This is a genomic window from Pseudomonas sp. fls2-241-TYG-175 (assembly GCF_030209155.1).
Lineage (GTDB): Bacteria > Pseudomonadota > Gammaproteobacteria > Pseudomonadales > Pseudomonadaceae > Aquipseudomonas > Aquipseudomonas viridiflava.
In genome coordinates this window covers 57224-114894 of record NZ_JARVSO010000002.1, presented here as the reverse complement: position 1 = coordinate 114894, position 57671 = coordinate 57224, and the positions used below count along the sequence as shown (strand labels likewise).

Sequence of the window (57671 nt, the reverse complement as noted above, 5' to 3'; positions counted from 1 at the left end):
TGGTAAGGGCGATGTCGTTGTACATGCGGCTCTGCCAGTAGACGTTGCCACCCACGCGCAGTTTTTCCAGCGGGCCCTGAAAGCGGTACATCGTCGACACCTTGAACAGGTGTTCAGGCGTATCGGTGTCGAAGCGCTGGTTCTTGTTCGCCGGATCGGCGTCCTTCACGTAATGGGCGCGGGTGAAGGTGTAGCCAGCGCCCACCTGCCAGTTCTCGGTCAGTGCGCCTTGCAGTTCCATGTCGATACCCTGGCTGCGCACCAGGCCTGACGCGTCGTAGCAGGTGAGCACCGGGCAGCCTGCCTGAGTCGAGGTCTGGGTTCCGAGGTTGGTCTGGTCGGTGCGGAAAACCGCCAGGCTGGCGTTGAGGGCGCCGTTGAAGTACTCGCCCTTGATGCCGACTTCATAGTTCTCGCCGACGACGGGCTTGAGCTGCGCGCCGGACAAGTCCTGATAGCTCTGTGGCTGAAAGATGTCGGTGTAGCTGGCATACACCGAATAGGTGTCGTCCAGTTTGTAGATCAGGCCGCCATACCGCGTCACGTTTTTGGTGACCTTGTAGTCGCCATCGCCGGTGCGATCATCGTAGTCGTACCAATCGAGGCGTCCGCCGAGAATCATCGTCAATGGATCGGCCAGACTCAGACGTGTGGTGAGGTAGACGCCTTCCTGAGTGGCGACGCTGTGCAGGTTGCCGTCACGTACGAAGTTCGGCTTCGGTGCGGCAATCGGCAGGCCAGTGTCGTAGGGGCTGTATTCCTTGCTGTCCTTGTCATAGACGCGCCGACTGGCGCCAACGACCAGTTCGTGGGTGCGGCCCAGTGCCTGGAAGGGGCCGCTGGCGAAGGCATCGAAGGCGGTCTGTTTTTCTTCGGGGCGCGACTGATACGCCGTGGTTTCCAACGGACCGTTGTAGCGCGACAGGTAGGTGCCTGAGAACAGGGCGTCCAGTGAAGAGGCGGTGCCGGCCAGATGCAGTTTCCAGTCGTTGTCGAAGCGATGTTCCAGTTCGGCAAAGACCGTATCGATCTGCAGTTTCTTCTTTTCCCAGTCGGAGCCGGGGTAGGTGGAGCGGGGCAGGTCCAGGTGGTGGCCATCGGTGCCCAGCGGCAGGCCGCCCCAGAAGAAGTTGGTCTCGTCTTCCTGACGCGAATAGCCCAGCGTGGCGGTCGTGGCGTCGCTCAGATCAGCCTCGACCACGCCGTAAAACAGACCGTGATCACTCTCTTCCTTGTCGCGAAAGCTGTTGGCGTCCTGATAGGAGCCGACCACGCGGCCACGCAGGGTGCCGCTGTCGTTCAGCTTGCTCGACGCATCGAACTCGCCGCGATAGTTGTCCCAGGTTCCGGCACTGCCGGTGAGCGTGACCTGTGGCTCTGCCGTCGGACGCTTGCGCACCATGTTGATGGCTGCCGACGGATTGCCAGCGCCGGTGATCAGACCGGTGGCGCCGCGAATCACTTCGACGCGGTCGAACATCGCCAGATTCGGCTGTACGCCCGCCGTGAAGCCTGAGTACGAGGCGGGGATGCCGTCGTACATGATGTTGTCGATATCGAAGCCGCGGGACGTGTAGGTCTGTCGGCCCGGTCCGCTGGCCTGGCTGAGGAACAGACCGGGCGTATTTCTGACCACGTCGTTGACGCTGGTCATGGCCTGGTCGTCCATGCGCTGGCGGGTGATGACCGTCACCGCTTGTGGGGTTTCGCGCATGCTCAGGGGCAGTTTGGTAGCGGTCTGCATGACACCGGTGGTGTAGGAGCCGGAGCCTTCCGTGGTCGTGCCCAGACGGTCATCGCTGATTTCGGTGGCGCCGAGTTCCAGCGTGCCGGTCGCTTGTTCGGGTTGAGGCTCTGCGGCGAAAACGCCATGAGAGGTTGCTATCCCGATGCCGATGGCCAACAGGCATGGCGTGAAACGAAAACGGCTTTGCAGTTGCTGGCCCGACATGACCTGACACTCCCTGAACGCCTTCCATGGCTGCATGATAATGTTGATAAGAACGATTCGCGTTAGTGTGACAGATTGTTTCTGTGGGAAAAAGCCTACGCGGACAAATACTTAACAGAATTTTCACATCTTGGAGTGGGCGAATAATCAGGGCATGCGGGTGTTTCGAGGAAAAAGGAGGGAGGTAATGAGCAGCGGGTAAAATTCAGAGTGTGTGATGCATAGGCTGAGTTATCGCGGGTCGTGGGACGCGCCACGACCTCTCCGACGTAGCGCTATCGCGTGGCAAACACCGGACCGTGGGAGGCGGCTTGCCGGCGATGCAGTCGACGCGGTTTGTCAGAAAAATCGCGTCATCGTTCATCGCCGGCAAGCCGCCTCCCACGGAGGTAGCGTTGTTTCAGTAATCAGAACTGCCAGTCCAGCGACAGGCCCACGCCATGAGTCTTGTCACGCGAACCCAGCAGGCCGTTGTAGTCCAGGTTGACCCGCGCATCCTTGCCCAGTGCGAGACTTGCGCGGGCACCGACGACCGCAGCGTCACGGTCCATCGAAACGCTTTGCACCGCGAAGGTGTTCACGCCACTGGCGAATGACAGATGTTGATCGGACGAGGTGTCGCTCAGGTTGTGCTGCCAGCCCAGCGTTGCCGAAACGTCCAGCTTCTGCGTGTCGTTGAGGTTGAAGCGGTTGCCTGCGCGTACACCCAGCGTGGACAGTACGGTGTCGCGCGTATCGTCACCGCCCTTGAGCGCGGTGGCACCGCCTTTCTCGGTGAAGCTGTCGCTGTCCAGGTGCACATAAGCCAGGTTGGCGAACGGCTCCAGGGCCAGCGGTTGCAGGTTCAGACGATACGCCGCTTCGGTGAAGACCTGAGTGGACTGCGCATCACGCTTGACCTTCTGACGGTCCGAGAAAGGACCGAATTGCAGATCACGCTTCACGTCGATCCGGTGCCAGCTGTGGGACGCGCCCGCTGTCAGACGCATTGCACCCTGTTCGTGCCCGATATACGCACCCAGATGGTAGCTGTCAGCCGATGCCCGCGAATGGGTGTCATCGCCCAGGCTCAACGACGTATCGCTGTAACCGGCCATCGCGCCCAGTCGCGTGTGCTCGCTGATCAGACCATCGACACCTGCGAGCAAGCCGCCCAGCGATGACGTCGAGCTGGCGCCGTCGCTGCTGCCGCTGTTCTTGCCCCATGCACCCAGTGCCTTGACCCAGACATTGTTGTCATCGCTGCCCGGTGTCGGCTGGTCGTAAAGGCCCGCGACCCGCAGACGATCACCCACGGCATCGCGCAACTGACGACTGTCATTGATCAGTTGGGTCGCGATGGCCGGATGCACTTCACCCGACAGCTGCGTGAACGCGCGACGCGCCGTGGCCGTATCCGGGCTCAACGCCACACTCTCATACACCGCGTTACCAGCGCTCAATTGCTCGATGGCCGAGGCAACGCTGCGCTGATTGGACGTCTGTGCAACGCTGGCGAAGCTGTTGCCGTTACGCTCGACGGCCAGGGTGATCCCAGTGCCGGTATAGGCCAGGTTTCCGCTCAGAAACGCAGTGTTGGTCAGGACCGAACCAAACTGACCCTGAACGCCTCCCGCTGCTTGCAGCACATCGAACGGCCGGTTGAGGATGCTGTTGGTCTGACTGCTGCTCAACAGTGACGGGTCGGTTTCCAGTGCCAGCGCCATGGTTGCACCGGTGACCGTAGCCTGACCGCCGACCACGAGTCGGTCGCTGCCAGCCGGGGACAGTTCCACCGCGTAGGCGGAGCCCGGTGCCAGCAGCAGATCGCCCGCGACTCGCAGTGTGCCGATCGAGTTGCCCGGCGCGACCGTAGCGCCACGATTTGCGGTCAGTGCGCCGACGCTGCCATTGCCACCCAGTACGCCGCTGTCATTGACGGTCACCGCCGATGCCAGTGAGCCGTTGATGGCCAGACGACCCTGATTGACCAACGTTGGCCCGCTGTAGGTGTTGGCGCCGGTCAGCATCAGCGTGCCGATACCTTGTTTGGTCAGGCCGCCATGCCCGGAAATGTCGTTGCTCCAGACATCCAGCCCGCACTGCGGCCCGCTGCAGGTGCGCTGGGTGGGTTTGCCTGCATCGACCACGGCACCGACGCCGGGAAGATCGACGACGAACTGGCTGTCGCCATAAGCGCCGTCAATACGGAATTCGGCCGGAATATCCGCCTCGGTGACCAGCATGCTCGGGCCATTGACTGCCTTGCCCAGATTGATCATGCCCCAACCGTACAGCGCGTCGATGCCCGGCGCGCCGAGGTCGGTGGCGGTGGTTTTCAGTACGTCGGCCACCTGTGCGCCGGTCATGTAAGGGAAGCGCTCCATCAACACGGCCATGCTGCCCGCCACGTGCGGGGCCGCCATGGAGGTGCCGTTCTTGTTGGCCCAATCGGTGGTCAGGTTTTCAAGGCTGTTGCCGTTGATCACCGAACTGAAAATGCGCGTGCCCGGTGCCGAGACGCAGAAGCTGGCGGTGTAGCCGCAGCGTGACGAGAAGGTGCTGAGCGTATAGGGCGTACTCACCGCAGCGGCGGCGTTCGGGTTCACCTGCAGCGCTGCGACCGTCAACCAGTTAGGCGCGATCTCCGGCACAAAGTAGCCCAGCCCGGCCATGGCATCGGGGTTGTTCAGGTTGTAGTCATTGCCCGCTGCGAAGATCGTCACCACACCGCTGCGTGCGGCGTCGATAGCGCCCTGATAAGCACCGCCCGGACGTGTGCCGAGGATCTGGCGGATCTGGTCGAACTGCACCTGTGCGTCCTGCACGGTGAAATGCGGAAACGCGGGATCCTTGCCGCCCTGGTCGAAGCGGTCAGTGATGCCGATGCCCCAGCTGTTGTTGATTACACGAGCGCCGCTGGCGACCAGCGCATTCCAGCCGGCCTGGTAGACCGCGCCGTCGTTGCCGAGCACGATGCCGTCTTCGGGACCCGGGTCGCCATTGTCGGCGCTGATGATCTGTGCGTTGAAGGCTACGCCATGCATGGGCCCGCCATCGCGGCTGCCGCCCGCAATCCCGCCGACGTGCGTACCGTGGTTACCCAGTTTGCCTCCGGAGTCCAGAGTCGGTGCGCCGTCGTAGCGAAACACATCGCCAGCCTTCACCGGTATATACGGGTCGGTGTATTCGCGGATGCCGCTGGTGACCAGATTGATGACCTTGCCGGTGCCTGAGAACTCCGGGTGCGCGGCGTACACCGGCTGGTCGAAAATGCCCAGCTTGATGTCCTTGCCGGTATAGCCCGCCGCATAGGCCTGATCGGCATTGATGGCTCCCAGCCCCCAGTCTGCGTTGAATTCGGCACTGCGCCAGCTGGCTGCATTGCCGGATTGTCCGGCCTCGACGTAAGGCGCAGCCTGCGCAACGCTCATGGTCGCGAGGTAGACCGCCAGTGCGCCGCAGGAGGCACGGTTGATCGCTCTGATGGACTGACGAAGAGAAGTGACAGAGGCCTGTCGGGTGATAAACGCATCGTTCATGAAACTACCGTCCTTAGTTGACGCACACAAAACCCCGCGCGCATGCAGGTGCATGCGCGTCGTTCTTTTTTGAAGCGAGAGGCGTTACGGAATCAGAACTGCCAGTTGAGGCTCAGCCCGACACCGTGGTTTTTTTCGCGACTGGCCAGTTGGCCGCTGTAATCCAGACTCACCCGGGCGTCCTTGCTCAACGCCAGACTGGCGTGGGCGCCGACCAGTGCAGCATCGCGCACCAGCGGTGAGCTTTCGACACCGAAGCTTGCGCCGCCGGACGCGAACGCCAGGTGTTGCTGCGAGTCGGTGTCGCTCAGGTTGTGCTGCCAGCCGAGGCTGCCCGACAGCTCGAGTTTCTGCTGGTCAGTGAGGGAGATGGTTTTCAAGGCGCGTGCGCCGAGGGTACTCAGCACGGCATCGCGTTTATCGCGGCCTGCCGACAAGGCTGCTGCGTCGCCTTTTTCGGTGAAGCCGTCAGTGGCCAGATGCACGTAGGCAAGGTTGGCGAAGGGTTCAATCGTCACTGGCTGCAAGCGGACGCGATACGCAGCTTCGGTGAACACCTGCGCAGTCTCTGCATCGTGTTTTGTCTTCTCACTGCCACTCGCGCCGCCGACCTGAACATCACGCTTGGCATCGATACGGTGCCAGCTGTAAGCGCTGCCCAGTGTCAGACGCAGCGCGCCGATTTCATGGCCGACATAAGCGCCCAGATGGTAGCTGTCGACCGAGGCACGTGAATGTGTGCCCGAACCCATGTTCAGCGAGCTGTCGCTATAGCCTGCGACCAGACCCAGACGAGTGTCGTCGGCCACGTTTCCATCGACACCGGCCAGCAGGCCGCCAATAGACGTCGTATAGCCAGCGGTGTCATCGCTTGAATCGGTCTTGCCCCAGGCGCCCAGCGCCTTGAGCCATACATTGTCCTGCGCCGGGGTGTTGCCGTCAGTGCCGAACACGCTGGCGTTCAGACGCTCGCCAACCGCGTCACGCACCTGGCGACTGTCGTTGATCAGCACCGTGGCGATCGCCGGGTAAATCTCGCCGGACAACTGCTGGAAGCTGTTGCGTGCCGACGCGGCAGTGGGGGAGAGCAGCAGGTTTTCGTAAACGGCGTTTCCGGCGCCCAGTTGCTCGGCAGCCTTGGCAACGGCGGCCTGATTGGGCGTCTGCGCAACGCTGTCGAACGCGGCGGTGCGTTCGATATTCAGAGCGATGCCGGTGGCGGCGTAATCGAGTCGGCCACCCAGAAACGCATAGCTGGACGACACACTGCCAAACTGGCCGCTGACGCCGTTGGCAGCCTGCAACACATTGAACTGACGACCTTCCAGCGTTTGGCCGGAGGTGGCGCTCAGAGCGATGGGCGTTTCATCCAGCGCCAGCGTCATGTTGGCGCCTGACACATTCGCACTGTCGGTGGCAACGATACGGTCGCTGGCTGTCGGCGAAAGCTCGACCGCGTAAGTCGATCCCGGCTCGAAAACCACGTCGCCGTTGACCTGCAAGGTGCCGATGGAATTACCCGGCGCAACGCTGCCGCCGTTGCGAGCCGTCAGCTCGCCGATTTGACCGTTACCCCCCAGTGTGCCGCCAGCATTGACCTGCACGGCAGAGGTCAGCGAGCCGTTGACTGACAGCAGTCCGTCATTGACCAGCGTGTCACCCCGATACGTGTTGGCACCGTCGAGAATCAGCCGGCCCGCGCCGGACTTGATCAGGCTGCCCTGGTACTGGCGCTGTGCAGCGGCGGCCGCCCGTGCGGTGCCGACCGCATAATCGGTCTGGTCCTGCTGACTGGCCGTGCTGGCCACGCCGTTCTGCCAGCCTTTACTGACCAGCGTCTGTTGCCATGTGGCTTGCTCGGTGCGGTCTTCGGCCTGACGCTGGATCAGCGCCTGATCGGAAATGTTGTTGCTCCAGGTATCGGTCTGGCCTGCGCCCAGCGTTGCATCGAAGGTGCCGAGCAACTGACCCGGCCCGCGCATGGCCCGCTCCAGATTAGCCACGCCCCAGCCCACGTTGCCGTTGGGTGCCTGGGTGACCGAACCGTCCAGTTGGGTCGCCGTGGTCAACAGCACCTGCAGCGCCTGCTCGTTGTTCATGTAGGGGAAGCGTTCCATCACCAGCGCGAGCGCACCTGTGGCGTGCGGCGCAGACATCGACGTACCGGACTTGATCCCGTAACCACCGCCGGGCACGGTGCCGTTGATCAGGCGTCCGGGTGTGGTGATGCACCAGTATTTGGAGATGCCGCACTGGTTGTAACGTTGACCGTTGGTGTCGTCCAGGCCCGACACGGCGAGCCAGTGACCTTCCAGATCAGGTTGAAAATACGGCAGCGACGCCCGCACGCTGGCATTGGCATAACCGCTGTTGCCTGCGCTGAACACATTGATCACGCCCTTGCGCGAGACGTTGGCTGCTTCGTCGAGCCAAGTGCCGCGGTTGTAGTGCTGGGCATAGGCGGCGCGCATGCCATCGTAGGTGGCGTAGGTCACGTCAGAGGGCTGGCTGCCCCAGCTGTTGTTGATAGCGCGTACACCGGCATCGGCCAGCGCGCCATACACCGCTCGGAAATAAAGCGGGTCCGGGCTCGGGCCGAACAGAAAACTGTCGTTCTTGTTGGTGTTGCCGACGTAGACCTGCGCGTTGTAAGCCACGCCATGCACGCCGACGCCATCGCGGGCTGCGCCCATAGTGCCGGTCACGTGGGTGCCGTGTGTGTCGTTGTTCGGGTTGATGGCACCGGTAACGCTGAACGGCGAGCCATCGACATAGGTGCCGCTGGCGGTCACTGCATGAAAACGCGACGGACTGGCTTCAGGGTGGGAAGGATCGAAACCGGAGTCCAGCGCACCGATTTTCACGCCTGCGCCAGTGATGCCTGCTGCGTACGCGTGTTCGGCCTGAATACGGCCAAGTCCCCAGTCGCTCTGAAACTCGGCAGACCGCCAACTGGCAGCATCGCCCAACCTGCCTTGTTCGACGTAGTCGGCGTAGGCAGAGCAGCCAAACGTGAAGGAAAGTGCGCAAAGAGCGCCTGTTGCAGCAGGTTTAATAGAACAACGGACAGCACTGACGGCTTTCGACTTTTGCATCCATGCACACCTTAAACTGATTAGCTCCCTATCGAGCGCCGTAAGAACATAGTCCCCACTTACTCGCTTGGCAACAGAATTGTTTCAGAATGGATACAAGTTTATTTATATATGAATAACGCATCAGGGATTATTTTTTATCGTGATAGGCCCTTGAATTATTGAACGAATTTCCACGTCTCGGATCAGGTGGAGAGGGTGGGGTGATGGCGTTTTAGTTGCACTTGCTTCCCGTAACTGGTTCGCTGCATGTTTGCAAATTGAACGGGCGTTAATGCAGGTCTCAGGCGTCTTGTCCTTTTGTTGGACAATATTGATGCGATGGTCTATGCGCTTTGCATCGCCTGAAGTTAAAACGAAGAATGATGAGGTGAGCCGCTCCAACGCACTTGACGGTGGTGTTGTGAAAGTGGATGAATCACGTAAGTCCGGGGCGTTTTGCCATCATTTTTCTGAACCGCTTAGTTCACTTAATCGCCACGCTTATGTCTGTTACCCATCTAACGGGTGATGTTGTGAAGACTTTCGAATTTGTCACTTTTTGTTTGCTTTCGCGTTTAAATCCATGGTTATTATCGCCAGCGCTCCGGGTCACGAACCCGGGCCAAGGATTGCCATGACTACAAGCCGGGCAATCTCAGCCGATCGGGACAACCCAGGCGCTGACACCCCTGCGCAGGCCATTCCCCGTCGTTGACCCTCAAACGAAAGATGAGGTTTCAAGTGGTCACGCGGTATGCATTCTCCAGCTTCAGGGCTCTCGCGACCAACCTCGCCATAGACCCTTCCCGTACCTCAGCTGCTCGCGAGCCACGCTTTCACGCGTCTCCTGCAGGTCTGCCCTCATTCGCCGTTCAATCTGTGTCCACGCACGACAGCACATTGATCCCGCGGGCACGCGCTGCACCTTCCCCCTGATCGCTTGATCCGAACCTCTGAACCCATCCCGGCCTGCTCGTCGGGATCTGGCACCTGCCTGAGTGATCGGTGCACGGCTGCCTTCACATAAAAAATGTAGTCATGGACGGTGATTTCCGATGCTCGACAGATCTTCCTCGCGTGGGAAAAACCCTGCGCAGTTCGCTGCGTTGTCCGTACCAAACAGTTCCGGCGAGGAACAGTTGGCGGATGCACTGCAGTGGCTGGAATTGCCGCTGGACCGTCCTCGCCCGCGTGTGCACGATTTGCGCTACGACGTGCATGTGCTGGAGCTGGACGAGTCGCGGGTTCAGCTAGCTGCAGGGCTCGGTTCCGCTCATGGCTGCAGCCTGTTCACGGTCGTACTGGCTGCGTGGGCAGCAGTGCTGGCGCGGTTGTCTGGTCAGCATGAAATCACGCTCGGTACCCGCACGCCGGGTTGTGAGGCGATGCGGCTGCTGCGGGTGTCGTACACCAGCGCCATGACCTTCAACCAACTGCTCGATCACGTGCATGGCGAGCTCAATACGGCAGTCGAACCTCAGCCTGCGCGCGCCGGAGATCCAGCCGTTCAGGTGCTGTGTGTCGGTGATCATCACCAGGGTTTGCCTGCCGGTTTCGACCTTGCCTTGAGCCTTGTCGGAACGGGCAGTCGCATCGACGGGCAGTTGCACTACGCAACGGCGCTGTTTGACGCGTCGACGGTCCAGCGTTTTGCCGGCTACCTGCGCCGCACATTGCAGCAGGTCGTCAAGCAGCCTGACCAACCCGTCCTTTCGATCGACATGATGGGCGACACTGAACGTCAGCAACTGCTCCATGACTGGAACTCGGCGCAGCAGCCGTTCGACGAGAATGGTTATGTGCATGAATTGTTCGAAACACAGGTGCGTCTTCAACCTGACGCCGTTGCGGTGCGGTTCGGACAGCTGGCGCTGAGTTACGAACAGCTGAACCTTCAGGCCAACCGTCTGGCGCATTACTTGCGCAGCCTCGGTGTCGGCCCGGACGTTCGGGTCGGTATCTGTGTGGAGCGTTCGCCGGACATGTTGGTCGGTGTGCTGGCGGTGCTCAAGGCAGGCGGCGCCTATGTGCCGCTCGATCCCGGTTATCCGCAGGCCCGGCTGGCCCACATGCTGGCTGACAGCGCGCCATGTGTAGTGCTCACACAGAGGTCGGCAGATGCGGCCTTGCAGCGGGCGCTTGAAGGTTGCGCGGTGCTGCCAGCGTTGCTGGATATGGCTGAAACCGCGCCATGGGCCGCGCAGCCTGTAGACAACCCTGATCCTCGTGCGGTCGGCCTCACCGCTCGCCATCTGGCGTATGTGATCTACACCTCCGGGTCCACCGGCACGCCCAAGGGCGTCATGGTCGAGCACCGCGGGCTGCGTGCAGTGAGTGCTGCGTGGGGCCATCTTTATGACCTGCGTGCGCCGCTCAACCATCTGCAAATGGCGGGGTTTTCCTTCGACGTTTTCAGCGCCGACCTGATCCGGTCGCTGGGCTTCGGCGGCACCCTGGTGCTGTGCCCGCGCGAAACCCTGATGGACCCGCCCGCGCTCTATCGCCTGCTCAGTGAGGCCCGTATCGGTTTCGCCGATTTCGTACCGGCCGTGCTCAACCCGCTGCTGGCCTGGATCGAAAACAATGGTCATGACCTGTCGTTCATGCGCACGGTGGTCTGCGGCTCGGATATCTGGACGGCTCACAGCGCCCGGCAATTGCGCAGGCTGTGTGGCGATCAGGTGCAGATCGTTCAGGCCTATGGCGTCACCGAAGCCAGCATCGACAGCAGTTGTTTCGAATTCGACGCCCACAGCTCGCTTGAAGGCGTTTTACCCATCGGACGAGCACTGGCCAACACCCGGATTTATCTGCTGGACACGCTCGGGGCGCCGGTGCCAACGGGTGTCACCGGCGAATTGCATATTGGTGGCGCAGGCGTTGCGAGAGGTTATCTGAACCTGCCGCAAATGACTGCCGAGCGCTTCATCGAAAGCCCGTTCGTGGCGGGCGAGCGTCTGTATCGCAGCGGCGACCTGGCTCGTTATCGCGCCGATGGAAACATCGAGTTCATTGGCCGCAACGACACTCAGACCAAACTGCGTGGCTTGCGCCTGGAGTTGGGTGAAATCGAAGCGCGGCTGGCGCAGGTGCCGGGGATACGAGACAGTCTGGTGCTTGTGCGCGAGGACGAACGGGGCATCAAGGCGCTGGTGGCCTGGTTTTGCGCCGACGACGGCACGGTCCTGACGCCGCGCACGCTCCGTGAACAGTTGCAGATTCATCTGCCCGATTACATGGTGCCAGCCGCGTTCGTACGCCTGGCTGCCTTGCCGCTGACCCCCAACGGAAAAATCGACCGCACGGCGTTGCCCGCGCCGGATGCAGACGCCTTTGATCAACGTGACTTTCAGCCTGCCCAAGGGCCGCTGGAAACCGCGCTCGCAGTCATCTGGAGCGACGTGCTGGCGGTTGAACGCGTCGGCCGTGACGATCACTTCTTCGCCCTCGGCGGTCACTCGTTGCTGGTCATGCGGGTGCTGGCTCAGGTCCGGCAGCACCTGGGTCTGGAGGCATCACCCGCTGCGCTGTTTGCGGCACCGGTGCTGCATCAGTTTGCCGAACGCCTGGGCGCCCAGCAGAGCGCGGCGCGTCCGGTGATAACGGTCGTCGATCGAAGCGACACGCAAACGTTGTCGTCCGCCCAGCAGCGTCTGTGGTTTCTGGCACAGATGGAAGGCGGCAACGCGGCCTATCACATGCCGCTGAACCTGCGTCTGCGCGGCACCTTGCACGTCGCGGCGCTGGAACGCAGCTTCAATCGACTGGTGGCGCGCCATGAAGCGTTGCGCACCACGTTCGTGGCGGTTGAAGGCGAAGGGCGGCAGCGAGTCGCGGCGCCGGGCTCGGGCATGCCGCTGCCGGTGGTCGATCTGCGCAGTCACGCTGATGCCGAGGCGCGGCTTGTCCAATTGATGGACGAGGAGGGCGCCAAGCCGTTCGACCTGACGCGTGGGCCGTTGATGCGCGTCAGCCTGATCAGGCTGGCAGACGACGATCACGCCCTGCTGCTGACCCAGCACCACATCGTCTCGGATGGCTGGTCGGTGGGCGTGCTCACCCGCGACCTCGCGCTGCTTTACGAAGCGGCTTTGCAGGATCGCGACGCAGATTTACCACTGCTGCCTGTGCAATACGTCGATTACGCCGCATGGCAAAGGCAGTGGCTGGCCAGTGACACCATTGAAGCGCAGCGGGCCTACTGGCGCGAAACGCTCACCGGCGCCCCCGTACTGCTGGAGCTGCCGACCGATCACAAACGCCCGGCAGTCCAGGATTATCGTGGCGGGTTCGTACCGCTGACCTTCGACCGAGCGCTGACGGACCGGCTCAAGGCGTTGGGCAGGCAGCAGGGCACCACGTTGTTCATGACATTGCTTGCGGCCTGGTCGCTGGTGCTGATGCGCCTGTCCGGGCAGCGCGATGTGGTGATCGGTGTGCCTTCGGCGAACCGCAGTCAGCAGGAACTGGATGGCCTGATCGGCTTCTTCGTCAACACGCTCGCGCTGCGCATGACCCAGCCGGAAAACGCTCCAACGGCGCAATCGGTGGCGGGCTGGCTGCAACAGGCACGTCGCGTCGCCCTGGATGCGCAGGAACATCAGGAGCTGCCGTTCGATCATGTGGTGGAACTGCTCAACCCGCCGCGCAGCCTGGCGCACAGTCCGCTGTTTCAGGTGTTGTTCGCCTGGGAGCAGGATCAGGATTCGGACCTGATCCTGCCAGGTCTGGACATCAGCCCGATCCACGCTCATCAACAGGTGGCCAAGTTCGACCTGCAACTGGCGCTCAGCGAACAGGATGGACAGATCGTCGGCGGCCTCGAGTATGCGTCGGGACTGTTCGAGCCCGAGACGGTGGCGCAGTTCGGGGAATACCTGCGCCGCGTACTGACGCAGATGGCCGATGACAGCGAGCAGTCGTTATCGACCCTCGATCTGCTCGGCCCACAACAGCGGCGGCAGATGATCGATGAGTGGAACCGCACCGAACGTGACTTCCCGGCCGCCGACTGTGTGCAGCGCTTCGAAGCGATGGCCCGGTGTACACCTGACGCCGAGGCGCTGCGTGCCGACGGCCAGACGCTGACCTACGCCGAATTGAATCGCGCCGCCAACCGTCTGGCCCATTACCTGATCGACAAGGGCGTGGGTCCTGAACAGCGTGTGGGTTTGTGTCTGGAGCGTTCGCCACAGATGGTCATTGGTTTGCTGTCGATTCTCAAGACAGGCGCCGCTTACGTGCCGTTCGACCCGGCCTATCCGCCTGAGCGTCTGGCCTTCATGTTCAGCGACGCCAGCCCGAGCCTGCTGCTCACGCAGTCTTCGCTTGTCGACGCGTTGCCACTGCCCGACAGCCATCTGCCGGTCTGCTGCCTCGACGTCGACACGCAAGACTGGGCGCAGCGTTCGGACACGGATCCGCTGGTCAGCGTCAGCCCGGACAATCTGGCGTACGTGCTCTACACATCAGGTTCCACCGGGCGGCCCAAGGGCGTGGCGCATAACCGACGCGCGCTGGACAACCTGATTGCCTGGCAGCTCGACGACGCACACACGCCGCGCCGGGTACTGCAATTCGCCTCGCTGAATTTCGACGTCTCGTTTCAGGAAATCTGCAGCACGCTGTGCCAGGGTGGCAGCCTGTTGTTGATGAGCGAAGCCAGCCGCAAGGACCTGGCGTCGCTGCGCTCGACACTGGTTGCAGAGGGCGTGCAACGCGCGTTCCTGCCGTTCGCCGTGTTGCAGCAACTGGCGGGCCTGACCGAGGCCGATGCGCCGATGCCGGAGGGCGGTTGCGAAATCATCACCGCAGGCGAGGCGTTGCAAGTCAACGATGAACTGCGCGCCTTTGTTCGTGGGCTCGGCGGTACACGGCTGCACAACCAGTACGGCCCGACCGAGACCCATGTGGTCAGCCAGTTCAGCCTGGTGTGCAGCGACGCCGCACACTGGCCGGACGCGCCACCCATCGGGCGTCCCATCGCCAACACGCGGCTCTATGTGCTGGACCGCGACCTGAATCCGCAGCCGGTCGGCGTGGCGGGAGAGTTGTACATCGCCGGTGCCTGTCTGGCGCGTGGTTACCTGAACCGCCCGGACCTGACCGCCGAACGTTTTCTGCCCGATCCTTTCAGCCCGCAACCCGGTGCGCGCATGTACCGCAGTGGTGATCTGGCGCGCTTCCAGACTGACGGCAACGTGCAGTATCTGGGGCGCATCGATCAGCAGGTGAAGCTGCGCGGGTTCCGCATCGAATTGGGCGAGATCGACAGCCTGCTGCACCAGCAACCCGGTGTGCAGGAAGCGGCCGTGCTGTTGCGCGAAGATGTCCCGGACGACAAGCGTCTCGTGGCTTACGTGGTCGGCAGCGCAGCCCCTGAAACCCTGCGCAGCGCGCTGCAGCGTCATTTGCCGGAACACATGATTCCGACGGCCTGGGTCTCGCTGGCGCAACTGCCGCTGACCCGCAATGGCAAGCTGGACCGCCAGGCGTTGCCTGCGCCCGAGCGTCAATCCGCAGCCTGTTACGAGGCGCCGCGCAACGAGATCGAGCAACAGATGGCGCTGATCTGGGCCGAAGTGCTCAAGTGCGAGCGTGTAGGCATTCACGACAACTTCTTTGAGCTGGGCGGGCATTCGCTGCTGGCCACCCGGATGATCTACGCGATCAATCAGCGGATGGGCGCGCAGTTGTCCCTGAGCAGTCTGTTCAAGACCCCGGTTCTGATGGATCTGGCCGCGCAGGTACAGATCACCCGCGAAGATGACTGCCAGCCACCAGCGGCCCCGCTGCGCATCGAGCCGGATCGTGCTGCGCGTTATGAGCCTTTTCCACTCACCGATATTCAGCAGGCGTACTGGTTTGGCCGCGAAGCCTCGGTCAGCCTCGGCGGCGTCAGCGCCCACGGCTACGAAGAACTGCGCATTCCAGACCTCGACGCAGCGCGCTTCGAGCAGGCGCTCAATCGCATGATCCAGCGTCACGACATGCTGCGCGTGGTGTTTCTCAGCGACGGCACGCAGCAGGTGCTGGAAACCGTACCGACCTATCACATGCCGCGCAGTGACTTGCGCGGGCTATCCGCAGACGCTGCGCTACAGACCTTGCAAGTGACCCGCGAGCGCCAGTCGCATCAGGTGCTGGACGCCAGCCGTTGGCCGTTGTTCGAATTCAGTCTGTCGCTGCTCGATGACGGTATCAGCCATCTGCATATCAGCCTCGATGCGTTGATCGTCGATGCCGCGAGCACGCAGATTCTGGCGCGTGAGTTGATGGCGTTCTATGCCGATCCGAATCAGGTGCTGCCGGAGCCGGGCCTGACGTTCCGCGACTACGTCCTGGCTGAGCACGCACTGCGCAACGAAAGCCGCTACGCGCAGGCACTCGATTACTGGCGTGAACGGGTGGCTACGCTGGCGCCTGCGCCGGACCTGCCGCTGGTGTGTCAGCCGGACAGCATTGCCCGGCCGCACTTCACCCGTCGTGACCGCGAGCTGTCGGCTGGGCAATGGTCGCAACTCAAGGCCGTTGCCAAACAGTTTGCCGTGACCCCGTCGGTGATGCTCCTGACCGCGTTCAGCGAAGTGCTTGCGCTGTGGAGCCGCCAACCGCGCTTCACCCTGAGCCTGCCGTTGTTCAACCGCATGCCGCTGCACCCGGACGTGGATGCGATCATCGGTGACTTCACCTCGCTGGTGTTGCTGGAAGTCAGCATCGACGGCAACGCGAGTTTTACCGACAAGGCCCGCTCGGTGCAGGCGCGATTGTGGCAGGACATCGATCATTCGGCGGTCAGTGGCGTGCGCGTGTTGCGTGAGCTGTCCCAGGCCCGTGGCGTGCAGCAGACCGCGATGCCCATTGTGTTCAACAGCACGCTCTCGGAAGCTGCGCCGGAACTGGCCGAGTTCAACCTGGCCGATGCGTTGAACGCCCGGCACATGCACAGCATTACCCAGACCCCACAGGTGTGGCTCGACCATACGTTGCTGGAGCTGGAAGGGCGTTTGTTGTTCAACTGGGACAGCATCGACGAGCTGTTTCCCGACGGCCTGATCGAGCAGATGTTCGTGGCCTACAACGCATTGCTGGATGCGCTGCTCGAACCTTCTGCATGGAACGCCAGCACACCGCAACTGCTGCCGGTGGCCCGCCTGCCCGCGCCAGTCGACCTTCCGGTCGAATCGCCTCTGATGCACGAGCTGTTCGACCGGCAGGCGCTGGCGACACCCGATGCGCTGGCGGTGATCGGGGGGCAGCGGCAGTTGAGCTACCGGCGACTGCGTGCAGAAGCCCAGGCGCTGGGCGCGCGGTTGCAAGGTCTTGGCGTGGTGCCCAATCAACTGGTCGCCGTGGTCATGGAGCGCGGCTGGGAACAAGTGGTGGCAACGCTGGCGATTCACTATGCAGGCGGTGCCTACCTGCCCATCGACCCGACGCTGCCCGCCGAACGTCTTCGACACATTCTGGAGCGTGCCGAGGCGAGTCTGGCCTTGACCCAGCCTGCCTTGGCGACACGCATCGAATGGCCGTCGCAGATCAAGGTGCTGGCCGTGACCGATGCGGTTCCGGCAGAACTGACCCCGTTGCAGCCAGTCAATCGCGCAGCCACCGATCTGGCCTACGTGATCTACACCTCGGGTTCCACCGGCATGCCCAAGGGTGTCGTCATCGACCACCGCGGCGCGGTCAATACATTGCTCGACATCAACCGTCGCTATGCCGTCGGCCCGGCGGATCGGGTGCTGGCGATCTCGTCGCTGAGCTTCGATCTGTCGGTGTATGACTTCTTCGGCACGCTGGCCGCTGGTGCAGCGGTGGTGCTGCTCGATCCGCAACAGGCGCTCGATCCGGCGCACTGGATGACGCTGATTCGTGAGCATCGCATCAGCCTGTGGAACTCGGTGCCCGCGTTGTTCGGCATGCTGCTGGAATACGTGGAGAGCGAGCGCGGTGAACTGCCGGCGAGCCTGCGTGTGGCGATGCTGTCCGGCGACTGGATTCCCCTGACGCTGCCCGAACGCGCCTGGGCGCTGCAGCCGGATTTGAGTCTGAACAGCCTGGGCGGTGCAACCGAGGCCTCCATCTGGTCGATTCACTATCCGGTGCAACAGGTCGATCCGCAGTGGCGCAGCATCCCCTATGGCAAGGCGCTGGATCATCAACGCTTTTACGTGCTCGACGAGGCGTTGCAGCTTCGGCCGACCTGGGTCACCGGGCAGCTGTATATCGGCGGCATCGGTCTGGCCAAAGGCTACTGGCGTGATGAGGTGTTGAGCGCAGGCAGCTTCTTCGCCCATCCATTGACCGGCGAGCGCCTGTACCGGACCGGTGATCTTGGACGTCTGCTGCCCGACGGCAACATCGAGTTTCTGGGCCGTGAAGACACTCAGGTCAAGGTTCAGGGCTATCGCATCGAGCTGGGCGAAATCGAGGCCGTGCTCAATCGACACCCCGGCGTACAGAGCGCCGTGGTGCGGATTCTCGGTGACACGCTGGGCGAAAAACGCCTTGCCGGTTATGTGCTCAAGGACGATCCGGCATTGCAGGTCGGCGACTTTACCCAGTACCTGGCCGACAAGTTGCCCGCCTACATGGTGCCGTCGTCGTTCACCTTCGTGCAGGAATGGCCGCTGTCGTCCAATGGCAAGGTCGATAAAAAGCGCCTGCCGGAACCCGAGGAAGCACCGCTGTCAGGTCCGGTTCTACAGGTTGAGGGTGCGCAGGAAGAACGTCTGGTCGCCATCGTGCAGGACGTGCTCAAACGCTCGGCGATCAGCGCCGATGCCAACCTGCTGAGCCTGGGCGCAACCTCCATCGACATCGTGCGAATCAGCAATGCACTGTCCGGCGAACTGCATTTCCGTCCCAATGTCGCGCAATTGCTCGCGCAGCCCACGTTGCTGAATCTGCTCGCCCTGTACCGGCAGAGCGGGGCGCAGAGCACGGCGGCGAGCCACGCTGGGGAGCGAGTGGCCCAGCCTGAGCAAACAGTCGAAAAGATCATCGAAGACCCCGATCAACGAGCGCGTTTCAAGGCCGACCAGCGCGGCCGCCGTGCCTTCGACCGTGATCTGCCGGAAGTGCGGCTGCAACGGCCCGACGACAGCTTCTACACAAAGCGTTTCAGTGATTACCGCTCCGTGCGTCAGTACGCGGCGCAGCCGGTCGAGGCCTCTGCCTTTGCCGAGTTGCTGGCCAGTCTGGCGCAGGGGCAACTGGACGCTCAGGTCAAATACCAGTTCCCGTCCGCAGGCGGTTTGTACCCGATTCAGGCCTACCTTTACATCAAGCCGCAAAGGGTCAACGGCGTGCCCGGTGGCGCGTATTACTACGACCCTGTGCAGCATCGCTTGCTGGCGCTGGGCAGCGGTGTGCTGGACCCGGACACCTACGACTACTTCGTGAACCGGCCGGTGTATGAAAACGCCGCGTTCTCGCTGTTCTTCATCGCCGACATGGCCGCCATCGAGCCCCTGTACGGCGAGCGCAGCCGTGACTTCTGCCACATCGAAACCGGTGCGATGGCGCAGTTGCTGACCATGACGGCAGCCGACTACGGCCTCGGGCTTTGTGGCATGGGGTCGCTTGAGGAACACCAATTGCCTGCGTTGTTCGATCTGGGCGCGAGCCATCGGCTGATCTATTCGATGGTCGGCGGCGTGCGGGCTGTGGGTGAGCAGCGCAGGGATCACATCGAGGCGTTTGTGTCCGATCCACACGCTGAACTGCCCGACGACTACGACATGGAAGAGGTTGAAATATGAACGCCCGTCAATTGCTGGAACTGTTCGACCGCCATGCCGTTGCGCTCGAAGTGGATGGCGACAAACTACGCTGCAAGGCGCCGCGTGGTTTTCTCACGGACGAAATGCTCCAGGCACTCAAGCTTCACAAGCTGGAGCTGATCGCCCGGCTGAACGGGGCCGATCCGGCCGCGATTCCCCGACGCAGCGATGGGCAGGCCGACGTGCCCCTGTCCTTCTCCCAACGCCAGCTGTGGTTCCTCGACCAGCTTGAACCGGGCAGTGCGTTCTATAACGTGCCGACGGCCGTCACCCTGAAAGGGCCGCTTGATGTGGCGGTGCTGGAAAGGGCGCTGAACGGGCTGGTCGCACGCCATGAAATACTGCGCACCACGTTTCGCAGCATTGACGGCGAGCCGCGTCAGGTGGTGCACGCGGCCATGCCGCTGGCGCTGTCCGTGACCGATCTGCGGGATGTCGCAGAGGCCGAGCGGGAGACGATCATCAGGGCGGCCGTCGAACGCGACGCCAAATCGCCGTTCGATCTTGCTCACGGCCCATTGTTTCGCGCTTCGCTGCTGCGCCTGGCGGACGACGAATACCTGTGGCTTTACTGCGTGCATCACATCATTGCCGATGGCTGGTCCATGGGGGTCGTGCTGCATGAAGTCGCCGCGCTGTACGGCAACTTTCTGCGAGGACAGCCCTCAAGCCTGCCACCGCTTGCGGTGCAATACGCCGATTACGCCTGCTGGCAACAGCACCGTCTTGGCGGCGGGGCGCTGGAACAACAGCTCGATTTCTGGCGGCGCACGTTGCACGACGCTTCGCCATTGCTGACCCTGCCCACTGACCGGCCACGGCCCAGAGTGCAGCGCTATGCCGGGGCAACCTTCAGTTCGTCGCTGGACTCTGCGACCTTGCGCGCACTCACTTCGCTGGGCCGGGAGACCCGTGGCACGTTGTTCAATGTGCTCACGGCGGCGTTGTCGGTGCTGCTGTGGCGCTACAGCGGTCAGCAGGATATGTGCATCGGCACGCCGTTCGCCAACCGGACCCGTCCCGAGGTCGAGCCGCTGATCGGGCATTTCGTCAATACGCTGGTGATCCGCCAGCGCCTGGACCCGCAGCAGACCTTTGCCGAATTGCTGCGTGAGGTGCGCACGACGCTGCTGGACGTGCACACCCATCAGGACGTGCCGTTCGACCGGGTCGTCGAAGCGGTCAACCCGCAGCGCGATACGGCTTACTCGCCGCTGTTCCAGGTCATGCTGGTGCTGCAGAACACCCCCGGTGCTGCCGTGCAGTTGCCGGGCGTCGAGATGGCGCCGTACATCACCGGCAGCGCAACGGCCAAATTCGATCTGGCTTTCGAGTGGGTCGAGCGCGACGGCAGGCTGAACCTGCTGGTCGAATACAACACCGACCTGTTCGACGTCAGCACCATCGAGCGCCTCAGTGCTCATTACCGGCATCTGCTGGAGCAGGTTGCGCAGGATGCCAAGCAGCCGATTGCAGCCCTGCAATTGCTCACCGGGGCAGAGCGCGAGCAGACGCTGATCGAATGGAACCGTTCGGCTCCGCTGGCACAGGTTGCCGAGTGCGTACACAGCCTGGTCGAGGCTCAGGCCGCTGCGCATCCTGACACCTGTGCCGTGGTTTTCGAAGATCAGTCGCTGAGCTACGCCGAGCTCAATACCCGGGCCAACCGGCTGGCGCACTACCTGCGCGAGCAGGGCGTCGGTCCGGACGTTCGCGTGGCGGTGTGCATCGAGCGTTCGCTGGAACTGCCGGTGGCTCTGCTGGCCGTGCTCAAGGCAGGCGGTGCCTACGTGCCGCTCGACCCCGATTACCCGGTCGGTCGCCTCGGCCACATGCTCAGCGACAGCCGTCCGGCCGTGTTGCTGACCCTGGGCAACGCCCGTGCGATTCTGCGGCAGGCGCAGCAGGATGCCGGTTGGGAGGCACCGGTGCTCGACGTTCAGGCCGACGCCGGGCTCTGGGCCGAGTGCGCCACACAGAACATCGATCCGCGCAGTATCGGGCTGACCGCGGATCATCTCGCCTACGTGATCTACACCTCGGGCACCACCGGGCTGCCCAAGGGCGTCATGGTGGCGCATCGCGGCCTGAGCAATCTGCTGCTGTGGTGCCTGCAGATCTGCGGCGAATCTGGCGCGATGCTGCACAAGATTCCGTTCGGCTTCGACGCCTCGGCCTGGGAAACCTTCTGGCCGCTGGCCACGGGCGGGCGACTGGTCATTGCGCGTCCCGGCGGGCATTTCGAGCCGGGCTATCTGGCACAGGTCGTCCGTGAACAGCGGGTCACGGCCATGGTGTTCGTGCCCGCCATGCTGCAGCTGTTTCTGGACGTCGATGAAGTGACCGCGTGCGACTCGCTGACGGACGTGTTCAGCGGTGGTGGCGAACTGTCACCGGCCCTGGCCCGACGTTTTCAGGAGCGCTTGCCCAATGCCCGTCTGCACAACGTGTATGGCCCCACCGAAACCACAGTCATCAACAGCATCTGGACCCTGGAGCCCGGCGCCGAAGTGCCGGCCCGTCAGTTACCGATTGGGCGGCCCATCGCCAATAACCGCCTGCACGTGCTGGATGAGCGCGATGCGCCGGTGCCGGTCGGTGTCACCGGCCAGTTGCACATTGGCGGCGTAGGTGTTGCGCGGGGCTATCTCGGGCTGGATACGCTGACGGCCGAGCGCTTCATCGACAGCCCGTTCGTGGCCGGGGATCGGTTGTACCGCAGCGGCGATCTGGCGCGCTATCGGGCGGACGGTCAGGTGGAGTTTCTCGGCCGCAACGATTTTCAGGTCAAGTTGCGCGGCGTGCGCCTTGAGCTGAGCGAGATCGAAGCACGACTGGACATGTTCCCGACCCTGCGTGCCTGCGTGGTGCTGATGGTCGGTGACACGGCGCAGAATCAACGGCTGGTCGCGTGCTATGTGGCTGACGAACCGCTGGACGAAGCCACACTGCACGCGCATCTGGCCGTGACCCTGTCCAGCGCGGTGCTGCCCAGCGCCTACCTGTGGCTGGAAAAACTGCCGTTGACCGCCAACGGCAAGGTGGACCGCGACGCGCTGGCAGCCTTGGCCGATCAGGATCTGGCCGCGCGTCAGGTCAACCTCGGCAGCCCTCGGGACCACATTGAACTAGCGCTCTATCAGATCTGGAAGAGCCTGTTGCTGGCGCCGCAGATCGGCATTCGCGACAACTTTTTCAATGTCGGCGGCACCTCGATTGCGGCCATCAAGATGGCGTATCAGATCGGTCAGACCTTTGCCGTTGACGTGCCGGTGCGGGTGATCATGGCCCACCCGACCATCGAAGCCCTTGGCGGCTGGTTACGCACTGGTGCCGACCTTGCGGCTGCGCAAGGCAACCTGATCGAGTTTCGCCGAGGCGAGGGGCAGCGCAATGTCGTGTGCATTCACCCGGCGGGCGGGACTGCATTCTGTTACCTGTCGCTGGCCAAGGTTCTGCCGGAACACGTCGGTGTCTACGGCGTGCAGTCGCCGGGTCTGAATCCCGGAGAAAGCACCGAGCCGACTGTCGAAGCCATGGCCGAGGCCTACCTGCGCCTGATCGAACCGATGACCGACCGGCCGCTGATTCTCACCGGCTTGTCGTTCGGTGGGCTGGTGGCCTATGAAATGGCCCGACGCCTGACCGCAGCGGGGCATCGTCAGGTGACCGTGGTGCTGCTCGACACCCAGGGTTCGGACGATCCGGGTTTCCGGCAGCAGATCGGCACCGTGGACATGGCCGAGTTTCGCGACAAGCTGGTGCGCTTCAACGGCATGTATCCGGGCATCGAAGACGCGCAGGTCGAGCGCTATTTCCATCTCTACAACCATAACCGGCTCGCCATGGCGGCTTACGACTGCGCGCCGCACGCCGGCCGGATCGTGCTGATTCAGGCCCGCGAAGGCTTCAGTCGTCGGCAACTGCATGAACTGCGCGGCTTCTGGCGCCGCCGTGCAGGCGACGGCTATCTGGCCAGGCTGGTGCATGGCGGGCACTGGGACATGCTGGAAAGCGCTGAAGTGCATCGCGTCTCTGAGGTTCTGGGGCTCGAGCTGCAACGTTTCGATACGCAGGAGGCGAATTGATGGACATTTACAAGAGCGGTGCGCAAACCCCGGCGACCTTGCTGGGTCGTTTTGCCGGGCAGGTCCGCCGCCAGCCGCAGGCACTGGCGGTGATCGACCAGCAGACTCATCTGAGCTACGCACAACTGGCCAGCGCCAGTGAACGTATCGCCTGCGGGCTCAAGGCTCGCGGCGTAAAACCCGGCCAATCCCTCGCGCTGTGCATGCCGCGCAGCTGGCAGTGGCTGGCAGCGATGCTGGGTGCCCTGAAGGTTGGCGCCGTGGTGGTGCCTCTGGACGCGGCCAGCCCGCCGGCGCGTCGGGAACTGATGCTGGCTGATGCCGGGTGCGTCGGTCTGGTGACCCTGACGAATGATCTGGACTGGACGCCGTCGGTCTGGCAGGTCGGCGTCGATGTGCTGCTGGATCATCCCGATCAGGCGGTCCATCCGCTCGCCGAACATTTCGCCGAGGTGATGTTCCTGTTCTACACCTCAGGCACCACGGGCGTGCCGAAAGCGGTCGAGGTCGGCGAGCGTGGTCTGCTGCGGCTTGCCGAGCCTGAGGGTTACATCGAGATTCGTGCGACTGACCGGTTCGCCTGTCTGTCCAATCCGGCATTCGATGCGTGCAGTTTCGAGGTCTGGGCACCGCTGCTCAATGGCTGCTGCTGCGTGATCATCGCTGACGACGACCTGCACGATGCGCGACGCCTCGCCGAGGTGCTCGAAACGCAGCGGGTCGACAACCTGTTCATGACGGTTTCGCTGTTCAACACCTTGAGCGCCGATTTTCCGGCCTGCTTCGCCAGCCTGCGTCAGGTGCTGATCGGCGGCGAGCAGGTCAGCGCTGCTGCTGTGCGCGCCTGGTACCACGCCAATCCCGACAGTCAGTGCCGGATCTTCAACGCGTACGGTCCGACTGAATGCACCACCTTCGCCTTGGCGTACCCGATTGCCCGGAATTTTCAGGGCGATTCAGTGCCGATCGGCCGACCGTTGCCAGACACCGGACTGTGCATTCTGGACGCCCAACAATGCGCGGTCGAGCAGGGCGAAGCAGGCGAGCTGTACCTGAGCGGCAGCGGCGTCGCGCGTGGCTACCGCAATCGTCCGCACGACACGGCGCACAGTTTCGTGCAGCTGCGCGGCCCCGAAGGTACAGAGCGGCGCTATTACCGAACCGGCGATCAGGTGCGGCTCAACAGCGAAGGATTGATCGAGTACCTGGGCCGCATGGATCGTCAGGTCAAGATTCGCGGCTTTCGTATCGAGCCGGGCGAGGTCGAGCAGCGTCTGCTGGAGCATTCAGGTGTTGCCCAGGCCTACGTCTGCACGCGCCGACACGCCGCTGAAGACCACCAGTTGCTGGCGTTCATTGTGCCGCGACACCCGTTGGACTATCGCGAGTTCGACACGCATCTGCGTACGCAACTCGCACCGTGGATGCGCCCGCATCAGCTGTTCGTGGTTCAGCGTTTGCCGCTGACCGCCAATGGCAAGATCGACCGCGATGCACTGCTGGCCCAGCCATTGGCACCCTGGCGCGCGGCTGTCGAACAGCCGGGTCACGAAGCGCCTGTTGAGGACGCTCAGTCAGCGGCGCTGGATTGGCTGCTGAGTCAGGCCCGCACCCTGCTGTCGCAACCTGCGCTGTGCGCTCAGGACGTCTGGCTGGGCAGTGGCGGCGATTCGCTGAAAGCCATGCGCCTGCGTTCGATGATTCGCACCCGTTGGCAGCGCGACATCACCATGAGCGCGCTGCTCAGCGAGCCGTTCGCAGCTCTCGCCGAGCGCTTGAATGCCGAGCAGAACATCGCCTCCGGTTATCCCGTAGCACCCGCCATCAGCAACGACCGGCGTCAGCCTGCAACTGCCGAACAGAGCCGACTGTGGTTGCTGCAACAGCGCACGCCGGACTCGACCGCGTACAACGTGCCGATCATCCTGAACCTGGCGAACGGGGTTCGGACTCAGGCGCTGGCCGATGCTGTGGATCGCCTCGTGGCCCGGCATTCGGCGTTGCGCATGGCGTTCGAGTCCGGTCCTGACGGGCTGTATCAGGTGGTGGCCGAGCACGGCACGCCATGCAAAGTCTTTGCGCCCGGGCATTTCACGCAGGACACCTGGCGCAGCTTTGCGACGCTGGTCTTCGACACGCCGTTCGATCTGTCGATGCCGACCCTGTTTCGGGCCTGGCTGCTGCCGTTTGCCGATGGCAGCTGTCGGCTGTTGATGAACCTGCATCACATCACCACCGATGGCTGGTCAATGAACCTGCTGTTCGATGATCTGACGCAACTGTACGAAGATGCGGCGCAGGGCCGAACCACAACCGATGCAATGCCGAGTCTGACCACCCTGGAATTCGCCCAATGGCAGCGTCAGTGGCGCGTGGCCCCGCAATACCGCGATCAGCGTCGGGCGCTGGCTGAACTGCACCGTCGTCAGGACACGCCTTCATCAGCGCTTTCGCCGGTGCGTGCTGTCAGCCCGCAGGCCCGTCTGTCTCGGCAGCCGCTGGGCGAGTTGCGCAGCGCCGCACTGGATCGTTTCTGCAGCCGCCAGCGCTTTACCCGTTTCGACGTGCTGTTCAGTGTCTACGCCTGGAGCCTGTATGCCCTGACCGGTTGCGAGCGGCCAAGGATCGCCAGTCCGGTATCGAATCGGCCGCTGGCAGAGTTCGAGCACGCGCCGGGCATGTTCGCCAACACCGTGCTGATTCCCGCTGCGTTCAATCATGAGGTGACGTTGAGCGAGCAACTGCGCATTCAGACTGACCTCGTGCGCGAGGTGCTGGCGTTGCAGGATGTGGCTCTGGCGGATCTGGTTGAAGACCTGCGGCTGTCATCCGGTTCGGCCCTGTTCGATTTCATGTTCGTGCTGGAAAACACCGATTACGCCAGCCTCAACGACGGGCCGCTGCAGGCCACGCTGGAATTCAACGAAACGTTGCAGGCCAAGTGTCCGCTGACGTTGCTGGTGGTGCAGGGCGGATCGCAGCTTGAATGCTGGTGGGAGTACCAGAGCAGTCACTTCGATGCGGCACAGATCGACGCCATCAACATACTGTTCCAGCGTGGTCTGGACGCTCTGCTGGAGCGCCCGACCGCGACGCTGCATGACGTACTTGTACCGCATCGTTTCGGCCTGCCACCGGCCAGTGTCGGCGACCGCACCGAACCGCCATTCACGACCCTGGCCGACTGGTTCGAACATCAGGCGCTGTGCACACCGCAGTCCATCGCGCTGGTCGCTGACCAGCGCCATGTGAGTTACGCCGAGCTGAATACATTGGCCGATACCCTGGCTGCGCTTCTGGTCGAGCAGTACCCGGCGAACGATCAAGGCAAAGAACCACTGCAAGTGGTGCTGTATCTGGACGCCTCGGTCGAGCACATCGTCGCCTTGCTGGCTCTGGCCAAACTCAACCTGACCGCCGTACCACTCGACCCCGGCTATCCGTTGGCCGTTCAGCGTCAGGTGTTGCAACAGGCACAACCGCACTGCCTGCTGTTCAGCACCGCGACTGAAGCTGCACTGAATGAACTGGCTGTCGAGCGCTTCGTCTGCCATCGCGTTGACCTTGATGCTGCGCCGCAATCCTTGCAGCGCCCGCGACACAACGGCGAACGCCCGCTGTACACCCTGTTTACCTCGGGCTCCACCGGCACGCCAAAAGGTGTGCAGGTGCCGGACCTGACACTCTGCAACTTGCTGCAATGGCAGCGCACCCAGGGTCAGCTCCCTGCACGATCCGTCACCCTGCAATTTTCCATGCTGTCCTTCGACGTCTCGTTTCAGGAGATTTTCAGCACCCTGTGCGGCGGCGGAACCTATCACCTGATCAAACCGCGCTGGCGTCAGGATGCGCAGGCATTGCTGGATTATTTGCTCGAAGCCCGTATCGAGCGATTGTTCCTGCCCTGTGTGGCCTTGCAGCATCTGGCGCAAACCGCGGTCGGCCAGAAGGTGTACCCGCAGGCCTTGCGCGAGGTGATCACGGCGGGCGAGCAACTGCTCTGCACCGATGCACTGCGCGACTGGTTTGACGGCATGCCCCAGGCGCGCCTGTTCAATCATTACGGCCCGACCGAAACCCATGTGGTCAGCGCCTGGCGCCTGCCCGAGTCCGTTCGGGACTGGCCGTTGCGAGCACCCATCGGGCGAGCGGTGAGCAACGCGCTGTTGCTGCTGGTGGATGACTTCGACCGTCCCGTTCCTGCTGGCAATCGGGGTTATCTGCTGGTGGCCGGGCCGATGATTTCCCGCTGCTACCTCGCAGATCCTGTGCTGAATGCCACGCGTTTTGTCGAGCTGCCACGGCCCGATGGCAGCACGGCGTTGTTCTATCGCACGGGCGATCTGGCCTGCGCCGATGCCGAGGGGCGTTTGCACTATCTGGGGCGTGACGATCAACAGGTCAAAATCAGCGGTCAGCGTCTGGAACTGGGGCAGATTGAAGCGGCGCTGATGCAGCACTCTTCGGTGATCAATGCAGTCGTGATCCTTCAGGACGAGCCGCAGCGCCTCACGGCCTGTCTGCACCTGGACGGCACGCCGTCCGATCTTCAGGCGCTGGATCGTCAGGTGGCGCTGCACCTGCCCGCCCATGTACGCATCAATGAATACCGCCAGCTCGACGTCTGGCCGCGCACGCCCAGTGGCAAGATCGATCGCAAGGCATTGACCGGGCTGGGCGTGGTGCTGGAACGCTCGTTTACTGCGGCACCTGCGTCGCAGCTCAGCCCGCTGGAACATCAGTTGACCGAGCTGTTCGTGGCGGTGATCGGGCGTCCCATCGAGCCGGATCAGACGTTTTTCGAGGCCGGTGCGACCAGTCTCGGCCTGATGCGGCTGCATGCGCGCTATGCCCAGGCATTGCCGCAGGCCGTTTCGATGTCCGACCTGTTCGAACACGTCACCGTGCGGCGTCTGGCGCACCATCTGGGCAGTTCGTCATCAGCGCCGGTCAGGCGCGAGCAGGGCGTCGATGCTGTCGATACCCGTGAACAGCCCATGGCAATCATCGGCATGACCGTCAACGTGGCCGGTGCGAAGAATCTGGCCGAATTCTGGACGATGATTCAGGGCAATCAGGTGGGCATCGAGCAGTTTGCCGCCGCCGAGGGGCAGGTGGGCGCTCGCAGTCAGCTGGCGGGTCTGTTGGATTTCGACCCTGAGTATTTCGGCATCAGCCGTCAGGAAGCCCGGCTGATGGACCCGCAGCAGCGGCACTTGCTGATGGCCTGTGTGCAGGCGTTACAGCACGCGGGGATGGTCCCGAAAGCCGACGGTCCGCGCATCGGGCTGATCGCCAGTTGTGGCGAGACCACGTACTTCCAGCAGATGCTGCGCGAGAGCGCCGACGGCGATCTGCCGGACGGCTTTCAGATGGCGTTGCATCACGACAAGGATTTTCTGGCCACCAAGGTCGCTTATCACCTGGACCTTACCGGTCCGGCCATGAGTGTTCAGGCCGCGTGCGGCAGTTCGCTGATCGCGGTCCATCTGGCCAGTGCCATGCTGCGTCAGGGCGACAGCGACGTGATGCTGGCCGCTGGCGTGCTGGTCGATCCGACGCTGACCGATGGCTATCGCCACCGTTCCCAGCACATCTTTTCCCGCGATGGCCTGTGTCGGCCGTTCAGCGAGGACGCCAGCGGCACCATTGGCGCCAGTGGTTATGGCGTCGTGGTGCTCAAACCGCTGGCACGCGCCAGGGCTGACGGCGACCGGATCTACGCAGTAGTCGAGGCCACGGCGCTGAACAACGACGGTCGCAGCAAGATGAGCTACACCGCGCCTTCTGTGGCGGGGCAGACGGCGGTCATCCGTGATGCCATGCGCAAGGCAGGCGTGGGCGGAACCGACATGGGCTACATCGAAGCCCATGGCACCGGTACCTTGCTGGGTGATCCGGTGGAAGTCGCGGCGTTGAGCAAGGCGTTTGGCCCTGCACCGGCTGCCAGTTGTGCGCTGGCCTCGGTGAAAAGCCAGATCGGTCACCTGGGCGCAGCGGCAGGCGTGGTCGGGCTGATCCGTGCAGCGCTTGCGGTCTTTCACGGCGTGATTCCCCCCAACCTCGGCTTTTCCCGGATCAACCCGCAGATCGACCTGGAACACTCGCCGTTCTACATCCCGACCACGTCGCGGCCATGGCCGGAAGGGCGTCGACGGCTGGCCGGGGTCAGCAGTTTCGGCATTGGCGGCACCAACGCCCACGTCATTATCGGCGCCGCGCCACAGGCCGAAATCGTCCCGCAGGACGACGTGCCGTGTCTGCTGCTGTCGGCGCACAGTCGTTCGGCGCTGGAACGGGACATGGCGGTCATCGAAACCTGGCTCAACACCTTTCCCGAACAGCGGACCGCCGTGCTGCGGCATGTGCAAACCGGGCGCCGCGCCTTGCGCTGGCGCTTCGCGATGATCTGTCCACCGAATGAAACGGTGTGCCTGCAGCCGTCGTTGATCAGGGACGTCGTGCCATCGGAGGCCCGCGTGACGGCCAGCGAGCTGTCGCCGCACGCTTTGCTCGACGCCTGGTATGGCGGGGCGACGATGGACTGGCCGACACGTTCAGCGCCACCGCCGTGGGACCTGCCGCCGTCGGCCTTCGATCTGCAGACCTATCGGTTTCAGGCATCGTCTGCTCTTGAAAAAGTTACTGAGCGACAGCCCGTGGCCGACTGGTTTTATCAACGGCAATGGCAGCGGGTGCGGCGCTTGAGTTCACGCCCGCCGGCTCAACCTCGGGAATTGCTGGTGGTGTGCAACCACGAGGCCCTCGACGAAACACTGCGCAGTTGCCTTAAAGATGTCTATCGGCGAGTGGTCGAAGTCACGGCGGGCAATGGCTTTCAGCGACTCGCCACCGACCGCTTTGTGCTGGATCCGCTGGACACCCCGGCGCTCACGCGCCTGCTCGACATTCTGGCCGGAGCGGACGGGGATCAGTCGGCACCGCTTGAGCTGGACTGGCTGCACGCCTTGCCGTTGTCGGTCACCGGCAGGGTCAATGAGCAAAGCCTGGCCGCTGCACAGTGGGCGTGTCTGGACACCGTCAGTGCGCTGTTGCAGGGCTGGGGCCAGACGCCTCGTACTCCCGCGCTGAGGTTGTGGCTGGTGTCATGGCAAGCCTGCCCGGTGTACGGCGAGGTTAAACGTCCCGAGCTGGCAGCCTTGGCCGGGATCACCGAAGTGGTGCCGCAGGAATACCCGGTGCGTTGCCACTGGCTGGACCTGAACAGCGCGCAACTGGCCGCTCGACCCGAAGCACTCACCGCGCTGCTGGCGGATCCTGCTGCGGCACCGAGACGCATGGCCATCCGCGACCATTACCTGTGGCAACCGCATCTGCAGGCCAGCCCGGTCATGGCGTCAACCGTCGATCCCTGCCTGCTGCCGCCGGATGGCGTGTTTCTGGTGATCGGCGGCAGCGGTGGCATCGGCCGTACCTTGTGCGAGCACCTGTTACGAAACAATGGCCAGCGGCGGGTGGTGCTGCTGTCGCGTCACGGAGAGTGCCCTGAAGCGTTGCAGGCTTACCGCTCGCGTATCGATCCGGTTCAGGCCGATATCGCCGACCGGACGGACTGGCCTCAGGTGCTAGAGCAACTCGAACGACGTTATGGCCACTTTGATGGGGTGATTCACGCTGCAGGCGTCGGTGCTGGCAGCCTGATTCGTCATCGCGACGCCAGAACGCTGTCTGAAGCCATGGCCGCCAAGACCCTCGGCATGCTGGCGGTCGAAGAGCTGATCCAGCAGATGACGCCGAAGTTCGTGCTGTATTGCTCCTCGATGGCTGCGCTGTTCGGCGGTGCCGGTCATCTGGACTACGCTGCCGCCAGCGGCACTCTGGACGGCTTCACCCATTACCACCCGAACGCCGCCAGCGATTGTGTAAGGCTCGGCATCAACTGGGACATCTGGCGTGACATCGGCATGGCCACGGGCGCTGGAGCAGGAGATGCCGTGCATCAGCGGCACCTGGCGGTGGGCATGTCGGCGCAGGAGGGCTGTCAGGTGTTCGATATGGCGCTCAGCGCTCAACTGCCGCAACTGCTGATCTCGACGACGTCCATCGAGACGGCGCGACAGTTCTATCCGGTTCGACATGGCGCGGGATCGGTAGCGGCGCAACCTGTTGCTCAGGTATCTGCTTCGACGGCGCCGGGTAAAGAAGAGCAGGGCGCAGACCTTCGGACTCGTCTGCATGACTGCCTGTGCAAATGGCTCGGCGTGACAGAACTGGACGAGGACGACTCGCTCTACGAACTGGGCGCCGATTCACTGACCTTGCTGGACCTGATCGACGAGCTGCAGGCGGCGACGGGTGTGGTGGTCGAGCTGTCCCGGTTCAGTCACAAGGTCAGCCTGCGCGAGGTGCTTGCACTGGTGCAGACCGACAGCCCCGACGCCATTGAAGCCGCCGAGGATGCCTGGGCTGACGCCGTCCGCATCGATGAGTGGAACCCGGGTGCAGGCCGCGACTGGCTGTACCTGATTCACCCGGTGGGCGGGGATGTTCAGGCGTATCGGGAACTGGTCTCGGCGCTGCATCCTGATCTGGGCGTGCGAGTGATCGCCGATCCGGCGCTGCGCTTGCCCGAACTGCCAGCCATCAGTCTGGTTGAGCGTGCACAGCGGTATGTGCGGGCTGTGCAGAACTGTCACCCTGACGGCACACACTGGCGTCTGGCTGGTTGGTCGTTCGGCGCCTGGGTTGCGCAGGCGATGTGCAGCCTTGCGCAGACTTCGGATTTGTCGCAGCCGACGCTGTACCTGATCGACCCACCCGCACCGGACGCCGGAGCCGAGCTGGCGCAGATCGACGAGCAGCACATTCGAGAGGTCTTCCAGCGCGAGTTTTCCGCGCGTCGGCCCGGCGACATGGCCTCTGAGGACACGCCGCGCTACCTGCAACGCCTGATCGTCTGCTGCCAGAACAACATGGCAAGCATGGCGGATCATCGTCCCGTGCAACTGCCTGCGACGGCGACGCGCCTGTTCATTGCCACGCAGCCCAATCCCTACGGCATGGGCAGCAAGTGGCAACCGTCAGCGCTCAAGACCGCGTGGCAGGCCCTGGTGCCGAACATGCTGAGCTGGCAGCCGCTGGACACTGACCATTACGGCATCGTCGCCAGCCCGTCGGTGCAGACCATCGCCAAGATTATCAATAACGACCTGATCGAGCACAGGCACGGAGAGCGACATGAACGAACCTGACTCGCAGTTCGAAGTGGTCACCAATGATGAAGGCCAGTATTCCATCTGGCCAGCGGGCAAGCCGATGGCTGTTGGCTGGAGCAAGGCTGGCGTATGTGGCGAGCGGCAAACCTGTCTGGACTACATCGCCGAGCACTGGACCGACATGCGTCCGCGCTCGCTGCGCGAAGGGTGACCGGTCGCATTGATCGGACCGGCAATCGGATATGACAAGAAGAGGATGAAGAAACATGGATCAACTGGCACTCAAGGCCATCGAGCGCATCGCGGGCGCGCCACGTGCGCCGTACCACAGCATTGGTATCGACAGGCTGACGCCTGTCATTGGCGCCGAAATCAGCGGCGTGGACCTGTCACAGCCGTTGAACGACGAGCAACTCAACGAAATCCGCCGGGCGCTTCTGGAGAACCACGTGCTGGTGTTTCGTGACCAGCTCCTGAGCGTGGAGCAGCACAAGGCGTTCGGTCGACTGTTCGGTGAGCTGCGTGCGTTACCGGTGGACAGCATCGATGGTGATGACCCGGAACTGGTGGTGGTCCGCGCCAACGCCCAGTCACGTTTCGTCGCGGGTGAAACCTGGCACACCGACGGCACCGCCGACCTCGAGCCTTCGATGGGCTCGATGCTCTATGTCAAGGAAACCCCGGCCATCGGCACGGGCGGCGACACCCTGTTTGCCAACATGCACCTGGCGATCGACATGCTGTCCCCGGCCATGCAGCAGTTCCTCGGTGGCTTGACCGCCATTCACGATGGCGAGATTCCCTGGAAGGGCTTCACACCGCCCGAAGGCCTGCCCAAAAGCGAACACCCGGTCGTGGTTCGCCACCCGGAAACCGGCAGGCCGACGCTGTTCGTCAACTCGGGTTTCACCTCGCACATCGTGCAATTGTCAGGCAGTGAAAGTCAGACGTTGCTGAACATGCTCTTCGATCTGGTGGCCCGCGAACCGATCCTCAGCTGCCGAGTCCGCTGGGCACCCAACACCCTCGTGTTCTGGGACAACCGCTCTACGCAGCACCACGCGGTCTGGGACTACTTTCCCCATTCACGCTACGGCGAACGCGTGACGATTCTGGGGACGCGGCCGAGGGCGTGAGCGTTCAACCCGTGTTGCTGCCGGTTCCCGGCAGATCGCCGGCAAGCCGCCTCTTATCAAACAACCTGTAAACCACTGAAGAGACTCAATTTGTGGGAGCGGACTTGTCCGCGAAAAGGCCGGTACATCCGATGCATATGCAGTGGCTGAAAAACTGCATTCGCGGACAAGTCCGCTCCCACCAAGTTTGCTGCGCGAAAGCGCTGCGTCAAAGACGTTGTGGTGCCTCCCACAGTCCGGTGTTTTTCTATCAAACACCGGACTTCTCAAGAAACGCTGAACTCTGTTTCTGCCCGGAGGGCGTGGGAGCTCTCGCAGGTTACGACGGCAGCGATGGGCTGCGCAGCGGCCCCAACTGCAACCCATAAACAAGATCATCAAACCACTGCTCACCAATCTGATACGCCTGTGGCGCGCGACGCTCAAAGGTGAAGCCGCATTTCTCCTGCAGCTTGCAGGACGCGATGTTGCCATCGGTCACGGTTGCCTCCAGCGAGTCCAGCCCGATGGCGGCGGCATAGTCGATGACGGCGTGCCAGGACTCGGTGCCGTAACCCTGGCCCTGATGCTCCGGCAACAACAGACCACCAATCTCGGCATGCCCCTGCGACAGGATACGAAAGCCGCTCACGCCCAGCTCCTGCCCGCTCTGCCTGTCGATCACCACCAGACACAGCCAGTGGTCCGACTGCGGCGTCCATGCAGGCAATCGATGATCGAAGCCTCTGCGAATCATCTCTTCGTCAATGTCTCCGAACACATACTGCATGGTCTGCGGTTCACGATGCAGCCTGAAAAACAGCGGCCAGTCCGCCTCGACCAGTGTCCGCAGGTACAGCCGTTCGGTGTTCAACTCCAGCATCCGGTGCTCCTTGCACGTTCAGAAAGGCACAGGGTTTTTTACCCGGCGCTGCCGCATTGATCAATCAATGAATACGTACATCAGCCTTTAACACTGCGCGAGGCAACATCGCATCGTCATTTCATGCAATGAACGCTGCCGCGACGCGCGACTCTATTCATGACTGGACCACATCATCCATCACGACGATCATCGGCCTGACAGGAGCGCAAGCATTTGGATAACAGACAGTCCATGTCTTTCAGCGAGCAGGAGCGTGCCGAGGCTCGCCAGCTAAACAGGAAGCTCGCGCGCTTTCCGCGTTTCAAGATACGCAACCGCGTCATGCCCGTGCTGATCCAGTCACTGTTGCGCGTCAGCCAGATTGGCGGCGGGGGCAAGCTCACTCGACACGGACTGCAGGCCGAAAAGAAAATCGTCAGCAGCAACGGTGTCCCCGTGTCTGTGCGCATCATCAGGCCCAAGGGCCAGCCAAAAGGCGTCGTGCTCGACTTTCACGGCGGCGGCTGGGTGATCGGCAATGCGCAGATGAACGATGACCTCAACGTCGCGATGGTCAATGAATGCGAGGTGGCCGTGGTGTCGGTCGATTACCGGCTCGCCGTGTCTACGCCCGTTGAAGGGGTGATGGAAGACTGTTTCTCGGCCGCGTGCTGGCTGCTGGGAGACTGCCCTGAGTTCGCGGGCCTGCCGGTGATCGTCGTCGGTGAATCTGCCGGTGGCCACCTCGCGGCCACGACCCTGCTGAAACTGAAAGACAAGCCCGACCTGCTGCAACGCATCAAAGGCGTGCTGCTGTACTACGGCGTCTATGACCTCACCGGAACCCCCAGCGTGCGCAACGCCGGGCCTGAAACCCTCGTTCTCGACGGCCCAGGAATGGTCGAGGCCCTGCGCCTGCTCACGCCTGGCCTGACCGACGAGCAGCGCCAGCAACCCACGCTGTCGCCCTTGTACGGCGATCTTTCCGGCATGCCGCCTGCGCTGATGTTCGTCGGCGACATCGATCCGTTGCTGGACGACACCCTGCAAATGGCCGAGCGCTGGAAAACTGTGGCGGACGTTGAGATGCACCGGCTGCCGGACTTGCCGCACGGGTTCGTTCACTTTCCGACGGCGATGTCGGGGAGGGTGCTGGCACGCAGTCGAGAGTGGTTGAGCGGGATGATCAAGCGCGAGACCTGATCCACGCACCCGGCGAGACCGGGCACGAGGATCGGCGCATATCACGGGGCTTGCACCCCGTGTTGCTTCAGGACGCGACGGTGGAGTCTTCACCGCCCGGCCAGTCCTTGATCGGAATGTCGTCGATGGTGCCATCCTTCACACCGTCGATGGCATAGCGTCTGATGCTGTCGCCCAGCACCTGCGCGAAGTCATCGGCCTTGGCCTGTTGCTGTCCTTCCCTGACCAGACCGGGAATGATCGCTCCCAGAACCGCCACGCCGCCAGCCAGAAAGCCCAGCGTACCAGCGGCTGCAGCCAGCGCCGGTATGAAGCGGGGCAGGTTGGCGCCCAGCAGTCCCAGTGTGCCCTCAAGGGCCGAGGCTGAACCGGACAGTACGCCCAGAGACCCGGCAGTCACGCCAAAGCCGCCAGTCAGGTTGTCGCCTCGACGGATCGCGTTCACGCCATCGAAAATCCCGTAGGCACCTGCCGCGATATTGGCCAGACCGCCCAGGCCTTTGGCTGCTTCCTCATACTGCTTGGAGACAGCGATCGCGTTCTTGCTGTCCTTGATGTTGTCCTTGAGCTTATCGAGCTGTTCCTGAGAAAGGTTGTCAGGGTTACCCGTCAGGGTCTTTTCCCTTTTCTCGATCGCCTCGTTCATCGAGACCTGATAAGCCTTGGTGCCGCCTTCGGTGAACAGCGTGGCCGCCTGCACCGAACCTGTAGTGATGTCGACGATGTTGCGATCCGTGAGCTTACCCGAGCCCTGTGCGCCCCGTGCGATGGTCATGCCCGCCATGAACAGACCGCTGACCCCGTGAAGCACGCCGCTGCCATAGGCACCTTTGGCGTCGCCGCCGGTGTCGAACTTGGTCAGCATGTCCATCTTGTCCAGTGCCTTGGTGCCCTGGCGAAACATGTCCCAGTTGCCCCTGAAGCCCGACAGCACCTGATCGGTCGTCGCGACAGTGCCATCCTTGTTCAGCAGCAGTTCCGGGGATTCCTGGCGCATCTGGTCGATCAGCTTGCGGACCTTGTCCTCGTCAAGGTCCTTGCCGCCGTCCTTGCCGAAGGCTTTTTGCATGTCTTCGAAGGTGGCGTCCTTGAAGAGGTTTTCCTGGGATATCGTCGAGAAATTGTCGTTGAGCTGCTTGTCGAACTCGCCGGTAAAGGTCGGGTCCAGCGTGGCGTTGTAGAGCGCGACTTCCATGCTGAACGCACTGGCAGCCGCTTCTGGTGCGTTGGTCTTGAGCAATTCGCGCAGACGCTCGCCGGACGCCAGAGAATCCTTGTAATAGGTCTTCAGGGCTTCGCTGTGAGAGGACTTGCCCACGCCAGCCTGGATCTCGGCAGCGTTATTGACGCCCAGCATCCCTTGGAAACTCTGAGCGGTCGCGTAGAACTGGGTCAGCGCGGCGGTCTGATCGGTCTTGCCATCCTTGGTGTTCGCCTCCCACGCCTTGTCCAGCGCCTTGCCGGACTTGATCTCGTCTTCGTAGGTTTTGCTGACCGCATCCTTGAGGCCCGGACTGGCCTCGAACAGGTCCTTCATGCCCGTAGCGCTGCTGTCCTGAAGAAACGCTGCGGTGTCGGGATCGTTCTGCAGAATGGCGATGTGGTCGCCGATATCCTTGAGCAGCTTTTCCGGTTCCCAAAAAGCGCCCGATCCATTGGCGATGGCCACCTTGCCATAATCGTCGCCCCACATGCCGGCGTTGGCGCCGTCCACCACCAGCTTCTGGGACTTTTGCAAATCCAGCAGCACCGCGACCTTTTCCTCGGCCGTGTAGTGTTCAGGGTGCTCAAACACGTCTTTGCCCAGCTTGCTGGTGTCCACGTTGCTGGTCAGGTTCCCGGAGACCACGCTGGACAGCAGGCTGCTCAACGTCATGGCGTCCACCGGAGCGCCACTTTTCAGGAAGGCCTGAAGATCGCCGCTGCTGACCTTGCCGTCGGCCGATTTCGCCAGATTGCCGCTGGCCGTGTCGAGCAGCTTGAAGGCGCCGGGCTGCGACCAGAAGCTCAAGGCGTCCTTCTCCAGGCCGCCCAGCTGCGGGTTGCTGTCTTTGTAATCCTTGATGTTCTGAGCGGTGAGGGTGCCGTCGGCGCCAGTCTTGCCACGGATCGAGTCATACATCTGCTCCAGAATCGCCGTGTACTGCGCGATCTGTTTGGAGCCTTCGTCGGCGTTCTTGTTGGTTTCAACGTAGGTTTTATACCCGGCGATATCCTGACTGGCTTGCGCCTTGGGCAGGGACGAGAAACCGTACTTGCCGAAGTCCTGCAGACGTCCGGCTTCGGTGCCGTGTTTGGCTTCGCCACCCTTGGTGAAGCCATTGATCCGTGTGTCGGCCACATCCTTGCCGGTCAGCGGTTTGCCACCCTCGTCGTAGCCAACGACACGATCCATCACCTGACCCGCACGGAAAGCCGCATCGGGATCGTTTTCGAAGTCGCCCACTTGTTCCTTGAGCATGTCCTTCACGCCGCTTTGGTTACCCAGGTTCTTGAGCAGCGGATTGTCGTCAATGATGTCCTGAGCCGAACGGGTATCGCCCTCCGGCCGCACCCACTGAATGCCCGCCGCTTCGGCCTGCTCCCGCGCCGCACTGCTGTCACCGGCGCTGTCCACGTGCTTGAGCTCGCCCTTGAGATTCTCCCAGCCGTACTTGCCGAAATCCTGCAAACGACCGGCTTCGGTGCCGTGTTTGGCGTCACCGCCCTTGGTGAACCCATCGACCCGGCCGTTGCCGTCATTGCCATTCACAATGCGCACGCCGTCCTCGTTCAGCAACTCCACATGATCCAGCACCTGAACGGCGCGATACGCCGCGTCGCGGTCGTGCTCGAAGTCACCGACACGCTCCTTGAGCTTGTCCTTCACGCCACTCTGATTGCCCAGATTCTTCAGCAGCGGGCTGGCGTCGATAATCTCTTGGGCAGATCGCTTGTCATCACCGGGCAGCTCCCACTCGATGCCCGCGTCTTTGGCTTTCGCGCGGTCAACCGAGTTGCTCCACTGACTCTGCGAATTGGATTCCGCCGTGCGGTTCTTGGATATGTTTTCTACGGAAACGGACATGTGCAGGCTCCTTGGTAATAAACCCCGCCAGCACAGCGCCCCGTGAAAGCGACGCCGAGCACTGACCGGCTGACTGGCAGGGTAGAAAGGGGTAAGGCTCGAACAGATCCGAGGGTAGGGAGCGCACATGAGGTGGATGTGACACGGGCTGTGAAATGTTGTGAATTTACATAGGCCGGGAAGGGGCTGTCGACTGGTCAAGGTGGTTTGACGAGTGCTTCTGTTGCCCGATGATGGGTTTTTGAAGACGACCACCGGTTCGGAATGTGAAAGGCGCTGTTTGAAAGGTAACTTGCTTTGGGGGGCGTGTCAGAGGGCTTCAGGATGTGGCCTTCACCAGCACTCCACTGGTGAACCTGGCTTCCAATATTGAGGAAAACTTATCGAAGTCGTGCGCGGACTCTGGAGCCACAAACATCAGGTCACCGAAAGGCTCGGCGTAATCACTGAGGTTGCCTGGAATGACATGAATCAGCGAGTGTCATTCCATCGGGGACAGTTTGAAGACGCATTGTCAGCACTCGGACGGCCGACCGGACATGAGTGGTTCTGAGTGCCCGCTATCGGCCCAAAGTGAACGTTACTAACCGTTTATAGCGATGAAAACTCGATATTTCCGAACATGTCGCACCTGGGAAAGTTAAATCAAAATTTCCCAACCTCATTAGCACTACGCATGAAATCAACAAACGCACGCAGCTTGCCTGGCATGTGTTTACGATGCGGATAGTAAAGGTGAAACGCATCGTCCATGCCGCTGTGCTGCTTCAATACCTGACGAAGCGTACCGTTTTCCAACTGTGGCCTTGCGAAGTCCTCGAAAACGAAACCAATGCCCTGGCCTTGTACTGCCGCATCAAGGACGGATCTCATTTCGTCAAAGATAAAACGCCCTTGAACATCGACTTGAACCATTTGCCCGCCATCTTCGAACTTCCATTCAAAGAATCGTCCACCCACTGAATACCGCTGGCGAATGCAGTTGTGCTTCAGCAGTTGCTCCAGTGTCCGGGGCTCAGTCAAGGTGCTGAAGTAATCCGGCGCTGCCACCACAATTCTTTTTTGTGCCGCTCCCAGCTGTACCGCAACCATGTCGTTCTGCACTCTTTTTCCCATGCGCATGCCGATATCGAAACCGGCATTAACGATATCGCCAAGTTGGTTATCCAGCGATACCTCGACGTTGATCAGCGGGTATTTCTCCATGAAGGCGGTCAGATGCGGTTCGATCAGGATGCGGTATGCAACGTACGACGAGTTGAGGCGCACTGTGCCAGAGGGTTGATCTGTCACGAGCGAGACTTGTGACAAGGAGTCTCTGATCAAGGCAAGCGCAGGTGCCAATGCTGCGTTCAATGACGCGCCGGCCTCGGTCAGGCTGACACTGCGTGTTGTTCGATTGAACAGTCGCACATTGAGTTGCGCTTCCACGCTTTTGATCGTGCGTGATACCGCAGTGGGCGTAACACCGATTTCTGCGGCGGCGCGTGCGAAATTCAAATGCCTGGCGGCCGCCTCGAAGGTTAGAAGACCGGGTAAATGCACCGGTGGTAGAGGCATTGAATCGTCAACGCCCTCAGCACGCGTCGGGCTCTGTATTATGACTTTTTTGATCATACTGTATCCATGCTTATGGCTATTTACGTCATTATCATTAACCACCATAGTTGATGCAGCAAGGATTTTTATCCGGCAAAACAGTTATCACTAGGAATCACAATGACACCCAACAGCCCATCAACGGACCTTTTCACGCCAATGGATTTAGGCGCCTTATCACTGGCCAACCGCATTGTCATGGCCCCGTTAACGCGCAGCCGCATGGGGCCAGAAGGCGTACCTAACGAAATGCATGCTCGCTACTACGCACAACGTGCCAGCGCTGGTTTGATCATCAGTGAAGCGACCAATATTTCCCCGCAAGCGCGGGGGTATGCGTTGACGCCAGGCATCTGGACTGAAGAGCACGTAGCAGGCTGGAAGCGGGTAACAGATGCGGTGCATGCCGCTGGTGGACTTATTGTTTGCCAACTGTGGCATGTGGGGCGTTTCTCGCATGTGGACCTGCAACCCGACGGCACGGCACCGGTAGCGCCATCGGCGATTAAAGCCGAAGGCCAGACCTTTACTGAAGAGGGGATGATGGACGTCTCCATGCCGCGAGCGCTGGAAATATCCGAGATCCCAGGCATTATCGAGCAATACCGACACGCCGCCGCATGCGCAAAAGGTGCAGGCTTTGATGGTGTGGAAGTGCACTCTGCCAATAGCTATCTGCTTGATCAGTTCCTGCGCGACTCCACCAATCAGCGAACCGACCAATATGGTGGTTCGATTGAGAATCGCACACGACTCACGCTGGAAGTCACCGCTGCAGTCGTCGAGATCTGGGGTCATGACCGCGTTGGCATTCGTCTATCGCCCGTGACGCCAGATGCAGGCAACACTCCCTTGGACAGCCAGGTAATGCAAACCTATGGCTATCTGATCGAGCAACTGAATCGCTTCCAGCTCGCCTATATGCATTTTGTCGAGGGCGCTACCGCTACGTCACGCACTGTTCCCGAAAACGTGGATCTCGATGCGTTACGTGCACGGTTCAAAGGCCCCTATATCGGCAACAACAATTACGACATCGAACTCGCCGTTACTCGCCGTGCTGAAGGCAAGGTCGACGCAGTGGCTTTCGGTCGCCCGTTTATTGCCAATCCGGATTTGGTGCGCCGTTTGAAAGAAGGTGCAGAACTCACTGTTGCGCCACGTGAAACCTATTACGGTAACGGCGCTAAAGGTTACACCGACTGGCCGACGCTCGCTGAATAAACCAACTGGGCAACACTTCAAAAGCGAGACCTTGGGCCCCAGCGCTTGGCGTCGCTATGGGTGGTCGCAGGGGGCGATCTCAATACCCGCCAAAAGTAACCGGTCTTTTTAACACGACTCGAATTAACTACCAGGAGTACAAACATGAACAAGCCTACTTATGTGCAGGAATATCAGGCCATCACCGAGGTACTGAACAAATACAACGAAGGCTGCAAACAGGCCAAAAGCAGCATCATGAAGCCAGCTTTCAGCGAGCAGGCAACGATGTTCAGCGTCGATGGTGACGGCAGGCTGACCGGCGGCCCGATTCAGACACTGTTCGATGGCATTGACAGCGCGTTCCGTCCGTCTCCAGAAGCTCAAGGTGTAATCGTCAACATCGACATCGTAGGCACCGCTGCCAGCGCACGCATCGACACCAATGACGTATCGGGCTTTTGCTTTACGGATTTCTTTAACCTGCTGAAGGTCGACGGCGAGTGGACGGTGGTCAGCAAGATCTTCCACACCCATGTCGCGCCTTGAATATCTGACTTCCTTGGCCACGCGGCAGATGAGGCTTCAACCCTATCTGTCGTGTTTTTCTTTGCAGCCGAGCGGAGCTGCAACTATGCGTCCGGCACAGCGTCCGAAATCCGCTGACTTCGTTCGCCTGGCCGCAGGCGCAACAACGTAATTTAACAGGCCGCTATTTAATGACGCACACACTCAGGCGTTAAAAGGAAACATCATGAAGCCTCTAACCTCCGCTTTCGCCCTTTCCGTCGTTGCTCTGTCGCCTGGTAGCGCCTCCGCAGCCGAACGGCCTGGCGTAGAACACAACGTGGCAAAATTCCTGCAGTCCCTTGAGGGCGGCCAGACGCTCGACAGCATGTCGCCGACCGATGCCCGTGCCGCGCTGGCGGGTGCCCAGGCCGCCTCCAACGTTGCCTTGCCGGAAGCGGAGGTCAGCGAGAAGACGATTCGCGTCAATGACAGCGACCTGCAACTGACCATCGTGCGCCCGGTTGGCAGCCAACAGAAGACCCTGCCCGCATTCATGTACTTCCACGGCGGCGGCTGGGTGCTGGGCGACTTCCCAACGCACGAACGGCTGGTGCGTGACTTGGTTGCGGGCTCTGGCGCGGTGGCTGTATTCGTTAACTACAGCCTGTCGCCTGAGGCGGGATACGGCGTTGCCATCGAACAAGCCTATGCCGCAACCAAATGGGTGGCCGAGCATGGCCAGGAGATCAATGTCGACGGCAACCGCCTGGCCGTAGCGGGTAACAGCGCAGGTGGCAATTTGGCCGCAGCTGTAGCTCTGATGGCGAACGAGAAAGGCTTACCTGCACTGCGTTCGCAGCTATTGCTGTGCCCGGTAACGGATGCAAACTTCGACACGCCGTCGTACAAGGAATTTGCCAACGGCTACTTCCTGACCAAAGACCTCATGGCGTGGTTCTGGGACAACTACACAACCGACGCCGACGCACGCAAGCAGATTTACGCATCGCCGCTGCAGGCGACGCTAGAGCAATTGGAAGGCCTGCCGCCGACGCTGATCCAGACGGCTGAATTCGATGTCCTGCGCGATGAAGCCGAAGCTTACGGCCACAAGCTCAACGCTGCGGGTGTGCAAGTGACGTCGGTGCGCTACAACGGCATGATTCACGACTTTGGGCTATCAAACGCGTTCAACCATCTGCCGGCAGTGCAAAGCGCGATCGCACAAGCCTCGCAAGAACTCAAGGCGAACCTAAGCCAGTGATTGCAAAACCGATGAACACGCAGGTGGTGGCAACGCGGCGTCATTCATGACAAAAGACTCAACATTCGTTTCATCGCGAGGCTACAGCTGCACACCTATCTGGTGATGTCCCTGCCTTTTTTGCAACTGAACATTAATAAGCGCATTCAACCCTTAGTTAGAAGAAGCTAGTCGATATTCATGGAAAGATCGCTTTCAGTCTGCCCAGCTATAGCTGATGAACTGCAAACATCTCGAGACCACGGCCCTCGCACCTAAGGTGTTCCGGTTTACATCCCTTGCCTGAGCCTTAAATTTCAGAAGTTTCCGATATATAATACGCGCTACTCGATAATGAGTTCAGGATAAATATGTCAAGCGAGGAAGTTGTGCAAATTCTTACCGTTTCAGACTTCGAAAAAATGGCCGTCAGGTACTCAGCATTATTCCACTTCCGCTCCCTCAAGGACGGTCCGAAAAATATCGCGTACTGGATATCGGTAGTTTTCTTTGCCCTCATGCTGCTTTTTATGTTCAGCAGCATCGGTGTTTCGATATCAGGAGGTGAGCCAAGTACAGGTCTGGCTATGATCGCTGTTCTTTTTGAGCTTCTCGGATTGGTCGTCTGGGTGGTTTTTTATGAGCCTGTGTACAGGTATGACAAGCTTAAAAGGTCGGGAATCCCTGATTCGCTCTGCCAAAAACAGGACAGGGAAACTGTCAAAAGCATCTGGCTCAAAAAGAACCTGCCTGTCTCGCCTGACAAGTATCTTGACGTGACGAAAACCTTCTACGAGGTCCAGGGAATGCTGGTTGAGTCCAGAAAGAACAGGCAGCTGGGTGATCGGTTCCTGATGGGATTCTTCAGCCTTAAGCCGCTTCAGAGCGTGCTTTCCATTCCTGTTATTTTGGCTTTGCTGAATTTTGTTTTGAGAGTTCCAGGCGTCGAGTTCACGACGGCGAACATTGATTTTTCAGAGCTTGCAGGCAATGCTGCAAAATATTCCCTCACCCTTTTCCTTATCGCAATTACCCTGGTTTTTTCTATTGGAATGTTGTTGACGATGGTTGTCGGTATATCGGAGTTAATCGGTGAGAGGTATCGAGGTAAATGTGCTGACCTGACCAAAAAAAGGTTTGTCAGGGCTTTGCTTGAGCGGGCGGACTTGGCAGGTTAGGTGCTACGCCGGGGGCCGATTGAATTCGACCCAAACCCAAGTGCCGCCCACTTTTATGGGCGGCACGTGGCGTGGCACTCACCGATTGAGGTGTCCGCATACAGTCGACCACTGCATTGCGTCCACCCGCCGTCTCATTAGTAACCTGCTCAGCCCTTCGGCCTGCCACTCTCAACCATCTCTTTCCACGTCTTCACACTCGGCCGTTCCTGCATGCGCACATGCCATTCGCGCAGTGCGGTGCATTCTTCAGGTACCGCGAGTTTCACCAGCGATGAAAAGATCATCCCACCCAGCACGGCGATATCCGCCATCGAGAACTTTTCGCCTGCAACAAAGGGCTGGTGCTTGAGCAGTTCATCGAAATAGCGCATGCCTCTCACAGCCTTGTCGCGCATCCGGTTGCCCCATTCGGCGTTCTGGTACAGCTCGACGTCTGGACCAAGTCCCGGGGTAGCGTGGTGGAAGTAGGTGCTGACGGCGTCGAGAAATTCGATTTCCGCGCGTTTGGTCATCATGTGGATGAGGCCTTTTTCGACAGGCGTTTCGCCGGTCAGGTCGGGGCTGCCCACCAAGGAGTCAAGGTATTGAGTGATGGCGGTGCATTCGGCGATGAGGGTGCCGTCGTTCAGTTCCAGTACGGGGAGGGTGCCTGAGTAGTTGACGGCTAGAAATTCCGGTTTCTTGTGTTCGCCTGTCCACAGGTTGACGGACACGAACTCGATGTTAGGGAGCAGGCCTTTTTCGGCCAGTGCGATGCGTACACGCGCCGGGTAAGGGCCGTCGTACCAGTCGTGGATTTTCATCATTGGGATGTTTGCATAGATGGTGGGTGCAGTTGCATGTGTCATGGCCAGTTACCTGCCTGTCAGTTGGTAGGCAAAGATTGCGCGCTCGGATTTAGCCTGTCAACCCCTGCCTACCAGTTGGCAGGTAAATATTTTTGCGAGTAGAATCGCTGGCAATGATCAGATGACTGCACAAGCGAGGAGCCACACGTGAGCGAGAATGCTCGGGAAGCCATATTGGCCGCCGCGAAAGCTGCGGCTCAGGTACACGGCTACAGCGGGATCAATTTCCGCAGCATCGCCGATACCGTGGGGATCAAGAACGCCAGCATTTACTACCACTTTCCCAGCAAGGCGGACCTCGGGGCGGCGGTTGCCAGACGCTACTGGCAGGATACGGCTGCCGTGCTTGAGGCGATTCGTGACGAGAACACCGATTCGACACGCTGCCTGCAGCTGTATCCGTCGATCTTTCGCATGTCGCTGGAGAACGGCAACCGGCTGTGTCTGTCCAGTTTCATGGCGGCTGAATACGAAGACCTGCCTGAGGAAGTGAAGAGCGAGGTCAAGGCGTTTGCAGATGCCAACGTGGCGTGGCTTGCTCAGGTGCTGACTGATGCGGGACTGGGAAGCGCAGAAAAATGCGAACGCCGTGCGCGTGCCATTTTCACTGCTGTGGCCGGGGCGCAGTTGATCGCCCGAACTCGTCAGGATGTCGGCGAGTTCGATGAACTAATGCTCAGTTATCAGGATGCAGGGCTTTTTTCTGTGTGATCGCTCGGCCTCTTATCAAACAACCTGTAAACCACTGAAGAAACGCGTTTTCGTGGGAGCGGACCGGGCGGCGCTCCCACAAAACCCAGTTTCTTCAGTGACTTATGGGGCGTTTTATAAGAGTGCCCTCAGCGTTTCAGGCTGCGCTCGTAAGCAGCCAGTACCGTCCGCTCCGATTGCACCAGATACGACTCAAGCATCTTGGTGGCCTTTTCAGGCTCTCCCGCTTCAACGCATTCAAGAATCCCGGCGTTCATGTCGATGTACGGCACGTGCAGGAACTCCGGCGCGTTGAGCAACCCGAAGGCCAGCCGCAGCTCCGCCGAGATCTGTCCATAGAACACCACCAGCCGCGGGCTGTCGGCCAGTTCGACAATGCCCTGGTGGAACATCATGTTGGCGGTACCCACGGCCACCCAGTCCTTGGCTTCACGCGCCCGCACACTGGCGTCGACCGCTTCACGCATGCGCAGCGCTCCGGGGTGCTGCGGATAGCCTTGGGCGATGGCATTGCACTCGATGAAGCGGCGCACGCGGTAGATGTCGATGATTGAAGCCATGTCCGGCTCGGCAACCGTCACGCCGCGATTGGGTTCGTGCTTGAGCAGGCCCTCGCGCGTCAGCACCCTGAACGCCTCTCTCAGCGTATTGCGCGAGATGTCCAGATTTTCGGCCAGTGCCGCTTCGGACAGGCGCTGACCTGGAACCAGCTCGCCTTCGACCAGCATCCTGCGAATTTCTTGAGTGATGGATTCTCCCAGCGTACGGGCGGGAGAAGGGGGTACTGCGTCGTTCATAAGGGGTCCAGGGTGGGAAAAGCCGCGACGATATTCCCTGAGAGCTTAGTGCGTGGCAAGAAAGAAGCGCGCTGTGTGCTTCATTAGGTAGCGCCTCTGGTTCCTGAAGTAACAAATTGGTGCAATTGAGTGATCAATGGCTATAGGATTGTTCAACAATAAGTCCGCTTGGCACCTACATCTCAGGCTGATTGGTTGAGTCTTGGCATGCTCATTGCTCTGCTCAGGTATCACTCACCGTAGGAATGTTGCCGTGACACAGACCACTCAAGAGTTTACGAAAGCCCGGCGCGCTTCGTTGATCGCCGCAATATTCATGATGGCGACGTCCGCCATCGGTCCAGGCTTCCTCACTCAGACGGCGACCTTCACCGCCACGCTGGGTGCTGCGTTTGCGTTCGGCATTCTGGCATCGATCCTGATCGACTTCGTCGTGCAGCTGAACGTTTGGCGTATCGTGTCGCTGACCAAAATGCGCGCGGCCGATCTGGCCAATGCTGCTATTCCGGGCAGTGGTTACTTGCTGACGGTGTTGGTGCTGTGCGGTGGCCTGGTGTTCATGCTGGGTAACATTGCCGGTGCAGGTCTGGGCTTGAATGCGCTGACCGGCCTTGATCCCAAGTGGGGGGGCGCCTTGAGTGCGCTGCTCGCCATTGCAATCTTCTCGTCTCATCGCGCAGGCGTGGCGATGGACCGCATCATGATGGGGCTGGGCATCCTGAAAATATGCCTGATCGTGTTCGCCTGCTTCGCGACCCATCCTCCGCTGGGCGAAGCCCTGCGTCAGTCGGTGTGGCCTGACTTCATCGACTTTGCCTCGATTACCACGATTGTGGGCGGCACGGTAGGCGGTTACATCACCTATGCAGGCGCTCACCGTCTGCTTGACCGCGGCACCGTTGGTGTAGAGAACATTCAGGCCGTATCCCGCGCAGCACTGACCGGTATTCTGGTCACTGGCATCGCTCGCTACATATTGTTTCTCGCTATTCTGGGTGTGGTGGCAAGCGGCGTGGTTATCGACGTTTCTGGCAAGGGCGCAAACCCTGCCGGTCAAGCATTCCAGGCGGCAGCAGGTGACGTCGGCATGATGATGTTCGGTCTGGTGCTATGGGCAGCGGGGATCAGCAGTGTGATCGGCGCGTCTTATACGTCGATGTCCTTCATAACGGTGTTCTCCAAGAAGATCACTGAGCGCGCTCGTCACCTCGCCACCGTGGCTTTCATCGTCATCTGCATGGCGGTGTACCTGATGATCGGCAAGCCACCCGCGGCACTGCTGGTGTTCGCAGGCGGTTTCAACGGCCTTATCCTGCCACTGGGTCTGAGCATTTTCATGTACGTGGGCTGGGCCCGGTCTGACCTGATGGATGGCTACCACTATCCTCGCTGGCTGCTGGTGCTGGGCATCCTGACCTGTCTGCTGTCGTGGTTCATGGCTTACAAATCGGCAGGCGCCATTTTTGCCTTCATCGGCGCGGCCTGATCCAAAGGAGATTTTCTGATGCGTGCAATTGACCTTAACAGCGACCTGGGAGAAAGCTTCGGCGCCTGGAGCATGGGCGACGATGCGGCGATTCTCGAAGTGGTCAGCAGCGCCAACGTGGCGTGCGGATTTCATGCCGGCGATCCGGCCGGAATACTGCGCACGCTGGAAGCCGCCGCCGCGCGTGATGTGGCCGTCGGTGCCCACGTGGCCTATCCGGACTTGGTCGGCTTCGGTCGGCGCAACATGGATGTGCCGGCCGAGCAACTCACCGCCGATGTCATCTATCAGATCGGCGCGCTTCAGGGCCTGGCCCGCAGCGCCGGGACGACAGTGACCTACGTCAAGCCTCACGGCGCGCTCTACAACACCATTGCAGGCGATCCGGTTCAGGCGGCTGCGGTGATTCAGGCGATTTTGCGTATCGACCCGCAGCTCAAGCTGGTCTGCCTCGCCAATTCGAAGCTGCTCGGCTGGGCGCGTGATGCGGGTCTGTCCTGTGTGTCCGAAGCCTTTGCGGACCGGGCCTACACCGCTCAAGGCACGCTGGTGTCCCGCTCGCGTTCTGGTGCTGTGCTGCACGATGTCGAGCTGATCACCGAGCGCATGTTGCGTCTGGTGCGCGATGGCGTCATCGAGGCCGAGGACGGCAGCCTGATCGAGCTTGAAGCCGATTCGATCTGCGTGCATGGCGACAGCCCAGGCGCGGTCAACATCGCCCACGCCCTCAAACAACGTCTGCTTGAAGCAGGGGTCAACATCCGTGCATTTACCCGAGGTCAGCCATGAATTCCTTGAACGACGCCCGTCAGTCAGCGATTGCCGCACGTGCCCAGTATCGCGAAGGCATGGTGTCTCCTACGGCGGGCCATGCACCGGGTCTGACCCAGGCGAACATGATCTGTCTGCCGCGTGAGTGGGCCTACGATTTTCTGCTGTTCGCCCAGCGCAATCCTCAGGCCTGTCCGATTCTGGACGTCACCGAGGCGGGCAGCTACAGCACCGTGCTGGCCGAGGGCGCTGACCTGCGCACGGACATTCCGCTGTATCGCGTCTGGCGCGACGGCAAGCTGGCCGATGAAGTGACCGATGTACGTGACCTCTGGGCCGAGCATACGGATCTGGTGACTTTTCTGATCGGGTGCAGCTTCACCTTCGAGACTCCGTTGCTGGAAGCCGGTATCGATGTGCGGCACATCAGCGAGGGCTGCAACGTGCCGATGTACCGCAGCAACCGCATCTGCCGTCCGGCCGGGCGCCTGAAAGGCGAGACGGTGGTGTCGATGCGACCCATCCCGGCCGATCGGGTGGCCGATGCCGTGAAGATCACCGCACGCTATCCCAATGTGCATGGCGCTCCGGTTCATATAGGCGAGCCTGGCTTGCTCGGTATCGCGGATATTTCGCGTCCTGACTTCGGCGATGCCGTTACCATCAAGCCTGGCGAAGTGCCGGTGTTCTGGGCCTGCGGTGTGACACCGCAGGCAGTGGTCATGGCGTCCGGGGTACCTTTTGCGATTTCCCACGCGCCGGGCTACATGTTCATCACCGATGTGCCCGACAGCCGCTACCACGTATAGGAGAGGATCATGCGTTTCTACCCGGTCAGCCAGGACGCGCTCCTGGTTGAATTGGCGAACCTGGACGAGACTCTTGCCCTGTTCGACTCTTTGCAGCAACAGCCCATCCATGGCGTGGAGGAACTCGTTCCAGCGGCGCGGACGGTGCTGGTGCATTTTCGTCCCGGCGCGGTCAGCCGCGAAGCACTTGCTGCGCAGATCGTCACGCGTGACGTGCACGGCAAGGCTCGCGCAGCGGGCAAGCTGATCGAAATTCCCGTGCATTACAACGGCGAAGATCTGGAAGACGTCGCCCGCGAACTGGGCATCAGCCGTGAAGAAGTGATCCGCAGGCACACCGGCAGCGATTACAACGTGGCATTCTGTGGCTTTGCGCCCGGCTTTGCGTACCTGAGCGGCGGCCCTGAGTTCCTGGTGCCGCGCCGCAGTACGCCGCGCACCCGCATCCCCGCCGGTGCCGTGGCGCTGGCAGGCGGTTTCAGCGGCGTCTATCCGCAGGCGAGTCCCGGCGGCTGGCAGATCATCGGCCTCACCGACGCCCGCATGTGGGATCTGGAGCGCGACGAACCTGCGTTGCTGCAACCGGGTTATCGGGTGCGCTTTGTGGACGTTGGTCCTGTCACCGAATCCGTTTCTGTGGCCACACCTGCGCGTCGCCAGGCGTCTCACGCCACTGAGCATTATCTGGAAGTGCTGTCGCCGGGTTTGCAGACCCTGTTTCAGGACCTTGGACGTCCCGGTCGTGCAGGGCAGGGGGTTTCGGCTTCCGGTGCCATGGACCGGGGCGCGTTGCGCGCCGCCAACCGTGCGGTGGGCAACGACCCGGCGAGCGCCTGTCTTGAAGTGCTCATGGGCGGTCTGACCTTCACCTGTCACGGCCAGACGGTAGCAGCCGTTACTGGCGCGACGGCTGCTGTGGAAGTGCTCACCGCCGAAGGCCAGCGGCTGCGTCCGGCGCTTTACACGCCGTTCGCCTTGCAGGAGGGCGATCAGGTGAGCATCGACTCGCCGTCTGCCGGTCTGCGCAACTACGTAGCGATTCGCGGCGGCTTCACGCAGGAACCGGTGCTGGGCAGCCTGTCCACAGACACCTTGGCTCAGGTCGGACCTGCGCCGCTGGCAACGGGCGATCGTCTGGGCTTTCACCACACACCGGGCGGCGCGTCGGTGTCGCTCAGCGAGCAACAACCGTTCGAGATGCCTCGTTCTGATCAAGTCATCGTGCTGGATGTGGTCATGGGGCCGCGCAGTGACTGGTTCACCGCAGACGCTCAGGCTGTTCTGGCCGGGCAGACCTGGCAGGTCACGCCGCAATCGAACCGCATCGGCGTGCGGCTGGCAGGCGATCAGGCACTGGAGCGTTCGGTTCACGGCGAACTGCCCAGCGAGGGCACGGCCGTCGGCGCGATTCAAGTGCCGCCCAGTGGCCAGCCGGTGCTGTTTTTAGCAGATCATCCGTTGACCGGTGGCTATCCGGTCATTGCCGTCGTGGCGCCGCATCACTTGGACCTGGCCGGTCAGATTCCGATCAATTCCCGCATTCGCTTCAATCCGTTGGGCGCGTTCGAGCCCGTGCGCCCAGCTCTTTCAGACGAGACCAATAACCAATGAAAAAGGTTCTGATTGCCAACCGTGGCGAAATTGCCATCCGTATCGCCCGCGCCTGCCGCGACTACGGCGTGGCCTCGGTGGCGGTATACGCCGACGCCGACATCGATGCGCTGCACGTACGCCAGGCCGACGAGGCTTACGGGCTGAATGGCGAGCGGCCTGCCGACACTTACCTGAACATCGAAAAACTGCTCGCGGTGGCGGCTCGTGCCGGTGCCGATGCTGTTCACCCAGGCTACGGTTTTTTGTCCGAGCGAGCCGATTTCGCCCGTGCCGTGATCGATGCAGGCCTGACCTGGATCGGCCCGGACCCGAGCACCATTGATGCGCTGGGCGACAAGGTCCAGGCCAGACGCATCGCCCAGAAAGTCGGCGCGCCCTTGGTGGCCGGTACTGAAGGCCCGGTCAACGATGCCAGCGAAGTGGTCGCCTTTGCCGAACAGTTCGGTCTGCCGATTGCGATCAAGGCAGCCTTTGGCGGCGGTGGTCGCGGTCTGAAGGTGGCGTGGAAGCTGGATGAAGTCAGCGAATTGTATGAGTCGGCCGTGCGTGAAGCGGTGGTGGCGTTCGGGCGCGGTGAATGCTTCGTCGAACGCTTTCTGGACAAGCCTCGGCACATCGAAGCGCAGATCATCGCTGATCGCCACGGCCGGGTTGTGGTTGCTGGCACTCGCGACTGCTCGTTGCAGCGCCGCAACCAGAAGCTGATCGAAGAAGCACCTGCGCCGTATCTGGATGACGCGCTGCGTCAGCGCATTCATGACTCGGCCCGCGACATCTGCGCCGAGGCGGGTTATGTCGGTGCGGGCACCGTGGAGTTTCTGCTCAGCGCCGATGGCACGCTGTCGTTCCTTGAGGTCAACACCCGCTTGCAGGTCGAGCACCCGGTTACCGAAGAGACCAGCGGCATTGACCTGGTGATCGAGCAACTGCGCGTGGCAGACGGATTACCGTTGTCGTTTGAAGGCACACCGGTTCCGCGTGGTCACAGCTTCGAATTTCGTATCAACGCCGAAGATGCAGGCAACGGCTTTCTACCGACGCCGGGCTCCATCGATCTGTTTCAGCCGCCGTCCGGTCCGGGCGTGCGTTTGGAAAGCGGCGTCGAGCAGGGCTCTCGCGTGTCGCCGAACTTCGATTCGATGATTGCCAAGCTGATCGTCACCGGTGCGACCCGCGAACAGGCAATCCGTCGTGCCCGCCGTGCGCTGGCCGAGTTTCGTGTCGAGGGCGTGGCAACCGTGCTGCCGTTCCATCGCGCGGTCATGGATCATGATGATTTCACTGCAGCCGACACGTTCGACGTGCACACCCGCTGGATCGAAACCGACTTTGCCGAGCAGATCACCCTGGCTCCGCGCAGCATTGAGTCGGCTGACCCAGGCGTGTTGCGCACCTTCGTCGAGATCGATGGCAAACGCCATGAACTGGGTCTTCCAGCCGCGCTGCTGCGTGGCGTCAGCGTGGGCGCAAGTGATGCCGTAATCGCACCGGCATCGGCCGAAGCGGTTGATCCGCAAGCTGTCCTGACACCGGTCGCAGGCAATCTGCACAGCTGGGTGGTCAGTGACGGGGAAGCGGTTGAGGCCGGTCAGGTCATTGCCGTGGTGGAAGCAATGAAAATGGAAACATCGGTTCTGGCGCCTTGTGCCGGTCAACTGCAGATTACCGAACAGCCGGGAAATTATCTGAACGCAAAGTTCCAGATCGGGCGCATCAACACAGATAGCTGATCAACAACACCTTCTTTCTGCACTAACACACAGTCGGGTCAATGGCCCGGCTGCTGCGTCGTGCCGCCAGAAATTCGCTCCACGCACCACCGCACTGCTTATAAAAATAAAACCAATCGATTCAATCTGCCCTTATCCGGAGCATGACGGGAATGTCGATCAATAAGGCTTTTTGCTTAATCAGTACTTGTGCACTTACGTATCCACTGTTGGCCTCGGCGGACTTCATTGCCGATAGCAAGGCCAGCGTGGAATTGCGCAACTTCTATTTCAACCGGGACTTTCGTAACGGGCCGCCGACCGCTCAGCGGGACGCGGCGAAAGAGTGGGCGCAAGGGGCGCTGTTTCGGGTCGAATCCGGTTATACCGCTGGCACGGTGGGGTTCGGTCTTGATGCCCTTGGCATGCTGGGGCTGAAGCTGGACGGTGGGGACGGCTCGGGCGGCACGGGGCTGCTTCCTGCTGACCTCAGCTCCAGAAACGGCCGTGGCTCGCAGGATGAGTATTCGAAACTTGAGCTGACGGCCAAGGCGAAAGTCTCCGAGACGGTGCTGAAGGTCGGCTCTCTGGCGTTTCGCAGCCCGGTGGTGTCGAGCAATGACACTCGCCTGCTACCCGCCACGTTCGAAGGCGCAATGCTGACGTCCAAAGATATCAGCAACCTCAGCTTGCAAGGCGGCAAGCTGGAGCAGATCAAGTTCAACAGCTCTTCCAACTATCAGGACTTCACCGGCAACCGCATTGGCGGTACCAGTGATGACTTCACCTTTGGCGGCGGCACTTACAGTTTCAGCAAGACGCTGAGCACTAGTCTGTATTACGGCAATCTGGAGAACGTTTACCGGCAGTACTACGGTGGCATTGTTTACGAAGTCCCGCTTGCAGATCGCCAGTCACTGAAGTTCGACCTGCGGTATTCGAAAAGCACCGAGGACGGCAACTTCCGCAACCTCGATAACCGCGCCGCCAACGGGCAAGTGTCCTACACACTGGGCAGCAGCGTATTCATGGCCGCTTACCAGCGTATGAGCGGTGATGATCCCTTCCCGTACATTGCCAACTCCGATCCGTATCTGGTGAACTTCGTCCAGATCAACGACTTCGCCAACACGCAGGAGAAGTCCTGGCAGTTGCGCTACGACTACAACTTTGTCGCACTGGGCATTCCCGGACTGACCTTCATGTCCCGCTATGTCAGCGGCGATAACGCACTGGTCGCAGGCAGTAACACCGGCAAGGAATGGGAGCGTAATACCGATCTGGCTTACGTTATCCAGAGTGGCTCGTTGAAGAACGTAAGCCTCAGGCTCAGGAACGCCACGGTCCGGTCCAACTTCGGCAACGATCTGGATGAAACACGCTTTATCGTGAGTTACACACTGCCGTTGTGGTGACAGATTTTCGAGACGCTCACCTCATGTAACAAACATCAGGCTGTGGGAGACGCCACTAAGTCGAAGGCGTGGCGGCGCCTCCCACACGGTGAACAACCCGGCACCCTGGTGACAGAAACTGTCCGTCTGCCCATTTACCATGGCGCGGACAAGGCAAAATCCTGGACGAACGATTGGCGCAGCGGAGACTGTTTCTTGCCTTGGCAAATGAACCAGTAGCTGATCGAGGAAATCCATCATGTCCAGTGTCGAGCCGCTTGATCCGTCGTTTCCGTTGAGCCAACAGATGGGGATCGATGCCGCACCCATCGTGTTGGTCAATGTTTGCACCCTGTCACCTGAAGATGAAGCAGCCTTTCTGGTCGCATGGGCATCAGACGCCGCTTTCATGAAACGCCAGCCCGGTTTTATCTCGACGCAACTTCATCGTGCATTGGGCGATAGCCCGACCTATCTCAACTACGCGGTTTTCGAGTCCGCAAAAGCCTGGCGCACTGCTTTCAAGCACCCGGAGTTCCGCGAGATCGCCAAGGCTCATCCGCCGTCTGCCGTGTTTCGTCCGCATCTGTTTCAAAAAGTCGCTGTAGCCAATTTGTGCACAGCCTAGCGATTGCAATCTGTTGCCGTTGAATGACAGCCCGGGTAGATCACTGTCCCGGCGGTTTTTTACGCTGTAAGAGGAATGCATATGAAAGCTGTTCAGTTCAATGAATACGGTGGCACCGAGGTATTGAAGATCGTCGACATAGAGCCACCTCGCCCAGGCGCAGGTGAAGTGCGAATCAAGGTGCTAGCCGTCGGGGTCAATCCCATTGATTGGAAGATACGATCGGGCTACATGCATGACTTCATGCCCGTGACCTTTCCCGCCGGTGTCGGCTCGGAAGCAGCAGGCGTGATTGACGAGGTCGGCGAGGGCGTTTCAGGATTTGCGGTCGGCGATACCGTCTTTGGTTACGGACGGAATACGTTGGCGGAGCAGGCCGTGTTGAGAAGCTGGGCGCATGTGCCGCGCAGCATGCCAATCGATGTGGCGGGTGGTTTACCGGTCATTGTTGAGACGGCGACTCGCATTCTCGACCACGTCAAAATCAAGGCCGGTGAAACACTACTGATAACGGGCGCTGCGGGCGGGGTCGGATCGGCTGCCATCCAGATCGCACTGCATCGCGGCGCAATCGTGATTGGCACGGCGAGCGCTCCAAAGCATCCGTACATTCGCAGTCTGGGCGCTGTTCCGACGAGCTACGAACCCGGCCTTACCGAAAGGCTGCGCATGTTGGCGCCCAACGGCGTAGACGCCGCACTCGACCTGGCAGGGGCCGGCACGATAGCCGAGCTGGTGGCGATTGTCGGCGATGCTGATCGTGTTGTTTCCATTTCTGATGTAACGGCCCCGCAGCATGGCGCGGCGTTCTCAGGGAAATCGCTCGATCATCCCGAGCAGGCGTTTGCAGAGGCGGCGCAACTGTACGAGATTGGATCACTCGACCTGCGCATCGAGCAGACCTTTGCGATGGAACAAATCGCCACCGCGCAACAGATCAGCGCCGCCGGGCATGTCACCGGCAAGCTCGTCATAACGATTCCTTGATCGAATCATCGAATCATCGACTCGCGGCCTGCATACGCAGGCCGCGACAGGTGTCGTATCTTTCGAGTCGAGTCGAGTCGCACGGAGCACGGATCACGACAATTGTGATTCTCTGCTCGTCCGGACGCAGAGAGTTGAAATCCACGTCATACCCCGACAGAATCGCGCCCCGATCCGGCCAGTGCGTGCGGACGTTTTGATGAAAGGGGTTGCCGTTGAACGAACAGACATTGTCCATGCGCCTGGAGCGCGTGGCGGCGCACGTGCCTGACGGCGCGCGGCTGGCCGACATCGGTTCTGATCACGGCTACCTGCCGGTGGCCCTTATGCGTCGTGGCGTAATTGACGTTGCGGTAGCGGGCGAGGTGGCCGTCACACCGTTTTGCGCGGCCCAGCGTGTGGTGCACGAAAACGGTTTCGGACAACGGATCACTGTTCGCCTGGCCAATGGTCTGGCAGCCATCGAGCCGCACGACGGCATCACCGCGATCAGCCTGTGCGGCATGGGCGGCGAGACCATTCGCGACATCCTCGAAGCGGGCAAAGCGCGCCTGAGCGGCACCGAACGCCTCATCATGCAGCCAAACGGGGGCGAGCAACCGCTGCGCCTATGGCTGATGGAAAACGGGTACCGTATCGTCTGCGAAGAAGTGCTGCGCGAGAACCGCTTCGACTATGAAATCATCATCGCCGAGCACACCGGCCCGGTGATCTATACCGCAGAAGAGCTGTACTTCGGCCCGCTACAACTGCAGACACGCAGCCCGGCGTTTCTGGCCAAGTGGCAGCGCTTGCTGCAGCAACGGCAGAAAACCCTGACCAGCTTCGCCAAGGCGAAACAGGGCGTGCCTGAAGAGAAGCTGCAGGAGATCGAGCGGCAGATTCGCTGGATTGAAACGATACTGAGGGTTGTCACGCCCAGATGACTTTGCTTCTTGGCCTGGGGGCGGTGGTTGATCTGCGGAGGCGAAGTGTTGGACTGGAGGCTTTCGACTCGGCAACAGGTCGTTGAAAGCGTCTATGGATCTCGGGTTTTACGCTTTACCTGCTCATTTGCTCCATCATCAGCGGGGCAGGAATGGATAGCGTGTTGGTGTAATAAGTCTTGTACCCGTAAGCGGTAATGCGCACCCTGCACGGTATCGTGTCTTGCTTCGCGATCAACGGCTTTATAGCTTCATAGTCGTTCTGATTACGCTGATCACCTTCAGGGGTAGTGTAATAAAAGACAAGATCAGAAACGAAGCCGTATGAGGTTTTCGTCCGACGTGTCGCTTCTACTCTTCCCTCTGCTTTTATATTTAATGGACGTGCCGAGGAAACGTCAGTGC

General features: G+C 61.1%; 29 protein-coding genes (2 of these 29 running past the window's edge). 20 read left to right on the top strand and 9 right to left on the bottom strand.

All coding sequences use genetic code 11. From position 1 onward, the window contains the following. From QRN20_RS02405 to eprS, 3 genes are all read right to left on the bottom strand, one after another. Positions 1-1951, bottom strand: the 5' portion of a protein-coding gene (locus QRN20_RS02405; protein ID WP_285359976.1) for a TonB-dependent siderophore receptor. It extends 212 nt beyond the left edge of the window; the window shows 1951 of its 2163 coding nt (coding positions 1-1951); the start codon lies at positions 1949-1951; its stop codon lies off the left edge, out of view. 407 nt (positions 1952-2358) lie between these two features. After that, positions 2359-5472 carry an autotransporter domain-containing protein gene (locus tag QRN20_RS02400; RefSeq protein WP_285359975.1) on the bottom strand — a complete coding sequence of 1038 codons (3114 nt, stop codon included), beginning with the start codon at positions 5470-5472 and terminating at the stop codon, positions 2359-2361. 92 nt (positions 5473-5564) lie between these two features. Continuing rightward, positions 5565-8567 (bottom strand): autotransporter serine peptidase EprS, encoded by a 3003-nt coding sequence (eprS, locus tag QRN20_RS02395; RefSeq protein WP_285359974.1) that lies wholly within the window; start codon positions 8565-8567, stop codon positions 5565-5567. Between the two features lie 1037 nt (positions 8568-9604). On the opposite strand from eprS, the gene QRN20_RS02390 reads away from it, so the two are divergent. The 5 genes from QRN20_RS02390 to QRN20_RS02370 are packed head-to-tail and all read left to right on the top strand — an operon-like array spanning position 9605 to position 33736. Further along, complete coding sequence (locus QRN20_RS02390) at positions 9605-19315, top strand: non-ribosomal peptide synthetase (protein ID WP_285359973.1); 9711 nt, start codon at positions 9605-9607, stop codon at positions 19313-19315. Further along, positions 19312-23424 (top strand): non-ribosomal peptide synthetase, encoded by a 4113-nt coding sequence (locus QRN20_RS02385; RefSeq protein WP_122606383.1) that lies wholly within the window; start codon positions 19312-19314, stop codon positions 23422-23424. Before QRN20_RS02390 ends, QRN20_RS02385 begins: the two co-directional genes overlap by 4 nt. Beyond that, entirely contained in the window at positions 23424-32636 is a 9213-nt protein-coding gene (locus tag QRN20_RS02380; RefSeq protein WP_122606385.1) for a non-ribosomal peptide synthetase, read from the top strand. Before QRN20_RS02385 ends, QRN20_RS02380 begins: the two co-directional genes overlap by 1 nt. Next, positions 32623-32811 (top strand): MbtH family protein, encoded by a 189-nt coding sequence (locus tag QRN20_RS02375; RefSeq protein WP_004882868.1) that lies wholly within the window; start codon positions 32623-32625, stop codon positions 32809-32811. The genes QRN20_RS02380 and QRN20_RS02375 overlap by 14 nt, the downstream gene beginning before the upstream one ends. A 55-nt stretch (positions 32812-32866) precedes the next feature. Beyond that, positions 32867-33736 (top strand): TauD/TfdA dioxygenase family protein, encoded by an 870-nt coding sequence (locus tag QRN20_RS02370; RefSeq protein ID WP_122606387.1) that lies wholly within the window; start codon positions 32867-32869, stop codon positions 33734-33736. Between the two features lie 319 nt (positions 33737-34055). Here the strand turns inward: QRN20_RS02370 and QRN20_RS02365 are convergent, their stop codons facing one another. Further along, complete coding sequence (locus tag QRN20_RS02365) at positions 34056-34598, bottom strand: GNAT family N-acetyltransferase (protein ID WP_122434045.1); 543 nt, start codon at positions 34596-34598, stop codon at positions 34056-34058. Between the two features lie 234 nt (positions 34599-34832). On the opposite strand from QRN20_RS02365, the gene QRN20_RS02360 reads away from it, so the two are divergent. Next, complete coding sequence (locus QRN20_RS02360) at positions 34833-35783, top strand: alpha/beta hydrolase (protein WP_122606388.1); 951 nt, start codon at positions 34833-34835, stop codon at positions 35781-35783. A gap of 67 nt (positions 35784-35850) precedes the next feature. Here QRN20_RS02360 and QRN20_RS02355 read toward each other — a convergent pair whose 3' ends face one another. Together QRN20_RS02355 and QRN20_RS02350 are read right to left on the bottom strand one after the other, a co-directional pair. Further along, positions 35851-38850: a type III effector HrpK domain-containing protein gene (locus QRN20_RS02355; RefSeq protein WP_122606390.1), complete on the bottom strand. Its 3000-nt coding sequence runs from the start codon at positions 38848-38850 to the stop codon at positions 35851-35853. 645 nt (positions 38851-39495) lie between these two features. After that, positions 39496-40467 carry a LysR family transcriptional regulator gene (locus tag QRN20_RS02350; RefSeq protein WP_082654235.1) on the bottom strand — a complete coding sequence of 324 codons (972 nt, stop codon included), beginning with the start codon at positions 40465-40467 and terminating at the stop codon, positions 39496-39498. A 102-nt stretch (positions 40468-40569) separates the two neighbouring features. Here QRN20_RS02350 and QRN20_RS02345 point away from each other — a divergent pair, with 102 nt between their 5' ends. From QRN20_RS02345 to QRN20_RS02330, 4 genes are all read left to right on the top strand, one after another. Further along, positions 40570-41673 carry an alkene reductase gene (locus tag QRN20_RS02345; protein WP_088235659.1) on the top strand — a complete coding sequence of 368 codons (1104 nt, stop codon included), beginning with the start codon at positions 40570-40572 and terminating at the stop codon, positions 41671-41673. Between the two features lie 144 nt (positions 41674-41817). Then, positions 41818-42201, top strand: coding sequence for a nuclear transport factor 2 family protein (locus QRN20_RS02340; protein WP_122606392.1), 384 nt, complete (start codon positions 41818-41820; stop codon positions 42199-42201). 205 nt (positions 42202-42406) lie between these two features. Further along, entirely contained in the window at positions 42407-43426 is a 1020-nt protein-coding gene (locus QRN20_RS02335; RefSeq protein WP_058431813.1) for an alpha/beta hydrolase, read from the top strand. A 350-nt stretch (positions 43427-43776) separates the two neighbouring features. Beyond that, positions 43777-44583: a hypothetical protein gene (locus QRN20_RS02330; protein ID WP_032664259.1), complete on the top strand. Its 807-nt coding sequence runs from the start codon at positions 43777-43779 to the stop codon at positions 44581-44583. A gap of 149 nt (positions 44584-44732) precedes the next feature. Here QRN20_RS02330 and QRN20_RS02325 read toward each other — a convergent pair whose 3' ends face one another. Further along, positions 44733-45389: a glutathione S-transferase gene (locus QRN20_RS02325; protein WP_029243947.1), complete on the bottom strand. Its 657-nt coding sequence runs from the start codon at positions 45387-45389 to the stop codon at positions 44733-44735. 192 nt (positions 45390-45581) lie between these two features. Between QRN20_RS02325 and QRN20_RS02320 the strand changes: the two genes are divergently transcribed. Next, positions 45582-46145, top strand: a complete 564-nt coding sequence (locus QRN20_RS02320) for a TetR/AcrR family transcriptional regulator (protein ID WP_122500824.1) — start codon at positions 45582-45584, stop codon at positions 46143-46145. A gap of 128 nt (positions 46146-46273) precedes the next feature. On the opposite strand, the gene QRN20_RS02315 is transcribed toward QRN20_RS02320, so the two are convergent. Further along, entirely contained in the window at positions 46274-46942 is a 669-nt protein-coding gene (locus tag QRN20_RS02315; protein WP_074454585.1) for a GntR family transcriptional regulator, read from the bottom strand. A gap of 253 nt (positions 46943-47195) precedes the next feature. Between QRN20_RS02315 and QRN20_RS02310 the strand changes: the two genes are divergently transcribed. The 9 genes from QRN20_RS02310 to QRN20_RS02270 all read left to right on the top strand — a co-directional run bounded on the left by QRN20_RS02310 (position 47196) and on the right by QRN20_RS02270 (position 57266). Continuing rightward, on the top strand, positions 47196-48428 hold the full coding sequence (locus QRN20_RS02310; RefSeq protein WP_004882852.1) for an NRAMP family divalent metal transporter: 1233 nt from the start codon (positions 47196-47198) through the stop codon (positions 48426-48428). 18 nt (positions 48429-48446) lie between these two features. Continuing rightward, complete coding sequence (locus tag QRN20_RS02305) at positions 48447-49217, top strand: LamB/YcsF family protein (RefSeq protein ID WP_122606394.1); 771 nt, start codon at positions 48447-48449, stop codon at positions 49215-49217. Continuing rightward, positions 49214-50008: a putative hydro-lyase gene (locus QRN20_RS02300; RefSeq protein WP_122434051.1), complete on the top strand. Its 795-nt coding sequence runs from the start codon at positions 49214-49216 to the stop codon at positions 50006-50008. The genes QRN20_RS02305 and QRN20_RS02300 overlap by 4 nt, the downstream gene beginning before the upstream one ends. Before the next feature lie 9 nt (positions 50009-50017). Then, on the top strand, positions 50018-51619 hold the full coding sequence (locus QRN20_RS02295; protein ID WP_122606396.1) for a 5-oxoprolinase subunit B/C family protein: 1602 nt from the start codon (positions 50018-50020) through the stop codon (positions 51617-51619). Next, positions 51616-53352, top strand: a complete 1737-nt coding sequence (locus QRN20_RS02290) for an acetyl/propionyl/methylcrotonyl-CoA carboxylase subunit alpha (RefSeq protein ID WP_122606398.1) — start codon at positions 51616-51618, stop codon at positions 53350-53352. Before QRN20_RS02295 ends, QRN20_RS02290 begins: the two co-directional genes overlap by 4 nt. A gap of 152 nt (positions 53353-53504) precedes the next feature. Beyond that, a complete protein-coding gene (locus QRN20_RS02285) occupies positions 53505-54746 on the top strand; it encodes an OprD family porin (protein ID WP_122606400.1) in 1242 nt (413 codons plus the stop codon). Between the two features lie 238 nt (positions 54747-54984). Next, a complete protein-coding gene (locus QRN20_RS02280) occupies positions 54985-55353 on the top strand; it encodes an antibiotic biosynthesis monooxygenase family protein (protein ID WP_122606402.1) in 369 nt (122 codons plus the stop codon). 81 nt (positions 55354-55434) lie between these two features. Then, the gene (locus tag QRN20_RS02275) at positions 55435-56340 is read left to right on the top strand and encodes an NADP-dependent oxidoreductase (protein WP_122606403.1); all 906 of its coding nucleotides are present in this window, start codon (positions 55435-55437) and stop codon (positions 56338-56340) included. Between the two features lie 215 nt (positions 56341-56555). Then, on the top strand, positions 56556-57266 hold the full coding sequence (locus QRN20_RS02270; protein WP_122606535.1) for a tRNA (adenine(22)-N(1))-methyltransferase: 711 nt from the start codon (positions 56556-56558) through the stop codon (positions 57264-57266). Positions 57267-57381: 115 nt separating this feature from the next. Here the strand turns inward: QRN20_RS02270 and QRN20_RS02265 are convergent, their stop codons facing one another. Beyond that, positions 57382-57671, bottom strand: partial view of a hypothetical protein gene (locus QRN20_RS02265; protein WP_029243957.1) — the 3' portion only. 226 nt of this gene lie beyond the right edge of the window; 290 of the gene's 516 nt are visible here — the last part of the coding sequence; the start codon falls outside the window, past its right edge — the gene reads right to left on this strand; its stop codon occupies positions 57382-57384.

Coding starts and splice junctions, on each gene's coding strand:
- QRN20_RS02400 (WP_285359975.1), bottom strand. CDS start 5,472: ATGAACGATGCGTTTATCACCCGACAGGCCTCTGTCACTTCTCTTCGT.
- eprS (WP_285359974.1), bottom strand. CDS start 8,567: ATGCAAAAGTCGAAAGCCGTCAGTGCTGTCCGTTGTTCTATTAAACCT.
- QRN20_RS02390 (WP_285359973.1), top strand. CDS start 9,605: ATGCTCGACAGATCTTCCTCGCGTGGGAAAAACCCTGCGCAGTTCGCT.
- QRN20_RS02385 (WP_122606383.1), top strand. CDS start 19,312: ATGAACGCCCGTCAATTGCTGGAACTGTTCGACCGCCATGCCGTTGCG.
- QRN20_RS02380 (WP_122606385.1), top strand. CDS start 23,424: ATGGACATTTACAAGAGCGGTGCGCAAACCCCGGCGACCTTGCTGGGT.
- QRN20_RS02375 (WP_004882868.1), top strand. CDS start 32,623: ATGAACGAACCTGACTCGCAGTTCGAAGTGGTCACCAATGATGAAGGC.
- QRN20_RS02370 (WP_122606387.1), top strand. CDS start 32,867: ATGGATCAACTGGCACTCAAGGCCATCGAGCGCATCGCGGGCGCGCCA.
- QRN20_RS02365 (WP_122434045.1), bottom strand. CDS start 34,598: ATGCTGGAGTTGAACACCGAACGGCTGTACCTGCGGACACTGGTCGAG.
- QRN20_RS02360 (WP_122606388.1), top strand. CDS start 34,833: ATGTCTTTCAGCGAGCAGGAGCGTGCCGAGGCTCGCCAGCTAAACAGG.
- QRN20_RS02355 (WP_122606390.1), bottom strand. CDS start 38,850: ATGTCCGTTTCCGTAGAAAACATATCCAAGAACCGCACGGCGGAATCC.
- QRN20_RS02350 (WP_082654235.1), bottom strand. CDS start 40,467: ATGATCAAAAAAGTCATAATACAGAGCCCGACGCGTGCTGAGGGCGTT.
- QRN20_RS02345 (WP_088235659.1), top strand. CDS start 40,570: ATGACACCCAACAGCCCATCAACGGACCTTTTCACGCCAATGGATTTA.
- QRN20_RS02340 (WP_122606392.1), top strand. CDS start 41,818: ATGAACAAGCCTACTTATGTGCAGGAATATCAGGCCATCACCGAGGTA.
- QRN20_RS02335 (WP_058431813.1), top strand. CDS start 42,407: ATGAAGCCTCTAACCTCCGCTTTCGCCCTTTCCGTCGTTGCTCTGTCG.
- QRN20_RS02330 (WP_032664259.1), top strand. CDS start 43,777: ATGTCAAGCGAGGAAGTTGTGCAAATTCTTACCGTTTCAGACTTCGAA.
- QRN20_RS02325 (WP_029243947.1), bottom strand. CDS start 45,389: ATGAAAATCCACGACTGGTACGACGGCCCTTACCCGGCGCGTGTACGC.
- QRN20_RS02315 (WP_074454585.1), bottom strand. CDS start 46,942: ATGAACGACGCAGTACCCCCTTCTCCCGCCCGTACGCTGGGAGAATCC.
- QRN20_RS02305 (WP_122606394.1), top strand. CDS start 48,447: ATGCGTGCAATTGACCTTAACAGCGACCTGGGAGAAAGCTTCGGCGCC.
- QRN20_RS02300 (WP_122434051.1), top strand. CDS start 49,214: ATGAATTCCTTGAACGACGCCCGTCAGTCAGCGATTGCCGCACGTGCC.
- QRN20_RS02295 (WP_122606396.1), top strand. CDS start 50,018: ATGCGTTTCTACCCGGTCAGCCAGGACGCGCTCCTGGTTGAATTGGCG.
- QRN20_RS02290 (WP_122606398.1), top strand. CDS start 51,616: ATGAAAAAGGTTCTGATTGCCAACCGTGGCGAAATTGCCATCCGTATC.
- QRN20_RS02285 (WP_122606400.1), top strand. CDS start 53,505: ATGTCGATCAATAAGGCTTTTTGCTTAATCAGTACTTGTGCACTTACG.
- QRN20_RS02280 (WP_122606402.1), top strand. CDS start 54,985: ATGTCCAGTGTCGAGCCGCTTGATCCGTCGTTTCCGTTGAGCCAACAG.
- QRN20_RS02275 (WP_122606403.1), top strand. CDS start 55,435: ATGAAAGCTGTTCAGTTCAATGAATACGGTGGCACCGAGGTATTGAAG.